At 71.0% G+C, this 49,738-nt stretch carries 36 protein-coding genes, 2 tRNA genes and 1 pseudogene; 32 read left to right on the top strand and 7 right to left on the bottom strand.

All coding sequences use genetic code 11. The features are described 5' to 3' along the window. From ABZ371_RS03675 to galE, 6 genes are all read left to right on the top strand, one after another. Positions 1-3,006 (top strand): Rne/Rng family ribonuclease (locus ABZ371_RS03675; RefSeq protein WP_358672941.1); only part of this gene is annotated, 3,006 nt, incomplete at its 5' end. Positions 3,007-3,349: 343 nt separating this feature from the next. After that, positions 3,350-4,468, top strand: a complete 1,119-nt coding sequence (locus ABZ371_RS03670) for a DegT/DnrJ/EryC1/StrS family aminotransferase (RefSeq protein ID WP_358672940.1) — start codon at positions 3,350-3,352, stop codon at positions 4,466-4,468. Beyond that, entirely contained in the window at positions 4,465-5,490 is a 1,026-nt protein-coding gene (locus ABZ371_RS03665; RefSeq protein ID WP_358672939.1) for a Gfo/Idh/MocA family oxidoreductase, read from the top strand. The genes ABZ371_RS03670 and ABZ371_RS03665 overlap by 4 nt, the downstream gene beginning before the upstream one ends. After that, positions 5,487-7,115 (top strand): glycosyltransferase, encoded by a 1,629-nt coding sequence (locus ABZ371_RS03660; RefSeq protein WP_358672938.1) that lies wholly within the window; start codon positions 5,487-5,489, stop codon positions 7,113-7,115. Before ABZ371_RS03665 ends, ABZ371_RS03660 begins: the two co-directional genes overlap by 4 nt. Next, positions 7,112-8,395, top strand: coding sequence for a nucleotide sugar dehydrogenase (locus tag ABZ371_RS03655; protein WP_358672937.1), 1,284 nt, complete (start codon positions 7,112-7,114; stop codon positions 8,393-8,395). Before ABZ371_RS03660 ends, ABZ371_RS03655 begins: the two co-directional genes overlap by 4 nt. 6 nt (positions 8,396-8,401) lie before the next feature. Further along, complete coding sequence (gene galE, locus ABZ371_RS03650) at positions 8,402-9,379, top strand: UDP-glucose 4-epimerase GalE (RefSeq protein WP_358672936.1); 978 nt, start codon at positions 8,402-8,404, stop codon at positions 9,377-9,379. Between the two features lie 88 nt (positions 9,380-9,467). Here the strand turns inward: galE and ABZ371_RS03645 are convergent, their stop codons facing one another. The 4 genes from ABZ371_RS03645 to ABZ371_RS03630 all read right to left on the bottom strand — a co-directional run bounded on the left by ABZ371_RS03645 (position 9,468) and on the right by ABZ371_RS03630 (position 15,173). Beyond that, positions 9,468-11,600: a glycosyltransferase gene (locus tag ABZ371_RS03645; protein ID WP_358672935.1), complete on the bottom strand. Its 2,133-nt coding sequence runs from the start codon at positions 11,598-11,600 to the stop codon at positions 9,468-9,470. Continuing rightward, a complete protein-coding gene (locus ABZ371_RS03640; RefSeq protein ID WP_358672934.1) occupies positions 11,597-12,970 on the bottom strand; it encodes a glycosyltransferase in 1,374 nt (457 codons plus the stop codon). The genes ABZ371_RS03645 and ABZ371_RS03640 overlap by 4 nt, the downstream gene beginning before the upstream one ends. Positions 12,971-13,082: 112 nt before the next feature. Then, on the bottom strand, positions 13,083-14,186 hold the full coding sequence (wecB, locus tag ABZ371_RS03635; RefSeq protein WP_358672933.1) for a UDP-N-acetylglucosamine 2-epimerase (non-hydrolyzing): 1,104 nt from the start codon (positions 14,184-14,186) through the stop codon (positions 13,083-13,085). Positions 14,187-14,576: 390 nt separating this feature from the next. Continuing rightward, complete coding sequence (locus ABZ371_RS03630; RefSeq protein WP_358672932.1) at positions 14,577-15,173, bottom strand: acyltransferase; 597 nt, start codon at positions 15,171-15,173, stop codon at positions 14,577-14,579. Positions 15,174-16,343: 1,170 nt separating this feature from the next. Here ABZ371_RS03630 and rplU point away from each other — a divergent pair. From rplU to ABZ371_RS03570, 12 genes are all read left to right on the top strand, one after another. Next, positions 16,344-16,664, top strand: a complete 321-nt coding sequence (gene rplU / locus ABZ371_RS03625; protein WP_018551604.1) for a 50S ribosomal protein L21 — start codon at positions 16,344-16,346, stop codon at positions 16,662-16,664. Positions 16,665-16,678: 14 nt separating this feature from the next. Further along, positions 16,679-16,936, top strand: a complete 258-nt coding sequence (gene rpmA / locus ABZ371_RS03620; protein ID WP_014045902.1) for a 50S ribosomal protein L27 — start codon at positions 16,679-16,681, stop codon at positions 16,934-16,936. A gap of 145 nt (positions 16,937-17,081) precedes the next feature. Further along, positions 17,082-18,518, top strand: coding sequence for a GTPase ObgE (obgE, locus tag ABZ371_RS03615; RefSeq protein ID WP_358672931.1), 1,437 nt, complete (start codon positions 17,082-17,084; stop codon positions 18,516-18,518). A 274-nt stretch (positions 18,519-18,792) separates the two neighbouring features. Beyond that, positions 18,793-20,292: a bifunctional cytidylyltransferase/SDR family oxidoreductase gene (locus ABZ371_RS03610; protein WP_358672930.1), complete on the top strand. Its 1,500-nt coding sequence runs from the start codon at positions 18,793-18,795 to the stop codon at positions 20,290-20,292. 136 nt (positions 20,293-20,428) lie between these two features. Then, positions 20,429-22,615, top strand: coding sequence for a hypothetical protein (locus ABZ371_RS03605; protein ID WP_358672929.1), 2,187 nt, complete (start codon positions 20,429-20,431; stop codon positions 22,613-22,615). Between the two features lie 206 nt (positions 22,616-22,821). Beyond that, entirely contained in the window at positions 22,822-24,042 is a 1,221-nt protein-coding gene (locus ABZ371_RS03600; RefSeq protein WP_358672928.1) for a glycosyltransferase family 2 protein, read from the top strand. A gap of 222 nt (positions 24,043-24,264) precedes the next feature. Next, positions 24,265-26,982, top strand: coding sequence for a CDP-glycerol glycerophosphotransferase family protein (locus ABZ371_RS03595; protein WP_358672945.1), 2,718 nt, complete (start codon positions 24,265-24,267; stop codon positions 26,980-26,982). A 318-nt stretch (positions 26,983-27,300) separates the two neighbouring features. Continuing rightward, a complete protein-coding gene (gene proB, locus ABZ371_RS03590; RefSeq protein WP_358672944.1) occupies positions 27,301-28,419 on the top strand; it encodes a glutamate 5-kinase in 1,119 nt (372 codons plus the stop codon). A 146-nt stretch (positions 28,420-28,565) separates the two neighbouring features. Beyond that, entirely contained in the window at positions 28,566-29,051 is a 486-nt protein-coding gene (locus ABZ371_RS03585) for a hypothetical protein (protein WP_358672927.1), read from the top strand. 284 nt (positions 29,052-29,335) lie between these two features. Next, positions 29,336-30,619 carry a glutamate-5-semialdehyde dehydrogenase gene (locus ABZ371_RS03580; protein WP_358672926.1) on the top strand — a complete coding sequence of 428 codons (1,284 nt, stop codon included), beginning with the start codon at positions 29,336-29,338 and terminating at the stop codon, positions 30,617-30,619. 87 nt (positions 30,620-30,706) lie between these two features. After that, the gene (locus tag ABZ371_RS03575) at positions 30,707-31,315 is read left to right on the top strand and encodes a hypothetical protein (RefSeq protein ID WP_358672925.1); all 609 of its coding nucleotides are present in this window, start codon (positions 30,707-30,709) and stop codon (positions 31,313-31,315) included. Between the two features lie 474 nt (positions 31,316-31,789). Next, on the top strand, positions 31,790-32,908 hold the full coding sequence (locus ABZ371_RS03570) for a hypothetical protein (protein WP_358672924.1): 1,119 nt from the start codon (positions 31,790-31,792) through the stop codon (positions 32,906-32,908). On the opposite strand, the gene ABZ371_RS03565 is transcribed toward ABZ371_RS03570, so the two are convergent. After that, positions 32,841-33,977 carry a M48 family metallopeptidase gene (locus ABZ371_RS03565; RefSeq protein ID WP_358672923.1) on the bottom strand — a complete coding sequence of 379 codons (1,137 nt, stop codon included), beginning with the start codon at positions 33,975-33,977 and terminating at the stop codon, positions 32,841-32,843. The genes ABZ371_RS03570 and ABZ371_RS03565 overlap by 68 nt on opposite strands. A 111-nt stretch (positions 33,978-34,088) precedes the next feature. Here ABZ371_RS03565 and ABZ371_RS03560 point away from each other — a divergent pair, with 111 nt between their 5' ends. The 9 genes from ABZ371_RS03560 (at position 34,089) to ABZ371_RS03520 (ending at position 39,101) form a co-directional block, all read left to right on the top strand. Further along, on the top strand, positions 34,089-34,241 hold the full coding sequence (locus tag ABZ371_RS03560) for a hypothetical protein (RefSeq protein WP_358672922.1): 153 nt from the start codon (positions 34,089-34,091) through the stop codon (positions 34,239-34,241). 84 nt (positions 34,242-34,325) lie between these two features. After that, positions 34,326-34,490, top strand: coding sequence for a hypothetical protein (locus ABZ371_RS03555; protein ID WP_358672921.1), 165 nt, complete (start codon positions 34,326-34,328; stop codon positions 34,488-34,490). Between the two features lie 37 nt (positions 34,491-34,527). Then, entirely contained in the window at positions 34,528-35,145 is a 618-nt protein-coding gene (nadD, locus tag ABZ371_RS03550) for a nicotinate-nucleotide adenylyltransferase (RefSeq protein WP_358672920.1), read from the top strand. 19 nt (positions 35,146-35,164) lie between these two features. Then, the gene (locus ABZ371_RS03545; protein ID WP_358672919.1) at positions 35,165-36,934 is read left to right on the top strand and encodes an LCP family protein; all 1,770 of its coding nucleotides are present in this window, start codon (positions 35,165-35,167) and stop codon (positions 36,932-36,934) included. A 116-nt stretch (positions 36,935-37,050) separates the two neighbouring features. Continuing rightward, positions 37,051-37,482, top strand: a complete 432-nt coding sequence (rsfS, locus tag ABZ371_RS03540; protein WP_358672943.1) for a ribosome silencing factor — start codon at positions 37,051-37,053, stop codon at positions 37,480-37,482. Next, positions 37,479-38,132, top strand: a complete 654-nt coding sequence (locus ABZ371_RS03535; protein WP_358672942.1) for a histidine phosphatase family protein — start codon at positions 37,479-37,481, stop codon at positions 38,130-38,132. The genes rsfS and ABZ371_RS03535 overlap by 4 nt, the downstream gene beginning before the upstream one ends. 116 nt (positions 38,133-38,248) lie before the next feature. Continuing rightward, positions 38,249-38,321, top strand: a tRNA-Ala gene (locus ABZ371_RS03530). Positions 38,322-38,654: 333 nt separating this feature from the next. Continuing rightward, the gene (locus ABZ371_RS03525; RefSeq protein WP_014156331.1) at positions 38,655-38,888 is read left to right on the top strand and encodes a hypothetical protein; all 234 of its coding nucleotides are present in this window, start codon (positions 38,655-38,657) and stop codon (positions 38,886-38,888) included. Between the two features lie 140 nt (positions 38,889-39,028). Beyond that, positions 39,029-39,101, top strand: a tRNA-Ala gene (locus tag ABZ371_RS03520). 78 nt (positions 39,102-39,179) lie between these two features. Here the strand turns inward: ABZ371_RS03520 and ABZ371_RS03515 are convergent. Together ABZ371_RS03515 and ABZ371_RS03510 are read right to left on the bottom strand one after the other, a co-directional pair. After that, positions 39,180-40,754, bottom strand: a complete 1,575-nt coding sequence (locus ABZ371_RS03515) for an NADH-ubiquinone oxidoreductase-F iron-sulfur binding region domain-containing protein (protein ID WP_358672918.1) — start codon at positions 40,752-40,754, stop codon at positions 39,180-39,182. Continuing rightward, positions 40,751-42,166 (bottom strand): hypothetical protein, encoded by a 1,416-nt coding sequence (locus ABZ371_RS03510; RefSeq protein WP_358672917.1) that lies wholly within the window; start codon positions 42,164-42,166, stop codon positions 40,751-40,753. Before ABZ371_RS03510 ends, ABZ371_RS03515 begins: the two co-directional genes overlap by 4 nt. Before the next feature lie 497 nt (positions 42,167-42,663). On the opposite strand from ABZ371_RS03510, the gene leuS reads away from it, so the two are divergent. The 5 genes and pseudogenes from leuS to ABZ371_RS03485 all read left to right on the top strand — a co-directional run. Beyond that, positions 42,664-45,531 (top strand): leucine--tRNA ligase, encoded by a 2,868-nt coding sequence (leuS, locus tag ABZ371_RS03505; protein WP_358672916.1) that lies wholly within the window; start codon positions 42,664-42,666, stop codon positions 45,529-45,531. Positions 45,532-45,677: 146 nt separating this feature from the next. Continuing rightward, complete coding sequence (locus ABZ371_RS03500; RefSeq protein ID WP_358672915.1) at positions 45,678-46,388, top strand: hypothetical protein; 711 nt, start codon at positions 45,678-45,680, stop codon at positions 46,386-46,388. Between the two features lie 111 nt (positions 46,389-46,499). Continuing rightward, on the top strand, positions 46,500-47,345 hold the full coding sequence (locus tag ABZ371_RS03495; RefSeq protein ID WP_358672914.1) for a DegV family protein: 846 nt from the start codon (positions 46,500-46,502) through the stop codon (positions 47,343-47,345). A gap of 1,189 nt (positions 47,346-48,534) precedes the next feature. Then, positions 48,535-49,236, top strand: a complete 702-nt coding sequence (locus ABZ371_RS03490; RefSeq protein WP_358672913.1) for a ComEA family DNA-binding protein — start codon at positions 48,535-48,537, stop codon at positions 49,234-49,236. Positions 49,237-49,268: 32 nt separating this feature from the next. After that, a pseudogene (locus ABZ371_RS03485) lies at positions 49,269-49,481 on the top strand (hypothetical protein); the annotation flags it as partial. Between the last annotated feature and the right edge of the window lie 257 nt (positions 49,482-49,738).

The raw sequence follows: 49,738 nt of genomic DNA, 5'->3' as shown, positions 1-49,738 counted from the left end.
CGCACGGCTCCGGAGGGCGCGTCCCGCAGGGCCGCCGGTGCACAGCCCGCCGAGCCGGCGGTCGAGGCCGCCGCGCCCGCGCAGGCGGCCGAGGAGGCGCCGCAGGGCGGATCACGCCGTCGCCGCCGCCGTCGCGGCGAGGCCGTGGAGACCGAGCCGGCCGCGTCGCCGGTCACGCTCCCCGCCGAGCAGCCCGTCGAGGACGAGCACGAGGCCGAGCCGGAGACGGATTCCGACCACGAGGGCGACGACACCGACGAGTACGGGGACCGGCCCTCGCGCCGCCGCCGCCGGGGCGGCCGTCGCCGTCGCCGGGGTGAGGCCGGCGACATGGACGAGGCCGAACACCACGAGGAGAGCCCGGCCGACCACTCCGACGAGGAGCCGCAGGCACGGGACGAGGACGACGACGAGGAGGACGACGACTCCGCCGCCTCGGGATCCAGCAGCAGCCGTCGCCGCCGCCGTCGCCGCCGCCGCAGCGGGGACGACGCCTCGGGCGAGGAGGCCGCCACGGGCGCCGACGACCCGGAGCGTACGGTCGTCAAGGTCCGCGAGCCGCGCCGCAAGGAAGCCGAGCGCGAGCCGGGCACCGGCTTCGACGAGGTCCAGTCCATCAAGGGCTCGACCCGCATGGAGGCCAAGAAGCAGCGTCGCCGCGAGGGGCGTGAGCAGGGCCGCCGCCGGGTCCCGATCATCACCGAGGCGGAGTTCCTGGCGCGCCGCGAGGCCGTCGAGCGCGTGATGGTCGTGCGCCAGAGCGGCGAGCGCACCCAGATCGGTGTCCTCGAGGACAACGTACTCGTCGAGCACTACGTCAACAAGGAGCAGGCCACCAGCTACGTCGGCAACGTCTACCTGGGCAAGGTGCAGAACGTCCTGCCGTCCATGGAGGCCGCCTTCGTCGACATCGGCAAGGGCCGCAACGCAGTCCTGTACGCCGGCGAGGTCAACTTCGAGGCGCTCGGCATGGCCCACGGGCCGCGCCGCATCGAGACCGCGCTGAAGTCCGGCCAGTCCGTCCTCGTGCAGGTGACGAAGGACCCGATCGGCCACAAGGGTGCCCGCCTGACCAGCCAGGTGTCGCTGCCCGGCCGCTACCTGGTGTACGTGCCCGAGGGCTCGATGACGGGTATCAGCCGCAAGCTGCCCGACACCGAGCGCTCCCGGCTCAAGACCATCCTCAAGAAGATCGTCCCCGAGGACGCGGGCGTCATCGTGCGCACCGCCGCCGAGGGCGCGAGCGAGGACGAGCTGCGCCGTGACGTCGAGCGTCTGCAGGGCCAGTGGGACGAGATCCAGAAGAAGTCGAGGAACACCGCCAGTTCCAACGCGCCGACGCTGCTCTACGGCGAGCCGGACATGACCGTCCGGGTCGTCCGCGACATCTTCAACGAGGACTTCTCCAAGGTGATCGTCAGCGGTGACGACGCCTGGGAGACGATCCACGGCTACGTCTCGCACGTGGCCCCGGACCTCACCGACCGGCTGTCGCGCTGGACGTCCGAGGTCGACGTCTTCGCGACGTACCGCATCGACGAGCAGCTGATGAAGGCGCTGGACCGCAAGGTCTACCTGCCGAGCGGCGGCTCGCTGGTGATCGACAAGACCGAGGCGATGGTCGTCGTCGACGTCAACACGGGCAAGTTCACCGGCCAGGGCGGAAACCTCGAGGAGACCGTCACCAAGAACAACCTGGAGGCCGCCGAGGAGATCGTGCGCCAGCTGCGGCTGCGCGACCTCGGGGGAATCGTCGTCGTCGACTTCATCGACATGGTGCTGGAGTCCAACCGGGACCTCGTCCTGCGGCGCCTGCTGGAGTGCCTGGGCCGTGACCGTACGAAGCACCAGGTCGCCGAGGTCACCTCGCTGGGACTCGTGCAGATGACCCGCAAGCGGGTGGGCCAGGGTCTGCTGGAGTCCTTCTCCGAGACCTGCGTCCACTGCAACGGCCGCGGCGTGATCGTCCACATGGAGCAGCCGACGTCCACCGGTGGTGGCGGCGGCAAGCGGTCCAAGAAGCGCCGCGGTGGCGCCGGGCACGAGCACGACCACGACCAGCACGCGGAGCACGAGCTCACCGAGGACGCGGACGGGCACGAGGCCGAGAGCGAGGCCGAGGTGGCCGCCGAGGTCGCCGCCCCGGTGGCGCTCCCGGAGCCGGAGTTCGTCGCGGACGAGGAGCTGTACAGCAGCCCGGCCGAGGCGGAGGCCGCCGCCTCGCGCGGTCGTGGCCGCCGTCGTGCCACGCGGAAGGTGTCGGCTCCGTCCGGTACCCAGGCCGCTCCGGCGCACGCGCCGGCCCCGGCCGAGCCGCAGCCCGAGCCCGTCGTGGAGGCGGCCCCGCCCGCCCCCGAGGTCCCGGCTGCCGCCGAGCCCACGGTCGCCGAGCCCGCGGTCGCCGAAGCCGAGGCCGCGCCCCCGGCCCGGTCGCGCCGTCGTGCCACGCGTAAGGCGACCGCCCCGGCGGGCTCGCCCAAGCAGGCCGACGTGCCGCAGCCCGTCAGGCCGGCCGACCCGGCCGCCGAGCCCGTCGCGGTCGAGGACCCGGTGGCGCCGGCGGCGGACACCTCCGCCACCGGGGCGCAGGCACCCGTCGCGGAGGAGGAGGCCGCCCCGGCCGCCCCGCCGCGTGCCCGCCGCCGGGCGACCCGCAAGGCCACCGCACCCGCCGGTTCACCGGAGGGAGCCGAGGCGGCCGAGGTGGTCGTGGTCGCGGACACCGCGGCCGGCGGGAAGACCGCCAACGACGGCGTCCTCGACGCCTCCGAGGCGGACGGCCCGGCCGAGGAGGCGGAAGCCGCCCCGGCCGCGAAGGCGCCGCGCAAGACCGCCAAGAAGGCCACGGCCAAGAAGGCCGCCACGAAGAAGACGGCGGCGGCCAAGACGGTCGCGAAGAAGACCGCCGCCAAGAAGACGACGGCCAGGAAGACGGCGAAGAAGACCGTCGCCGCCGAGCAGTCGTCGCGTTCCGTGAGCGCCCCGGCGGAGGCTGACGAGGCGTGACGTTCGCCCGTACGGGCGATTCGTAACCGGCCGTCCGGTGATCCGTGTCCCGTTCTCCCACCAGGAGAGCGGGGCACGGATTTGTTTCAGAACTGATGCACGGGCGGCTTAACGGGCCTGAAATCCCCTGAGAAATCCCTGATAATCTGACGGCGGTCGCTGGCTGTGAGGCTCCCGGAATGGGATGACGGTCGGTGACCGACCCGGTTCAGGACCGACCGGGCCCAGATTCCCCGGTAGGGCGTCGGCAATGCGCCGGTCGGGTATGCGCGGCCTCGGAAGACGTCCCGCGTCCCGGACCTCTGCCTGTGAAGAGCTCTTGCGGTGTTCAAGGAGGACGTCCATGGCGAGCATCAACGAGCAGCCGATCCCTGCTGCGCGGCCGGTCATCGGTGAAGAAGAGATCGAGGCCGCGGTACGTGTGCTGCGCAGTGGCCGCGTCGTACAGGGGCCCGAGGTCGCGGCCTTCGAGGAAGGCTTCTCCGAGCTGGTCGAGGGACGTCACTGCGTCGCGGTCAACTCCGGCACCTCCGCGCTCCACCTGCTGCTGCTCGCCCTCGGCATCGGCCCGGGTGACGAGGTCATCGTCCCGTCCTTCTCCTTCGCGGCCTCCGCCAACGCGGTCCGCCTGGTCGGCGCCGACGTCGTGTTCGCGGACATCGAGCCCGGCAGCTTCGGCCTGGACCCGGCCGCCGTCGAGGCCGCGATCACCCCGCGTACCGCGGCGATCATGCCGGTCCACCTCTACGGGCACCCGGCGGCGATGGACAAGCTCATGCCCATCGCCGACAAGCACAAGCTCGCCGTGGTGGAGGACGCCTGCCAGGCGCACGCCGCGGCACTGAACGGCACACCGGTCGGCGCCTTCGGCGCAGGAGGAACGTTCAGCTTCTACCCGACCAAGAACATGCACGCCCTCGAGGGCGGCATGGTCACCACGGCCGACGCCGAACTCGCCCGCACCCTGCGGCTGCTGCGCAACCAGGGCATGGAGCAGCGGTACGCCAACGAGATCGTCGGCGCCAACATGCGCATGACGGACGTGTCCGCCGCGGTCGGACGCGTGCAGCTGGCCAAGGTCGGTGGCTGGACCGAGCAGCGCCGCGCCAACGCCGCCTACCTCGACGCCCACATCACCGCGCCCGGCGTGGTGACCCCGCCGGTCGCCGAGGGGGCCAGGCACGTCTACCACCAGTACACGATCCGGGTGCGGGGCGACCGCGAGGCCGCGATGGCGCAGCTCACGGAGGCGGGTGTGGGCAACGCCGTCTACTACCCGACCCCGATCCACCGGCTCAAGCCGTACTGGGAGCCGGACCAGAAGGCCGGGCGGACCTGGGACCTGCCCGAGACGGAGCGGGCGGCCGCGGAGGTCGTCTCCCTGCCCGTCCACCCCTCGCTCACCGAGGGGCAGTTGGCCCGCATCGCCGACGCCGTGAACGCCCTGGGGGAGAACCTGTGACCGCCGTACTGAGGGCCGGGCTCGTCGGCCTGGGCTCCATGGGGCGCCACCACGCCCGGGTGCTCGCCGGACTCGACGGGGTGACGCTCGTGGGCGTCGTGGACCCGATGGGCGACAAGAACGGCTGGGCGCAGGGCGCCCCCGTGCTGTCGACCGTCGAGGAACTCATCGCGCTCGGCATCGACTACGCGGTCGTGGCCTGCCCCACGGCCCTGCACGAGGAGGTCGGCCTCCAGCTGGCCGGCGCGGGCGTCGGTGCCCTGATCGAGAAGCCGCTCGCCGACACCGTCGAAGGCGCCCGGCGCCTCGTCGAGGCCTTCGAGTCGCGCGGCCTCGTGGCCGGTGTCGGCCACATCGAGCGCTGCAACCCGGCTCTGCGCTCGCTGCGCAGCCGCCTGGAGGCCGGCGAGCTCGGTGACGTCTTCCAGGTCGTCACCCGGCGCCAGGGGCCCTTCCCCCACCGCATCGCGGACGTCGGTGTGGTCAAGGACCTCGCCACGCACGACATCGACCTGACGGGCTGGGTGACCGGCCAGACGTACACGTCGATCGCGGCCCACACCGTCTCGAAGTCCGGCCGCCCGCACGAGGACATGGTCTCCGCCGTGGGGCAGCTCTCCGACGGCACGATGGTCAACCACCTGGTCAACTGGCTCAGCCCGCTCAAGGAGCGCTTCACCTCGGTCACCGGTGAGCGCGGCTGCTTCATCGCCGACACGCTGACCGCCGACCTCACGTTCCACTCGAACGCGGCAGTGACCACCGAGTGGGAGGCGCTGCGCGCGTTCCGCGGTGTCTCCGAGGGCGACATGATCCGCTACGCGATCCCGAAGCGCGAGCCGCTGCTGGTCGAGCACGAGCTCTTCAGGGACGCCGTACTGGGCGAGACGGCCGACATATGCACGCTGCGGCAGGGATTGCAGACGGTCGAGGTGGCGGCGGCGGTGCTGGAGTCGGCGGTCGGCGGCACGACCGTTCGCCTCTCTGAGGGGCCTCACGTCAGCCAAGGGCGGGAGAGTTGACCACACCGGACGTGACGGTCGTCGTGGCCGTCTACAACACGATGCCGTACCTGACCGAGTGTCTGCAGTCACTCGTCGGGCAGAGCATCGGGCTCGACCGGTTGCAGGTCATCGCCGTCGACGACGGATCGACCGACGACAGCGGGCCGGAACTCGACCGTTTCGCGGAGAAGTACCCCGGTACCTTCACCGTGCTGCACCAGGAGAATTCCGGCGGCCCGGCCGCGCCCAGTAATCGCGCTCTGGAACTGGCCACGGGCCGTTACGTCTATTTCATCGGATCCGACGACTACCTCGGCGACGAGGCGTTGGAACGCATGGTGGCGTGCGCCGACGAGCGCGGATCCGACGTCGTGGTCGGCAAGATGGTCGGAACCAACGGCCGTTATGTGCACCAGAAACTCTACACGGACGACAATCCGGATATCAGCCTCTACGATTCGGCGCTGCCCTACACGCTGGCCAACACCAAATTGTTCCGGCGCGCACTCGTCGAGAAGCACAAGTTGCGTTTCCCGGAGGACATGCCGGTCGGCAGTGACCAGCCCTTCACGATCGAAGCGTGTTTCAGGGCTGGCAAGATCTCCGTCATCGGCGACTACACGTGTTATTACGCCGTGAAGCGCGGTGACGCGAGCAACATCACCTACCGGGCCGATCACCTGGCCCGACTGCGCTGCGTAGCGAAGATCATGGCGCACACAGCGGATCTGATCGAAGCCGGACCGAAGCGTGACGCGGTTTTCAAGCGGCATTTCGAGTGGGAGCTCTCCAAGCTTCTCCAGAAGGATTTCCCCGCTCTCGACGCGGACACCAAGCGGCAGGTGTGCAGCGGGATCGCGGTGCTTCTGGACGCCTACTACACCGACGAACTGCGCGACATCACGGGCGTCGTGCGGCGGGTTCGCTTCGGCCTCGCCTGGCGCGGGGCGGTCGACGCGCTCTCCGAGGCCCTCACGAGTGAGGCCGAGCGCGGCGCACCGCCGTTCCTGCTGGAGGGCGGACGGGCCTTCGCGGTCTACCCGGGGTTCAGGGATGACGCCGTCGGGCTGCCCGACCGCTTCTACGAGGTGCTGGGCGAGGGCGTGTCGGGCAGGCTGGCCAAGAGCACGCGGCTCGAGTCGGCCGAGTGGGAGCAGCAGGGCGCGGACCTTTCGCTCTCGCTCGCCCTGCGGACCGGTGTCGTCGGTGACACCTCCTCCGCGGTGGTGGCGCTCGCCCAGAAGGCGATGCCCGCGTCCGCGGACAAGCCCGGGGCCCGCAGGCTGCCCGGTAACGCCACCCGGCCGGAGGTCGTGGGCGACCTCGTCCGTGAGACCACCGCGGACGGGACGGGGACCAGGCTGACCGCGCGCATCCCGCTCCGCCCCGTCGACGCGAAGCGGGGCCTACGGGTCTACGTCGACGTGGCCGGCTCGACCTACGAGATCCCGGTGCGGGCCGACGAACTGCCCATGCCGCTGGCCCGGCGCTGGGGCCGGCCCGTCCCCTACCGCGTCGCGGCCAACGTGAACCCCAAGGGCCGTCTCGTCATCACGACGGCGCCGCTGTGGGAGACCAAGACCGGCGTGTTCAGGCGCCTGCGCCGGAAGCTGTCCAGGCTGAAGAGGAAAGTAATCCGATGAACATCTGTGTAGTCGCGCTCGGCAAGATCGGCCTTCCGCTCGCCGTGCAGTTCGCCGCCAAGGGCCACAAGGTCATCGGCGCGGACGTCAACGCGAAGGTCGTGGAGCTGGTCAACGCGGCCACCGAGCCGTTCCCCGGCGAGCACGACCTCGACGTCAAGCTCAAGGAGACCGTCGGCGCCGGTCTGCTCTCCGCGACGACGGACACCACGGCCGCGGTCGCCGCGTCCGACGCGGTCGTGGTCGTCGTACCGCTCTTCGTGGACGCCGAGGGCACCCCTGACTTCGGCTGGATGGACTCGGCGACGAAGGCCATCGCCGCGGGCCTCAAGCCGGGCACCCTCGTCAGCTACGAGACGACGCTGCCCGTCGGCACCACCCGCACCCGCTGGGCGCCGATGCTCGCGGAGGGCTCCGGCCTGACGCCGGGCCGCGACTTCCACCTCGTCTTCTCCCCGGAGCGCGTGCTGACGGGCCGCGTCTTCGCCGACCTGCGCCGCTACCCCAAGCTCGTGGGCGGCATCGACGAGGCGTCCACGCAGCGCGGTGTCGAGTTCTACGAGGCCGTGCTCGACTTCGACGAGCGCGAGGACCTGCCGCGCCCGAACGGTGTCTGGGACCTCGGCACGGCGGAGGCCTCCGAGCTGGCGAAGCTCGCCGAGACCACCTACCGCGACGTCAACATCGGCCTGGCCAACCAGTTCGCCCGGTTCGCCGACCGGAACGACATCGACGTCAAGAAGGTCATCGAGGCCTGCAACAGCCAGCCCTACAGCCACATCCACCAGCCCGGCATCGCCGTCGGCGGCCACTGCATCCCGATCTACCCGCGGATGTACCTGTGGAACGACCCCGAGGCCACCGTCGTGCGCTCGGCCCGCGAGGCCAACGCCGCGATGCCCGCCTACGCCGTCGACCTGCTGGCCGCCGCCTACGGCGACCTCGACGGTGTAGGTGTCCTGGTGCTCGGCGCCGCCTATCGCGGGGGCGTCAAGGAGACGGCGTTCTCCGGGGTCTTCGGTGTCGTCGAGGCGCTGAAGGCGCGCGGCGCGGTGCCGTTCGTCTCGGACCCGATGTACACCTCCGAGGAACTGGCCGCGCACGGCCTCGTGCCGCACGAGGGCCAGGCCGTGACGGCCGCGATCCTCCAGGCCGACCACGCCGAGTACCGGGAGCTGGCCGCCGCCGACCTGCCGGACGTCCGCGTCCTGGTCGACGGCCGGCGTACGACGGACCCGGCCAACTGGGCGGGCGTCCGCCGCGTCGTCATCGGCGGCTGATCACCGATGACCTGGCTGATCACCGGCGGAGCCGGTTACATCGGATCCCATGTGGTGCAGGAGATGGTGCGGCAGGAGCCCGTCGTCGTCCTCGACGACCTGAGCACGGGCCGCGCCGACCGGCTGCCGCAAGGCACCCCGCTGGTCGTCGGCTCGGTTCTGGACCGGGAGCTGCTCGACCGGGTGCTGGCCGAGCACGCGGTGTCCGGCATCGTCCACATCGCCGGGAAGAAGCAGGTCGCGGAGTCCGTCCGACGGCCGCTCCACTACTACCGGGAGAACGTCGACGGTCTGCGGACCCTGCTCGAAGCGGCGGCCGCCGCGGGGGTGGGACGTTTCCTCTTCTCCTCGTCCGCGGCTGTGTACGGCATGCCCGACGTCGATCTGGTGACGGAGGACACGCCGTGCCGTCCGCTCAGTCCGTACGGTGAGACCAAGCTCGCCGGGGAGTGGATGGTCGCTGCGGCAGGCAGCGCGCACGGGATGGCGACGGCCTCGTTGCGCTACTTCAACGTGGCGGGTGCGGCCTCCCCGGAACTGGGCGACGACGGTGTGTTCAACCTGGTGCCGATGGTGTTCGAACGGCTGACCGCTGACGAATCGCCGCGTGTCTTCGGCAACGACTACGAGACCCCGGACGGCACCTGCGTCCGTGACTACATCCACGTCGAGGACGTGGCCACCGCGCACGTCGCGGCGGCCCGGCGGCTCGTCGAGGACGCCACGGCGTCCCTGGTCCTCAACATCGGCAGTGGGCGGGGTGTCTCGGTCTCCGAAATGGTGGCCGCCATCCAGGACATCACCGGCCGGCACGACCTGTCACCCGTGGTGGAGGGCCGTCGGCCCGGCGATCCCGCCCGCGTCGTGGCGTCCGCCGACCGGATCCGGCGCGAACTGGGCTGGGTGTACCGCCACGACGTCCGGGCGATGGTGACCTCGGCGTGGGCCGGCTGGTGTCTCCGGCACCCGTCCGCCCGCACCTGACGCCGACGGTCAGAGGCAGTGGACGGGTGAGGGCCCGTACCCCCGGCCGGGGGTACGGGCCCTCACCCGTCTCAGGAGCCTGGTGGAATCAGCCCTCGTCGAGCAGCAGCCGGTCGAACTGCTTCTGGACGACGCTCCAGTCCCAGGTGGAGACGGCGTGCCGGGAAGCCAGCTCACCGGCCGCCAGCCAGGATTCCTCGCTCGACGTGACCTCCAGGATGCGCCGGGCCGCCTCCTCGGGCGATGCGACGACCCAGCCCTCGGGATAGAGGGTCCGCGCGCTGTTGGGCCGCCCGGCGTAGAAGGGCCAGTCACGGGCGACGGGAACGGCGCCGCTCGCCGCCCCTTCCATCAGCCCCACGTGGCAGCCCTCACGCACCGACGAGCTCAGGATCACGCCGATGTCGGTGAGCATCGCGGGTACGTCGTCGGTCGGGCCCAGGCGCACCACGGCACCCGAAGCGACGAGGGGCTTCAGCTCCCGCTCGAACGCGGCCCGGTAGTCGCTGGTCGCCTTGCTGGTCTTCGGGTCCATGTCCCCGCCCACCAGGAGCAGCCGGTAACGCTCGTCCTTCTCCCGCACGCGCCGGAGCACGTCGATGGCCCACAGAGGGTCCTTGGCCACCTGGCTCACGCCTATCAGACCCAGGTTGAAGCGGGCTTCCGGGGCCTTCGGGCGGACGAAGTCCGAGAGGTCCATCGCGTTGTCGAGGACGTGCATGCGTGGCGCGCCGTCCGCGCGGAGCTGCGGAACGAGCGAGGTGACCAGGTCCTTGACGTGGGGGGCCACGAAGATCAGGTCATCGACCCGGGAGAAGTCCGTCATGTGGGGCCACCGGGTGAACGCCTCGTAGCTGTGCAGCCGCACCACGACGCGGGTGTCACCGGGGTCGATGGTGGTGAGCATCGCGGCCGGGCCGACGGACCAGTCGAGGAACACGGTGTCCGCCCAGTCGAGGTACGGACGCATCAGCCGCTCGACGTCCGCCTGGTAGGCGGACTCCCCGTCGGCGAGGCGGTCCTCCAGCATGAGGCGCGCCGCCCAGGAGATGCGCTTGAGGGCCTTCTGGGCGGCGAGGTCCAGGTACCTGAGCTCCACACCCGGGTGGTTCTCGTACAGCGCCAGGATGTGCTGGAGGAAGTTCGCGTTGGCACTCGTGGTGACGAGCAGGCGCAGAGGCCGGTCGGTGGGCACCGGAGCCGGGGGCGTCCGCCTGCCGCGGGCCCGGGTGATCGCCCGGAAGGCGGCTGAGCTGTGGAAGCGCCCGACGTACTTCTGCGCGTCCTCGGCGAGGGGTGAACTGAGCTGGTCTATGTGCAGGACCCGGTGGAAGCCCAGGAACAACGCACGGTTCAGGGCCTCGGAGGCGATGTCGTCGCGACCCGCGGCGTGCTGTTCGTCGGCGTAGGCGAGCTGGGCGTCGACCGCCTTGCCCAGATCACGGGGGCTGATCCCCTTGTTGATCTCGGTCATGACGCCCTCGTCGAGCAGTGACGCCCTGACCGCGAGGTCGGAGATCCTGGAGGCCGCCGACGTGAGCGCTATGGCCGCACCGCTGGTGCGGCCGGCCCACTGCATGCCCTCCGCCACGTAACGGGAGGCCGCCACCCGGGCCTTGACCGGCATCCCGGGAACGGTGACGGCCGATCGCCAGAGCCGCGCGCCCAGGGTCGAGCGCATGACGGGCCGAGCGGTCGCCGTGCGCATCACGGCGGCGGGCAGACCGTCGAGGGTGCGGCGCAGATCCTGCGCGACGGCGCCGAGCGGCGGCAGCGCGCTGTGACGGACGGACGCGCCCTGGCGCTTGACCTTGTCGAGCGCCACGAGGGCGGCGGCGATCCCGAAGTGCGCCTCCGCCGACGGGTTGTACCGGGAGAGCCGCCACACGGTGTAGACCGAACGCTGGTCCAGGGCTACGAGGACCTGGGCGTTGGTGGCTCGCTGCCGGAGCCACCGGTCACGCTGCGCCTGGAACCAAATTCTCATCCCGGCGGGCGACGCTTCGGCCTTGCGGCGCAGTGCCCCGCTCCGCTTGGAGAGGCTCCGGGGCAGTTGACGCACGCCTTCCAGCCCCATCTGCGCCAGTTCCTCGGAGACGGGGGCCACGTGGAACGTCCCGGCGAGGTAGACCTTGGCCCCCCGGTCCTGGAACTTGGCCACCGAATCCCGGAGAAGGCCGAGCTGGGGTCTTTTGGACGCGATGAACAGAACCTCGGTCACGATGCCGGCCCTCCGGTGACGATCGACTTCTCGGCGGGGACAGTGGCGGACGCCGTGCCGACAGACGCCCGGTCCGCGGCGAGCCGGTCGACCAGTTCCGCCACCGCGACGGTCATCAAGGTCTCCCGGGTGAACTGGTCCGCGTGGGCCATCGCCTCCGCGTGGACGGCGTCGCTGGTGTCGACGGCCATGTGCGCGGCCCGGACGAAGGACTGGGTCAGCGCTTCCTCGTCGAGGCCCACGGCGCCCGTCCACAGGGGATGGCCCTTGAGGACGTTCGAGGCGTCGTGCTCGACCACGTGCGCGGAGACGATGGGGAGCCCCGTCGCCATGTACTCGTACACCTTGCCCGAGGTCACGTAGCGGCCACCGATGAGGATGAGGACCATCGCGTCCCAGCGTGCGTAGATCGAGGCGACCTCGGCCTTGGCGGCGGGACCGCCGAAGACGACCCCGTCCGCCTCGGCCTGCTTGAGGATCTCGGCGTGCCGGTTGGCCTCGCGGCTGGCACCGTTACCGAGGTGGCCCCGCACCTCGAAGCGCGCGTTGGCCAGCAGCGGCTCCTGCTCGCGAGCGGCCCGCCACGCGTTGAGCACCGTCTCCAGGTGCTGCGTCGTGAAGTTCACGGTCCCCAGGTATCCGAAGACCAGGCCGGAATCCGGGTCGGGGGCGTGGACGCGGCCCGGAGAGCTGTCCGCGTCGTAGCCGTTGCGCACCACACGTACCCGGTCGGCGAATTCCGGATAGCGCGTGCGGTAGTGCTCCGCGATCGGGTCGTTGACCACCCACAGGGAAACCGCGTGATCCAGGATCTTCTGTTCCCAGCGGCCGAGTTCGGAATCCTGGGAGAAAGCCTCGACGCCTTCGACGACGTCGATGGACCAGCCGTCCCGGAAGTCCACGGCATAGGGAACACCGGCGTGCTCCCACAGTTTCCAGGCGGCGGCCAGGTTGACGTAGGGCACGCAGCTGGCCAGCAGGAGGTCGGCTGTGTGCTCCTCGTGGATGTCCACCACGGCCTGTTCCAGCACCGGCCGCCAGCCACCGAAGCTCGCCTCCGGGAACACCGCGATGTGCCGCGCACGGAGCCTCGCGTTCCAGGCGGTGGGCCTGAGTGCGCGGGCCTCGTCGTAGAGGCGGATGTCCGTCTCCAGATCCTCCCGTGCCAACGGAAGCTCGACGATCTTCACACGGGGATCGACCTGGTCCAGAAGAGTGAGGTCGATACCGGAGTCCCGCTCCCAGGATTCCTTGGCGATGGTGACCACCGTGACGTCCCAGCCCGCGTTGACGAACTGGTTCGCGGTCTCGCGCATGCGGTAGGCGCAGCTCTTCGCGGCCGGCGGGAATCCGATGGCCAGGTAAATCACATGAGGTCGTGTGCCATTCGCGGGCAGTCCCGACCTGAGAGACGTTGACATAACCTATGACGCTAGCACGGTGACATTTACGTATTAACGCCGCTCACGGCGCCTCCGCATGTCACGCGCGCCGGCTCCCCCCGTTCCACTCTTCCATGATCCGGACGACGTTCTCCGCCGCGTGGCCATCGCCGTAAGGCGTACCCGGGTCGGCCGTGGGCGCGGAGCGGGTCACCGTCTCGGCCCATGCCTGGGCGTCCAGCGTGTGCGGATCGGGCACCAGGACGTTCCAGCCGCTGTTCACCGTCTCGACCCACTCCGTCTCCGGGCGGATCGTGGTGGTGACGCGCTCGAGAAGAAACGCTTCTTTCTGGAGGCCTCCGGAGTCGGTGACCACACCGCTGGAGGACAGGACAGCGGCGACCAGTCCCGCGTAGGGCAGCGGCCGTCCGACGTGGACCGCCCCCTTCTGCAGCGTGATGCCGTGGGCCTCCGCCCGGGCGACCAGACGCGGGTGCGCGAGCAGGGCGACCGGGAGCGGCAGACCGGCGAGGGAGTCGAGGATCGCTGCCAGGCGTGCCGGGTCGTCCGTGTTGTCCGGGCGGTGCAGGGTGGCGAGCAGGAACGGCCGGGTGGGGTCGATGCCCGCGGGCAGGGCCGGCGCCGGGTGGTCACCGGCCAGCACCGCGTCGCGGATGCGCAGGCAGATGTCGACCATGACGTCACCCGCCAGTTCGGCGCGCGCGGACAGCCCTTCGTCCGCTAGGTGCCGCATGGCCTCCTGTGTCGGTGCCAGGAGCAGGTCCGCGCAGTGGTCGGTGAGGACCCGGTTGTGCTCCTCGGGCATGCGCCGGTTGAAACTGCGCAACCCCGCTTCCAGGTGTGCCACGGGAAGGTGCATCTTCACGGCGGACAGCGCACCCGCGATGGTCGAGTTCGTGTCGCCGTAGACGAGTACCCAGTCCGGCTTCTCGCGTTCCAGGACGGGGTCGAGCGCGGTGAGCACCGATCCCGTCTGCGCCCCGTGACTGCCGGAACCGACGCCCAGGTGGACGTCGGGGGAGGGGATTCCCAGACCGTCGAAGAAGACGTCGGACAGGTCGGCGTCGTAGTGCTGCCCGGTGTGCACGATGAAGTGCTCGTGGTCCGTGGCGGAGAAGGCGGCCGAGATGGGCGCCAGCTTCACCAATTGTGGACGGGCGCCGACGATGCTGATGACTTTCACTGAGCACTCTTCTTCTGGATCAGGTCACGCGCGGGAGGTCAGCACAATGGTAGGCAATGGCCGGGACGCCGATGATCAGGGTCCGGTGGGCTCGGGGGCCGTGAGGAGCACTGTCACCTGCGGAAGGGAGCATGACGGCGCCGGCGGCGAGAGCTGATAACGATCGGGCGAACAAATCGGTGTCCGTCCGGGTGGCCCGGCCGGTCCGCCGTACGAAACGGCACGGACCGCCGCAGACAGCGCAGACGCGGACGTGGTCGGCCGTCCGGCCGCCGGTCGCGAGCACGCGAGGTCAGTCGTCGGCCAGGCGCCCGTGCGCCATCGGCCGGAGAGAACACGCACACCCCGGGATACGCCGGAGTCGCGTCACACGAGCCGGCACCGAGCCGCTCAGCGCTCGGACAGGACGCCGTCCCTCTCGACGTACGCCGTGCCCGTCTGCGGGCACACCCACACGCCGGGCTCATCCTCGTGCTCCACCAGGCGCACGCCACTGGGTCCCACCCAGCCGATCCTTCGGGCGGGCACGCCCACGACCAGGGCGAAGTCCGGCACGTCCTTGGTGACGACGGCCCCCGCGGCCACCATGGCCCAGCGCCCGATCCGTACCGGTGCCACACAGACCGAACGCGCTCCGAGGGAAGCGCCTTCGGCGACCTTGACGCCGACCGCCTCCCAGTCGCCGCCGCGCTTCTGCTTGCCCTCGGGGTCGACCGAGCGCGGGTTGTGGTCGTTGGTGAGCACCACGGCCGGGCCCACGAACACACCGTCGCCGAGCTCGGCCGGTTCGTACACCAGGGCGTAGTTCTGGAGCTTGACGTTGTTCCCGATCTGCACGCCGGTGCCCACATAGGCGCCGCGTCCCACCACGCAGCCCTCACCGAGCCTGGCGCCCTCACGGATTTGAGCGAGCTCCCACACGCTGCTGCCCGCGCCGATGACGGCACTCTCGTCGACCTGCGCGGTGGGCTGGACCCTGTAGTTCACGTGCTGCGCCTTCCGGGGATGCGGGGGATGCGGATGTGCCCGGAATCTTACGGCCCCGGCACTGTTCGTCCGACGAGTCAAGGGCCACAGCTCGGCGGTTACCGGGGATGGGACGCCGCTGGGAGGAACGTGCCGTGGTTGTGCCCAACTCCCGGGTTTACGACGGGTTCACGAGGCGGGTCGGAGAGGGTTTCGCCGCATACGAGAGCCGACTGGCCTGAAGGTATCGACTTCCGTTTCAGGGCGTTGTGCTGAATGGCAGGCAACATATGGAGAAGGTCGAGACAGTCTGGGAATGAAGCGCCGAACATAACCTGCCATTCGGCCGTCATGTTCGTGGCCTGGGTTCGATCTCGGTCGATCGGGCGTGGCTTCCCGGAGTAGCTGGTCGTACGAAAAGGTGAGCGTTCGTCCTCGGGAGGCGCTACCTGTGGTGTCCGTCTCCGGAACTCGGGACACCAGGACCAGCAGGCCGCACAGCTCCTGTTCGGGCTTCTGCTTCAGTTCCGCGTGAGGACAAGAAGGCATTGGCGCTCGTCCACGCGCGGTATCGATCGCTTAACGCCGCGAACGGGGAAGTGGGGTGAAAGCGGTAGCGGCCGGACTGTGGGGACCCATGTATCAGCGGCGTCCTCTCAGGTGGATGCAGGCACTCGGTCGCAGTATCCGGAGCAGGCCGAGTGTGGTGCCCCTTGTGGTCGCGCCTGCCTTCACGGCGGGGTCGGCAGCGACAGGGCGTCGCGGACCGCGTCCGCGACGCCCTGTGCTTTCGTAGGGGGAGGGCGCCGTTGGTGAGGTAGCCCACCAGGCAGGTCCCGAACGGGCTCCGAGCAGTTGTCGGCTCAGTGTGATGCCCTGGTTGCCGCAGCCTGCGGGACGGCGAGTCGGGAGCCCTGCACCTGTGGCCCATCGCGGCGCCGCTCGGGGCGACTGTCTGTACGACTGCACGGACGTGTGGGGCCTGGCTTCGCCCACCACCCCGGTTTGACCCCCCGCACCCCGCCCCGTAATCTTGACCCTCGGCGTGTTTCTGTGCGCCTACCCCTGAGCACATCCCTCCCGGTGATCCGTCCCCGGGGGAGGCCGCTCATCCTTCCGGACTGTCGCGGGCCCCGGCCCGTGCGGGCGGCTGGCATCAGGGGATCCGTTCCGAGTGAGAGAGAGATCCGCGTGTACGCCATCGTGCGCAGCGGTGGTCGCCAGCACAAGGTTGCTGTCGGCGACATCGTTGAGGTTGACAAGATTCCCACCGCCAAGGTTGGCGACACGGTCGAGCTCTCGACCCTGCTCGTTGTCGACGGTGACGCCGTGACCAGCGACCCCTGGGTGCTGGACGGCATCAAGGTCCAGGCCGAGATCGTGGACCACCACAAGGGCGCGAAGATCGACATCCTTCGCTACAAGAACAAGACCGGTTACCGCCGCCGTCAGGGTCACCGCCAGCAGTACACGGCGATCAAGGTCACCGGTATCCCCGCGGCTGCGAAGTAAGGGACTGAGAACACATGGCACACAAGAAGGGCGCATCGTCCACTCGGAACGGGCGCGACTCCAATGCTCAGCGGCTCGGCGTGAAGCGCTTCGGCGGTCAGGCCGTCAACGCCGGTGAGATCCTGGTCCGCCAGCGCGGCACCCACTTCCACCCGGGCACGGGCGTCGGCCGTGGCGGCGACGACACGCTGTTCGCGCTGACCGCCGGTGCGGTGGAGTTCGGTACGCACCGCGGCCGCAAGGTCGTGAACATCGTTCCCGTCGCCGCCTGATCCAGGCAGCGACCGGCTGAACGACTCAGCACCTTCCGAGGGCGGATCTCGGCTTTCCCGGTAATCGGGGAAGCGGGTCCGCCCTCGGCGCGTTACGTCAAGAGACAATCCCGTACTTTTTCCGCTGTACCTGGAGGCACCCACCATGACCACCTTCGTGGACCGCGTCGAGCTGCATGCCGCCGCGGGTAACGGAGGCCACGGCGTGGCCTCCGTACACCGTGAGAAGTTCAAGCCGCTGGGAGGCCCCGACGGGGGCAACGGCGGACGCGGCGGCGACGTGATCCTCGTCGTCGAGCAGTCCGTCACCACGCTGCTGGACTACCACCACCACCCTCACCGCAAGGCCACGAACGGCCAGCCCGGCGCGGGTGACAACCGCTCCGGCAAGGACGGCCAGGACCTCGTGCTGCCCGTCCCGGACGGCACCGTCGTGCTGGACAAGGCCGGCAACGTCCTCGCGGACATGGTCGGCCAGGGCACCACCTTCGTCGCCGGCCAGGGCGGCCGCGGCGGCCTCGGCAACGCCGCGCTGGCCTCCGCACGCCGCAAGGCGCCCGGTTTCGCACTGCTCGGTGAGCCGGGGGAGAGCCGGGACATCGTCCTGGAGCTCAAGACCGTCGCCGACGTCGCCCTCGTCGGCTACCCGAGCGCCGGCAAGTCCTCGCTGATCTCGGTGCTCTCCGCCGCCAAGCCGAAGATCGCGGACTACCCGTTCACGACCCTCGTGCCCAACCTGGGCGTCGTCACCGCCGGTTCGACCGTCTACACCATCGCGGACGTCCCCGGGCTCATCCCCGGCGCCAGCCAGGGCAAGGGCCTGGGCCTGGAGTTCCTGCGGCACGTGGAGCGCTGCTCCGTCCTCGTGCACGTCCTCGACACCGCGACGCTGGAGTCGGACCGCGATCCCGTCTCCGACCTCGACATGATCGAGGAGGAGCTTCGGCTGTACGGCGGGCTGGAGAACCGTCCGCGCATCGTCGCCCTGAACAAGGTCGACATCCCCGACGGCCAGGAGCTCGCCGACATGATCCGCCCGGACCTGGAGGCACGCGGCTACCGCGTCTTCGAGGTCTCGGCCATCGCGCACAAGGGGCTCAACGAGCTCTCGTACGCGCTCGCCGGAATCATCGCCGAGGCGCGCGCCAGCAAGCCGAAGGAGGAGTCGACCCGGGTCGTCATCCGTCCGAAGGCCGTCGACGACGCGGGCTTCACCGTCACGAAGGACGACGAGGGCATCTACCGCGTACGGGGCGAGAAGCCCGAGCGCTGGATCCGCCAGACCGACTTCAACAACGACGAGGCGGTCGGGTACCTCGCCGACCGGCTCAACCGTCTGGGTGTCGAGGACGAGCTCCGCAAGGCGGGTGCCCAGGCCGGTGACGGCGTGGCCATCGGACCCGAGGAGAACGCCGTCGTCTTCGACTGGGAGCCGACCATGGCCGCCGGTGCCGAGATGCTGGGGCGCCGCGGTGAGGACCACCGCCTCGAAGCCCCGCGCCCCGCGGCGCAGCGCCGCCGCGAGCGCGAGTCCGAGCGCGACGTGGTGCAGCGCGAGTTCGACGAGTTCGACCCCTTCTAGCCGGCGAACCGGGCGCCCCGCCGCGCGGGGCGCCCGGATTCACAGGGAACTGCCAGGTAGGAGCCGGTCCCGCGGCCGGTGATGTACGGATCGGGTAACACGTCTGTGGGGTCGGTCACCCGGGGTGCGGGCCCCGCCGGGGCAATCTGCCTGGCCAGCGGGTGAACTGCGGGTTTCCCTGAGGCGGGGCCCGGTAAACGTCCACCTTGCGAGACGGTCACGGAGAGTGCGACCATCACACCGTTCCCCCCTGTCATCGCAAGGTAGGTCGTCTGTGTCTGTGCCGCACGAAGCCAAGCCCCGGACCACAGCGGTCGTGCTCGCCGGTGGTACCGGCCAGCGTGTAGGGCTGTCGATCCCCAAGCAGCTGCTGAAGATCGCCGGCAAGGCCGTCATCGAGCACACGCTGACCATCTTCCAGAACGCCGAGGACATCGACGACGTCATCGTGCTGATGGCGCCCGGGTTCGTGCCCGAGGTGGAGAAGATCGTCGCCAAGGCCGGACTGACCAAGGTCACCAGGATCATCGAGGGCGGCAGCACCCGGAACGAGACCACCGAGCGGGCCATCGCGGCGCTCGGCGAGGGCCTCGCCGAGGGCGAGGAGCGCAACGTCCTCTTCCACGACGCCGTGCGCCCCCTGCTGTCACAGCGCGTCATCAAGGACTGCGTCGCCGCGCTCGACCGGTACCAGGCCGTGGACGTAGCCATCCCGTCGGCCGACACGATCATCGTGACGCGCACCCACGGCGAGGACGGCGAGTTCATCACCGACGTCCCGGACCGGTCCCGGCTGCGCCGCGGCCAGACTCCGCAGGCATTCAAGCTGTCGACGATCCGCAAGGCGTACGAGGTCGCGGCCGGCGACCCGAACTTCCAGGCCACCGATGACTGCTCGGTGGTCCTGAAGTACCTTCCCGACGTGCCGATCCACGTGGTCGCGGGCGACGAGTACAACATGAAGGTGACCCAGCCGGTCGACGTCTTCATCACCGACAAGCTCTTCCAGCTGGCCTCCACCGCGGCCCCGCAGCAGGCCGACGAGGCCGCCTACCGTGAGCTGCTCTCCGGCCGGACGCTCGTGGTCTTCGGCGGCTCGTACGGCATCGGCGCGGACATCGCCGCGCTGGCCGAGGGCTACGGCGCCAGCGTGTACGCGCTCGGCCGCTCCACCACGGGGACGCACGTGGAGAACCCGGAGCACGTCGACGAGGCCCTGTCCAAGGCGTACGCGGAGACGGGGCGGGTCGACTACGTCATCAACACCGCCGGCGTCCTGCGCATCGGCAAGCTGGCCGAGACCGACAGCGCGACGATCCAGGAAGCGCTGAACGTCAACTACCTGGCGCCCGTGCAGATCGCCCGCGCCTCGTACAAGTACCTGGCCGAGACCAAGGGGCAGCTGCTGCTGTACACCTCCAGCAGCTACACCCGGGGGCGTGCGGAGTACAGCCTCTACTCCTCCACCAAGGCCGCCATGGTGAACCTCACGCAGGCGCTGGCCGACGAGTGGGCGGCCGACGGCATCCGGGTCAACTGCGTGAACCCCGAGCGCACGGCGACCCCGATGCGGACGAAGGCGTTCGGCAAGGAGCCCGACGGGTCCCTGCTCTCCTCCGAGGCCGTGGCGCGTACCTCCCTTGACGTGCTCCTGTCCGCGCTGACCGGCCACGTCATCGACGTGAGGCAGCAGGACCCGACGCGTGACGCCGCCGGATCGTCCGGCTTCGAGCAGGCACTGGCCTCCGTGCTGGACCGTCAGGAAGCTGTGTAATAATTCTTGACAAATGTACTTTTGCGGGCCTCTGTGATTGCTGAAAAGCGACCGCGGAGGCCCGTATGCGTGAAGCCGCACCTTCACATTTCCCTCCATACGTGAAACAACCGGCACCCCCTGGAGCAGGTTCTTCGTGATTTCGACAGCCATTCGCCTGGCCCGTGTGGGCAGCCGGTCAGAACTCGCGGCGGCGATACTGATGACGCTGGGCTATCCCTGCGTCATGATCGCCGCGCTTCTTCCCGACATCTGGTTCTTCGCGGCGGCCACGGCTGTCACGTACGTCACCGACTGGTACCTGCACCAGCGCGGCAGTTATCTGGTCAACCGGCTCGCCACGGTGCGGGCGGGGCTGCCGATCCGCTTCCTGCTCCGGCAGCTCATGGTCGTCCTGCTGCTGGCCCGGCTGGACCTCGCGGAGGAGCCGCTCTTCTTCGTGGCGGTGGCGTGCTTCCTGGCCTTCTACGGCCTCCAGGCCCCGCACGGCGCGCTGACGACCCTGATCCGGCTGCGCCGCACCATGCCGATCGTCACCCGCAACGTGGACCTGCACGCCGTCCGCATCCCCGACGCCCCCCCGCAGCGGCTGCTGAACCGGTCCGCCGAGAAGATGCTGCACCTGGACATCCCCGCGGTCGCGGGCATCCTGGTCGCGGCGGAGACCGGCCAGGACGCGTTCGGCTACGCCTGCGCGGGCGTCACGCTGCTCCTGGGGACCGTCTACACCGCGCTGCTCCTCCCGTACGTGCGCCGCAGCCAGCTGGTGCCGTCGGCACCGGCGGTCCTGAAGGCGCTGGACACCTGGCTGCGGGAGTACCGGCCCACCGTCGTGCTCTACTTCTCCGGCTCGAACGAGTCGGCCTACCAGGGCAACATGTGGCTCGACACCATGGCCGCCGTCGAGGGCCGCCCGCTCGTCATCATGCGGGAGCGCACCCTCGTGCCCCAGCTCGCCGACACCTCCGTGCCCGTGGTCTGCATCCCGGCCGGCACCCACCTGATGAACCTCGAACTCTCCACCGTCCGTGTCTGCCTGTATCCGGCCAACGTCGGCAAGAACATCCACATACTGCGCGTCCCGACCATGAAGCACGTCTTCATCGGGCACGGTGACAGCGACAAGCTCGCCAGCGTCAACCCCTTCTCCAAGGTGTACGACGAGGTGTGGACCGCGGGCCGCGCGGGCCGGGACCGGTACGCGCTGGCCGACGTGGGCGTCCGCGACGAGGACATCGTGGAGGTCGGGCGCCCGCAGCTGGCGCCCATCGAGAGCTGGACCGGAACCACGAGGAATCCGATCCCCACGGTCCTGTACGCCCCCACCTGGGAGGGCTGGGACGACAACCCCGGCAACACCTCCATCCTGCTGGCCGGGGAGAACATCGTCCGCAGGCTGCTGGACGCGGACCGGCCCGTGCGCGTGATCTACAAGCCGCACCCCTTCACCGGTATCCGCAGTGCCAAGGCCAAGGCGGCCGACTTCAGGATCAAGGCGCTGATCGCGAAGGCGGCCGAGGACCGCGCGGCCGACCCCCGCTGGGCGAAGGAGGCATCCGCCGCGGCCGCGGGACACCAGGCCGCCAAGGCCGAGCTGGCGAAGATCGAGACCCGCCTGGCCGCGCTGGCGCAGCCCGGACGCGCGGGAGGCGACGAGGCGGAGGAGTCACGGGTCTCGCTCGCCGACCCGGCGCGGCAGGCGGAGCTCGAAGTGCTGCGCACCCGGTGGAACGACGCCTACTGGCGTTCCTTCGGCTGGTGGGAGCACCGCACGGTGACCGGCGCCCAGCCGAAGCTGTACGACTGCTTCAACCAGTCCGACGCCATGGTCTCCGACATCTCCAGCGTGGTCTCCGACTTCATCGCGAGCGGCAAGCCGTACGCGGTCACCGACTCGGCCGAGCTGGGAGCCGAGGAGTTCAAGCGGCAGAACACCGCCGTACGGGCCGCCGTCATCCTGTCCAACAGCGCCGCGGAGGTGGGGCGGCTGCTGGACGCCGTGTCCGACCCGGCCGGGGACCCGCTGGCCGGGCCGCGCCGTGAGCTGAAGCGCTACCTGCTGGGTCCGGACGAGCCGACCTCCATGGAGCAGTTCAACGCCGCCGTGCGCGCGCTGACCGCCAAGGCCGAGGCCCGCAACGCGGGTGTGGCCCAGCGCCTCGGCGCACAGATCGAGCCACTGCCGGACCCGGAGGCGACGGCCGCCGGCACGGGCGACGGGGTGGCGGAGAAGGTCGCCGCGGCCGAGCTGGCGGCCGACCCCGACGCGCTGGTGCCGGACGCCGGGAGCGGCGCCGGCGGCGAGGCCACGGTGGCGCGCTGACCCCCGGGAGACTCCGGCCCTGACGACGAACGCCGGACGGATGTCCGAAAAGGGCCCGGATCACGAGGCAACGCATGGAACGGCCTGTACGTCTTCCTCCGGGAGGGAAGCGTACGGGCCGTTCGCGTGTCTGTCCGCACAGCCGGACACGAATTGTCGTTCCATCGTTTCTTCCGACCAATGCGAACGTCACGGACCGGGGAACGATGAGCAGCGATACACCGGATGTCAGCGTCGTCATCGGCGCGTACCAGGCGATGCCCTACCTGATCCGCTGCCTCGAATCCGTCGAGGCGCAGACACTGAGTGCCGAACGCATCGAGATCGTCGCCGTCGACGACGGGTCCACCGACGGCACGGGGGAGTACCTGGACGAGTTCGCCGCGCGGACCGCCATCGACACGAGGGTCGTCCACCAGGCCAACTCGGGCGGCCCCAGCGGCCCGCGCAACGTCGGACTCGGCCTCGCCCGGGGCCGGTACGTCTTCTTCCTGGACGCCGACGACTACTTCGGTGAGGAGGCCCTGGAACGGCTGGTCGCGATGGGCGACCGGGCCGGGACGGACGTGGTGCTCGGCAAGGTGGTCGGCGTGAACCGGGGCGCGGCCAAGTCGATGTGGAAGCAGACCGTCGAACACGCCGACATCTTCTTCTCCCAGGTCAAATTCACGCTGAGTGCCCAGAAACTCTTCCGGCGCGAGCTCCTCGTCCAGCTCGGGATGTCGTTCGACGAGAAACTGAGGACGGGAGAGGACGCCCTCTTCACTTTGGAGGCCTATCTGCGGGGCAACGGCGTTTCGGTCGTCGCCGATTACACCTGCTACTACCTGGTGGGCCGCGACGACGGCAAACACGTCACCAAGAGCGGAAGTTACGAACTCCGCTTCGATTCCGCACGCGCGTTGACGGCGCTCATCGCCGAGTACGTGCCTCCGGGGCCGGAGCGGGACGCGCTGATGGTGCGGCCGTTCGTCATCACGCTGCTTCCCCAGTTCGGGCCCCGGCTCCTGAAGCAGCCGGCGGCGGTGCAGAAGCGGAAGATGGAGTTGGCCGCCCCGCTCATGGAGGCCTACTGGACTCGCGGGCTGGCGAACTCCCTCAAGGTCAACGAGAGACTGCGCCTGATCTGCGTCGCCAAGGGGAGGCTGGACCTGCTCCTGGGCATCCTGCGGTTCATGACGGAGGGGCATGAGCCCGAGATCGTCCGCAAGGAGCGCCCGGCCCGGCTCTACCTGGCGTATCCCCATTTCGGCGAGGGGCCCGCGCTGCCCGAATCGGCGTACCGGGTCACGGTGACCGAGTGGGTGGGCGGCGAAAGGATCGAGCCGCCCGCCTCGACGGCCTCGTCCCTCGCGCGCCGTCTCGTGCGCAAGGCCCGCAGGACGTTGCGGGCAGCCCTGCCCGCGGGGCTCACCCGGCGGGCCTGACGGGGCACCGGAGTACGACGAGCGGCTCCGGGGCGGCCGCTCGCACACGGGGGCGACTGCCGTGTGAGGGAGACCACGGCTTACTGTGGAGCGGCGCCGAAGCCTTATTATGCGTCTGATTCGCGCCCCGTCTTCCTGGGGTTCACCTGTAGTCCTCGGAAAGGCCCTCTCGCCGTGGCGTCCCGAACCGTCGAAACCATTCCCGAAGAGCTCAGCCGGCTCATGAAGTACTTCCCGGAGACGCCGGTCGAGGAGCGCCCCGCCTTCCACAGCGCGGCCAAGGAGTTTCTGGCGCAGGCCACTCCGAAGCTGGTCCGCAAGTTCTCCCCGATCGCCCGCGTCAAATGGCACCTCGCGGCCACCGGGCGCGGTGACGAGCTCGTGCGGCTCCTGGAGTACGAGCGGGCGAACCCCGGGGCGTTCGCCGTGAAGGGCCTGCGGCGGGCCCGAGTCGAGATCCCGGGCATAGAGACCTCCTCGCTGCCCCCGGCCGTGCGCAACTTCACGCGCAAGGAACTCCCCGTCCGCAGCAAACTCCTCGGCCTGGCCTGGCAGGACGGGCGCCTCCGGCTGCGCGGGTACGCCTACATCCCCAACGTGCCCTCCGCGACGGGCAGACGCTCGCTGCGCGTCGCCGTGCTCCGGCGCCAGGGAAGCAAGAGCGCCGTGCCGCTGCGCCTGCGTACCGTCCTGGAGCCCATGGCGACCACCGAGGCGAAGAGCGCCCACCACCACTACGACTGGTCGGGTTTCGAAGTCACCGTCGACCCGTCGCGCCTGCGGACCCGCGGCCACTGGCAGCCCGGTACCTGGCGCCTGGGCATCGGCATCCCCCGGCCCGGCGGGATGTCCGTGGGCAGTGTGCTCAAGGGCACCACCGGCGCGACCGGTCACAGCTCGGTCCGCTTCGTCGACGACGGCGTGAGGGTGGTCACCGGCTTCGACCGCAACCGGCTCAAGCTCACCGTGGACGTCGTCCCGGCCGAGATCGACTCCCAGGAGCTGGACGCCGAGGGCATGGCGGTGACCCTGCGCTCCCGCGCGCTGGCCACCACCGGCAAGAAGCCCGTGGCACTGCGCCTGGATCACGAACCCACCGAGTACGCCGCCGACTTCCCGCTCGAGGAGCAGGGCCCGGGTGCCGACGGCTGGATCCGGTTCGGCGGGCGGGTGCCCTACGCCGAGCTGCCGGTCGACGGTGTGGGCCCCGGCAGGGCCCGGACCTTCCGTGCGTTCATCGTGTTCGCCGACGGGACGACGCGCCGGGCCACCATCGGCCGGAGCCTGCGCACCACGGTCCGGCAGCTGCCGGACGGCCTGGAGTTCGCGGTGCGCACCGACGGGGCGGGCAACTTCTCCCCGCAGGTGCGGACACCCCAGCCCCTCGTCGACCGCGTGGAATGGTCGAAGGACGGCGAACTGGTGCTCACCGGCACGTACGCCGGGCCCGCCGAGAAGATGAAGTTCGTCCTGCGGCACAGCGGCCGCAACGAGGACAAGCCGTTCCCGGTCACCTTCGCGGACGGCCGTTTCACCGCCCGCGTGACCCCCGACACCATGCCGGCGTACGAGGGAACGCTCCCCCTGCGCGCCGGACGCTGGCTGCCCTTCCTGCGGGCCCTCAGCGAGTGGGACCACCGGCACGACGTGCCCGTGACCATCCGCCCCGACCTCGTCGGGAGCCTGCCCCTGAGCCATCAGGGCGCGCACCGGACGTACACGGTGGAGAGGTTCGAGTACGACCGCGTCTATCTCGAGTCCGGCGGGGTCCTGGACCCCGAGATCCGCGGGGCCTACCGGCAGTCGCTGCTGCGCGAGGGGTTCACCGCCGAGCAGCGCGAGCTGCCGCTGCGTGAGGCCGTGCTCTACAACAGCTTCGGCGGCAAGCAGTTCTCCGACTCCCCGCGCGCGGTCTACGAGGAGCTGATGCGCCGCGGCGTGGACGTCGAGCACATCGCGATGGTCCACGACCAGCAGGTCGTCCTGCCGCCCGGCGTGCGCGGTGTGGAGTGGGCCAGCAAGGAGTGGTACGAGGCCCTGGCCCGCAGCCGCTACATCGTGACCAACGGTGGCATCCGCGAATGGTTCGTCCGGCGGGAGGGCCAGGTCGTCGTCCAGACCTGGCACGGCACCCCGCTCAAGCGGATCGGCGCCGACCTGCTCGGCACCCCGCAGGCCAACCTCGCCTACATCGGGAGCCTTCCCCAGCGCTCGCGGCAGTACAGCCTCTTCGTCACGCCGAACGCCTTCACCACCCCGATCATGACCAACGCCTTCCGGCTGCAGTGCGAGGTGCTGGAGGCGGGCTACCCGCGCAACGACGTGTTCCACGCCCCGGACCGGGTGGCCAGGGCCGCGGCGGTCAGGGAGAAGCTCGGCATCCCCGCCGGCAAGAAGGTCGTCCTGTACGCGCCCACCTGGCGCGACGACCAGCGCTACGGCGGCCGGCGCTTCAAGCTGGACAACCAGATCGACGTCGAGGCGGCGCAGAAGAGGATCGGCGACGACCACGTCCTCCTCTACCGCAAGCACCACAAGGTCCTCGACAGCATCCCGGGCGCCGGACAGGGCTTCGTCTGGGACGTCACGTACTACCCGGACATCGCCGACCTCTACCTGATCGCCGACGTGCTCATCACGGACTACTCCTCCGTGTTGTTCGACTTCGCGCACTCCGGCCGGCCGATGCTCTTCTTCACGTACGACCTCGAGCACTACCGCGACACCCTGCGGGGCTTCTACTTCGACTTCACCTCCCGGGCGCCGGGCCCCCTGATCAAGACGTCGGACGAGCTCGTCGACGCGATCGTGAACATCGACGACGTGAAGGAGAAGTACAAGGAGAAGTACGACCGGTTCAAGCAGGACTTCTGCGAGCCCTCCGACGGGCTGGCCTCGGCGCGGGTCGTCGACCGGATGCTGGCGCTCGGCAACGGCTGACCCGGCCGCGCGCCCGTACCGTCCGGCCCCGCCCGGCGCTCCCGCCACCCCGTCCACCGGGCGGAACGGCAAGCGCCCGACGGGGCCGTTCGCGTACTGTGCTGTGCGGGGGAGAGGCCACTTCGGCCACTCCCGCCACTTCGGACCCTCCCGCCACTCGGGCCGAGGACGCGGATCCGGGCCGGTGCCGCCGGCCCTGCCCGCCCCCCGCCCCCGCACGTCGAGGCGGTGCCGGCGGGCGGCCGGGTGGCGGGTCTCCCAGGGAGGCTCGGGGCGAGCCAGAGTGTGAGGAAGTGCGTGTCAGCTGCCAGGCCGGGTGTGACCGGTGCCCACAGGATCGTCGTCAAGGTCGGGTCCTCCTCGCTCACCACCGCGGCCGGCGGTCTGGACGCCGACCGGGTCGACGCACTCGTGGACGTGCTCGCCAAGGTCAGGAGCGGCCGGGAGCGGGAGATCGTCCTCGTCTCCAGCGGCGCCATCGCGGCCGGCCTCGCCCCCCTCGGGCTCGTCCGCAGACCCCAGGACCTCGCCCGCCAGCAGGCCGCGGCCAGCGTCGGCCAGGGACTGCTCGTCGCCCGGTACACCGCGTCCTTCGCCCGCTACGGCGTACGCGTCGGCCAGGTGCTCCTCACCTCCGACGACACCAGCCGGCGGGCCCACTACCGCAACGCCTACAGCACGCTGGACCAGCTCCTGGAGATGGGAGCCCTGCCGGTCGTCAACGAGAACGACACGGTGGCCACGGACGAGATCCGCTTCGGTGACAACGACCGCCTCGCGGCGCTCGTCGCGCACCTGGTCCACGCCGACCTCCTCGTCCTGCTCTCCGACGTGGACGGCCTCTACGACGGCGACCCGAGCACCCCCGGCACCTCCCGCATCGCCGAGGTGAGCGGCCCGGCCGACCTGGAGGGCGTCACGATCGGCAGCGCCGGCAAGGCGGGAGTCGGCACCGGGGGGATGGTGACCAAGGTGGAGGCCGCCCGGATCGCCACCGCCGCGGGCATCCCCGTCGTCCTCACCTCCGCGAGCCGGGTCGCCGACGCCCTCGCCGGCCGGGACACCGGCACGTACTTCCACCGCACCGGGCGGCGCTCGGCCGACCGGCTGCTCTGGCTGGCCCACGCCTCGACGCCGCAGGGCGCGCTCGTCCTCGACGACGGAGCCGTGCGGGCCGTGGTGGAGCGACGTACCTCGCTGCTGCCCGCGGGTATCTCCGCCGTCGAGGGCGAGTTCTCGGCGGGCGACCCCGTGGAACTGCGGGATCCGGCGGGCCGCGCGGTCGCCCGCGGCCTCGTCAACTTCGACGCCAAGGAGATCCCCCAACTGCTCGGACGCTCCACGCGAGACCTTGCACGGGAGCTGGGCCCCGCTTACGAGCGTGAGGTCGTACACAGGGACGATCTGGTCGTCCTGACGCCCCGCCCGGCTCCCTGAAACGGCTGAAAGTCCGATCTCCCGCCGGAGAGCTTCACCAAAACCGCCCCAAGCCCCGCCCCGGACTGGTCAACTTTGTGGCAGGGGTACAAAGGGTCAGCACCGCCATGCATTCAGCACCGCTACGCATTCACAGGAGGCCGCCGGTGAGACGAGCGCGCCCGGGGGCGCCGCCCCGCGGAACGGGCAGCCGTGCCCTGACCAGCGTCGGTGCGGGTGCCGACTTCCACGGCCCGCCCGCCGACCGCACCGCCGAGCACGAACCGGTGGTGACGGACGGGGAGCGGGTCACGTCCAAGCTGTGGCACATCACTCTCAGCGTCTCCGGCAGCGAGACACCGCTGAAGGAGGTCAGGCGTGGCCTCGAACAGCTGGCGAACGACCATCCCTTCCTGCTGACCAGCCGGTACGCCAACGACCACGCGGAGGTCCGCTACTGGGAGGAGGCCCGCGACCTGCACGACGCCGCGGCTGTGGCCCTGCGGCTGTGGGGCGAGCACCGCTCCAGTGCGGGACTGCCGCCCTGGGAGATCGTCGGGCTGGAGGTCATCGACCGGGAGACCTACCACCAGCGCATCGCGGAGGGTTACGGCCCGCCCCCCGCGGCCCCGGTGGGAGTCCACCCGTACTGACCGGCCGCACCGCGCGGGGGAGGGTGCGACCGGTACCGCGGCCGCGGGGCGCAGGTCGCCCCGCTCCTCCGGCGGACCGTGGTACGCGGGGCAGGCAGGGGCAGGCAGGCGGATGGGCCGGGCGGGCGGGACCGCGGAGGTCCATGAGACGGGACGCTCGTCCGCGCCGCGATGGGACGCCCGTCCCCGCCGAAACGGACGTCCGTCTCCGCCGCGATGGGACGCCTGTCTCGCATCACGGGATATGACGCGGATGCCGGTGGCCCGCGCACTACCCTGCGGGCATGACCACGCTTTCGCCCTACGACAACATGTCCCCGGTCGTCCAGACCGCCTACCGGTCACGCGCCGCCGCCGCCGACATCGCGCCACTCCCGCGCGCTGCCAAGGACGACGCGCTGCTGGCGATCGCGGACGCGCTGGAAGTACGCACCAGCGAGATCGTCGAGGCCAACGCCGCGGACGTCGCGCGGGCCCGCGAGGCGGGGACGAGCGAGTCGATCGTCGACCGGCTCACGCTCACCCCGGAGCGGATCCGGGCGATCGCCGCCGACGTCCGGGCCGTGGCGGCACTGCCCGACCCGGTCGGTGAGGTGGTCCGCGGGTCCACCCTCCCCAACGGCATCGACCTGCGCCAGGTGCGGGTTCCGCTCGGAGTGGTCGGCATCATCTACGAGGCGCGGCCCAACGTCACGGTGGACGCCGCGGCGCTCTGCCTGAAGTCCGGCAACGCGGTGCTGCTGCGCGGGTCGTCGTCCGCCTACGCCTCCAACACCGCCCTGGTGCGGGTGCTGCGTGACGCGGTGGGCGGCTCGGGACTGCCGGCCGACGCGGTGCAGCTGGTGCCGGGGGAGAGCCGGGACTCCGTGCGCGAACTGATGCGCGCCCGCGGTCTGGTCGACGTACTGATCCCACGGGGCGGCGCCTCGCTGATCCGCACGGTCGTGGAGGAGTCGACGGTCCCCGTCATCGAGACGGGCACCGGTAACTGCCACGTGTACGTGGACGCGCAGACGGACCTGGACATGGCCGTCGACATCCTGATCAACTCCAAGGCCCACCGCCCCAGCGTCTGCAACGCCGCCGAGACCCTCCTCGTCCACAAGGACGTGGCGGCGGACTTCCTGCCGCGGGCCCTCGACGCGCTGGCCGAGGCGGGGGTGACCGTGCACGGCGACGAGCGAGTGCTGGAGCACGCCGAGGGCTCGAAGGCGACGGTCGTGGCGGCGACGCCGGAGGACTGGGAGACCGAGTACCTGTCCTACGACATCGCGGCGGCGGTCGTGGAGTCGCTGGAGGCCGCCGTGGCGCACATCCGGCTCTGGTCCTCCGGGCACACGGAGGCGATCGTCACCACTTCGCAGGCGGCGGCCCGCCGGTTCACCCAGTTGGTCGATTCGACGACGGTGGCGGTGAACGCGTCCACCCGCTTCACGGACGGAGGCGAGTTCGGCTTCGGCGCCGAGATCGGCATCTCCACGCAGAAGCTGCACGCCCGGGGCCCGATGGGCCTGCCGGAACTGACATCGACCAAGTACATCGTCACGGGCGACGGCCACGTCCGGTAGTGCGGGCGGCCCCGGTGCGCCTCGGCGGGGACGTGCGGATTCGCGGGCACTCTGCCCAAAACGCGCCGCCGGGGCTACGCTGAACCCGTGCCGGACGACGTGGGGGGCAAGCCGTTCCCGGACGGCTGGGAGCCCGACGACGACCGCGGGGGCGCGGACGAGGACTTCGCCTCCGTGGTGTTCGACGAGGCCTTCGTGCGGTCCGCCGAGATACACGAGCCGACCGCTGTGGAGCGCCTGCTCGAGGCCGCGCAGGCCCGGGCGGAAGCAGAAGCGGGCCGGGCACGCGCCGGCGGGGGCGCCCTGGACGACGACCTCTACGACGAGTTCCACGACGACTACGGCCCGGACGGCTCGTACAGCCGCGGCCGGGCCCCCGACGGCTCGTACGGTCTCGACCGGCCCTACGGCGACGACGAGGACCTGGACGGCCCCTACGGACGCCACGGAGGCGCTCTGCGCCCCTACCGGGGCAGCGCGCGCTGGCACCGGCCCGTCGCCTGGCTTCTCGCCGTGCTGATGGGGATCGGGATGGTGGCCCTGGCCTTCAGCGCGGTCTATCGCGGAGCTGCCGCCCCGCGGCAGGACCAGGTGCCGTCCCCGGTGACGAGCGGTGTCGACTCCCCGGGTTCGGTACCGTCCGCTTCGGTGAACCGCATCCGCCCCACCGTCTCCGCGCTGCCCGGCACTCCCTGAGAATCCCGCGCGCCCTGGTCTCGGCGGAGCCGCCCCGGTGCCGTGCCGGGGCTCTGCCGTGCCGGTGGCCGTGCCGGGAGCGTGCTGTGGTGGGCCCGTGCTGTGCCGGGTCCGTGCCGGGACTGCGTTCTGTGTCCGTGCCGGGTCCGTGTTGGCGCTGTGCTCCCTGTCCGTGGCGTGAGGGTTCGTAGCCGGTCCGGCGGGACGGGAGGGGTGTGCTCGGCCCGGTGGCGTAACCGCCGGTGCTCCCCGGCTGCGCTCCCACCTGCGGGGCGTTTACCTTGAGGGCGATCGACCCACTCTGAATGTATGACCTGGTGACCCTTTCCCCTGCCCGCGTCCCCGTCTCCCGGGCAGAGGGTCACGCACTCGTCCATGTGTCAGCCCGTGACGGACAGGTCCGCCGAAGGCTCCTCGGCCCGAGGTGGAACCCGGCACCCGCCTTCGCCGGCGGCGTGGAGATCGGGAGTAGTCATGACAGGCCACGGAGAACCGCCGGAAGGACCGCCCGACGACCCGCCGGGCGGAGAGGATGAGTACCGCTCCCTCGTCTTCGACGAATCGTTCGTGCGCGCTGCCCAGCTGCAGGAATTCTCCGCGCAGGAACGGATGGGCGAGCACGCACGCGCCGTGCGCTCGCTGCCGGGCCGCGGCAGGCGGCGGCGCTCCCGGGCCGCCATCGCCCTCGTCGTCCTGATAGCCCTGGCGTTCGCCACGGCCGTCTACATGGGTTTCCGCAGTCCCTATCCGACGCCCGTCGGCAGGCACGCCGAGCCGCTGCGTACGACCGTGGTCCCACTGGCCCCTCGCGGGCCCGTGCACGGGGACACCCCCGACGCCCTCCTGGCCGGCGATCCCGCCGCCTCGTTCCGGACGGGCGCCTCAGGGATCACCATGCCGCCCGTCCGCCGCACGGAGAACTTCTCGGACAGCCAGGTGACCATCGCGCTGAGCACGGTCAAGGACTACCTGGTGGCGTCCTCGCTCGACCCCGACGTCCTCACCGGTGGCGTCGTGCGGCCGGTAGGGCGCTTGCTGGACCCGGACCAGACGAGCCAGTTCGAAGCGAGCGTGTCCTCACCGGCCGACGACGGAGCGCATTCCGCAACCGGCTGGCTGGTGCGCTTCGACCCGGCCACCGTGGAGCTGGCCGACCCCGACATCCGCGTCCAGGGGACCCTGTCGTACGCCGAGGCGGGATCGGACACCATCGAGGTGGTGTCCGACCACACCTTCACCTACGCCCTCCGCCACGCCCTGCCCGGCTCCCACCGGCCGGACGACGCGTCGCTGTTCACCGTGCGCCGTGTACTGCGTTTCCTCCTGGACCGTGAGGACCTGCGGCTCCACCGGCTGGAAGTGCGCAGTGCCTACGTCCAGGCCGGACCGCAGTCGTGCTCCGCCGGCACGGCGGGCGCCCTACGACCGCTGCTCGCCGGCGAGCGGCCGGACGACCGGGGGCCGGACGGCACCGACCCGTATGCCACGGGTCCGCCCACGGCGGCGCTGTGCGGAACGCTGGCCGTCAGACCCCCGCCCCCGGGGCCTCCTCAGGGCCCGGAGGCCGCCGGGTACCTCCGGAGCCGTCCGTAGAGTCGTCCGCCGTGGCGGCGCCACCCTTGCCGGCCGCGCTTCCTCCGCTCGCGCCGGTGAACCTGTCCCGGAGCTTCCCGCCCAGATCGCCCGCCCCGCCCGCGATGTCACCGACGAGCTTCATCAGAGGGTCCTTGCTGGTGCGCACCGTGTCCGCGTAGTGCGCCGCCGACTCGCGGAAGGAGTCCGTCACGGACGTGTCCTTGTCCTGCTCGCGCCGGGGATAGTGGCCGTCCATGACGCGCTGGTAGTCCCGGGTCTCCGACCACTTCTTCAGCTCCGCGGCCCGCACCGTGGTGAACGGGTGGGAGCGGGGCAGGACGTTGAGGATCTTGAGCACCGAATCGCGGAGGTCCCCACCCTTCTCGTACTCGTCGGCCTGGGCGAGGAAGGCGTCCACATTCATCTCGTGGAGGTGATTGCCGCCGGCGATCTTCATCAGGCCACGCATGGACGCCTTGATGTCCTGCCCGACCAGCAGCCCGGCCCGGTCGGCCGACAGCTCCGACTTGCGGAACCACTCGCGCAGCGCCGTCACGATCGCCATGATCGCGACGTTGCCAAGCGGGATCCAGGCCACTTTGAGGGCGAGGCTGGTGAGGAAGAGCAATATGGTCCGGTACACCGCGTGTCCGGAGAGGGCGTGGCCCACCTCGTGGCCCACGACGGCCCGCATCTCCTCCTCGTCCAGCAGCTCCACCAGCCCGGTCGTCACCACGATGATCGGCTCGTCCAGGCCGATGCACATGGCGTTGGGCCGGGGGTCCTGGTTGACGTACATCGGCGGGACCTTCTCCAGGTCCAGGATGTAACAGGCGTCCCGCAGCATGTCGTTGAGGTGAGCGAACTGGGCATCGCTCACCCGGACGGAGTCCGACAGGAAGAGCAGCCGCAGACTGCGCTCGGGAAGCAGACCGCTGAGGGCCTTGAACACGGTGTCGAAACCGCTCAGCTTGCGCAGGGCCACCAGCGCCGAGCGGTCCGCCGGGTGTTCGTACGCCCGGGACGAGATACCCGGAAACCGCTTGCGGTGCCTGCTCGGCACGCTCTCGTGACTGTTTTCGGTCATGGATGGCCCCCTGTTCGTACGAGACGTCGCTCGTCCCCCTGACAAAAGCCAGCGTATGTGCTGGCGCTACGGTGTGCGGGGGGCTGTGGATAACTTTGAGGAGCGCCCGGAATGCCGCACACCACCGCACTGCTCGCTGCCGTATCCGAGGACCAGGGGCCCGGCGACACGCTTCGCATCGTGCTGCTCGTCTCCCTCGTCGGCGCCGCTCTGCTGGCCTGGTTCCTCCTGCGCGGATACCGCAACGACGACAACAACGACTGAGTCGGCGTGAGCGTGCCCGAGGCTCCCGCATACGATGTGCGCGACGTCTTCCTTCCGACTCCCGATCGATAGGTCCCGCAGAAGATGAGCCTCACGAGCACCGCGCACCAGCTGGTCACCCTCGCCTCCGAAGGCGGCGAGCAGGGTGGTAACCACGAAAGCCTCAGCCCGTACCTCACCGGTGGTGGCGCGTTCGTCGCCCTGCTGCTCCTGCTGTGGATCACCACCCGCTTCAACCGCGACCGCTGACACAGGGCGAACAGCCGTGCCAGTAGGGTCTGCACGCATGGGAGAGCAGGAAGTGCCTACCGGCCGGGGCAAGCGCCGACTCGGCGTGATGGGCGGGACGTTCGACCCGATCCATCACGGACACCTGGTGGCGGCCAGTGAGGTGGCCGCCCAGTTCGACCTCGACGAGGTCGTCTTCGTACCGACCGGACAGCCGTGGCAGAAGAGCCACAAGCAGGTGTCCCCTGCCGAGGACCGTTATCTGATGACGGTCATCGCCACGGCGTCCAACCCGCAGTTCTCCGTCTCCCGCAGCGACATCGACCGCAGCGGGCCGACGTACACGATCGACACGCTGCGGGACCTGCGCGCCGCCCACGGTGAGGCGGACCTCTTCTTCATCACCGGCGCCGACGCCCTGGCCCAGATCCTCACCTGGCGGGACGCCGAGGAGCTGTTCTCGCTCTCCCACTTCATCGGGGTCACCCGCCCCGGGCACGTGCTGACGGACGACGGACTGCCCAAGGGCGGCGTGTCCCTCGTGGAGGTGCCCGCACTGGCGATCTCGTCCACGGACTGCCGGGCGAGAGTCGCGCAGGGCGAGCCGGTCTGGTACCTGGTGCCCGACGGTGTCGTCCGCTATATCGACAAGCGCCAGCTGTACCGCGGCGAATGAGCCACGGAGAGGGGGACCGGTGAACGACCGACAGATGCCGTACGACCCGTACTACCAGCAGCCGCAGATCATCGGCTACGACGAGTACGGGCAGCCGGTCTACCAGCAGCAGGGACAGCAGCAGTACGACCCCTATGCCCAGCAGACCCAACAGGCCGGGCAGGCCGGGCAGGCCGGGCAGGCCCAGCAGGATGTCACCACCGGTCAGGGCTATGGCTATGACCCGTACGGCGGTACGCAGCAGCAGTACGACCCGTACGCCGCCCAGCAGGCCCAGCAGGCCCAGCAGGCCCAGCAGACCCAGCAGGCCCAGCAGCTCCAGCACGGCTACGCCTACGACGACGGCTCCGCCGGTTACGGCTACGACACGGGCCGGCAGCCGGCCGTGGCCGACGCGGACGCCGCCCAGCAGTGGGGCGCCCCGCCGACGGCACCGGCAACCGCACCTGCGGAGCCCCGCCGCGAGCCCGAGGCGGAGCCGGCCCCGGAGCCCCTCGTCCCCGGGCAGCGGCGCCCGGACCGCGACTACCGCACCGAGCAGTTCTCGTTCATCGAGGAACCGGACGAGGACTCCGAAGACGTCATCGACTGGCTGAAGTTCACCGAGAGCCGCAGCGAACGCCGCGAGGAGGCACGTCGCCGAGGGCGCAACCGGATGGTCGCGCTCGTAGTCGTCGTGGCGCTCGTGGTGGTCGGCGGCGCCGGCTACCTCTGGTTCGCGGACAAGATCCCGGGTGTCTCCGGACAGGAGGACGGGACGGCCGCGGCGACGGGCCCCCAGAAGCGGGACGTCATCGTCGTACACCTGCACGACACGAAGCAGGGCGGCACCTCCACCGCGCTGCTCGTCGACAACGTCACCACCGGGCAGGGGACCACCGTCCTGCTCCCCAACACGCTCGCCGTGGCCTCGGACGACGGCTCCACCACCACCCTGGGCAAGTCGGTCGACGACGACGGTTCGACCGGCACCCGCGAGGCGATCGACACCCTCTTCGGAACCAGCATCAGCGGCACCTGGCGGCTCGACACCCCGTACCTGGAGAACCTGGTCGAGCTGGTCGGCACCATCGAGATCGACACCGACACCGACGTGCCCGATGCCAAGAAGGGCGCGGCACCGCTCGTCCGCAAGGGGGAGGCGCAGACGCTCAACGGGCAGATGGCCGTCGCGTACGCCACCTACCGCGGGCCGGCCGAACCGGACACCAAGCAGCTGATGCGCTTCGGCCAGGTCATGCGCGGCGTGCTGCGCAAGATGTCCGAGGACCCCAGGTCGGCCACGGTCACCGTCGAGAGCCTCGCGCAGATCCTCGATCCCTCGCTGCCGGAACAGGACCTTGGCGCCTCTCTGGCGAAGCTCGCCGGGCACGCGAAGGTCGGCGACTACAAGACGTCGCTGCTCCCGGTGCAGGACGACGGCACGCTGACCGAGAAGGCCACGGAGGACGTCGTCAAGGACATCCTGGGCGGTGCGGTGAAGGCTTCGGGCCAGGACGCGGTGGTGCGCGTCGGCATCAAGAACGCCACGGGCAGCACGCGCGGAACGGAAGCCGCGCGGGTCCAGCTGGTCAACGGCGGCTACGCGTTCGTCGACAGCGGCAGGACGGAGGCCGAGTCCTCGTCCGAGGTCCTCTACGGCGCGGCGGAGGACAAGGCCAAGGCGGTCGAGATCGCCAAGACCCTGGGCCTGCCGGCGAGCGCGGTGAAGAAGGGCAAGCCGGCGGCGAACGCGGACGTGTCCGTCGTCCTCGGGCAGGACTACGAGATCGCGAAGTCCGCCTCGTAAGGGCTGTCGGCGGTCCGTGAGACCCTAGGAGGGTACTGAGGAGCGTGTCTCGCCCCGCGACCACGATCTTCAGGACCCTCCCACGGGTGACCCCGACCGCCGACGAAAGCCTGCATGTGACCGCCACGGACCGCTCCATCGAGCTCATCACCACCGCCGCCCAGGCGGCGGCCGACCGGCTCGCGCACGACATCATCGCCTACGACGTCAGCGAGGTGCTGTCGATCACCGACGCCTTCCTGCTGGCCTCGGCCCCCAACGACCGCCAGGTCAAGTCGATCGTCGACGAGATCGAGGAGCGTCTCCAGAAGGAACTCGGCGCCAAGCCGGTACGCCGCGAAGGCGACCGCGACGCCCGCTGGATCCTCCTCGACTACGTCGACATCGTCATCCACGTACAGCACAGCGAGGAGCGCGTCTTCTACGCGCTCGAGCGTCTGTGGAAGGACTGCCCCGAGATCGCCCTCCCCGAGGACGCCCTGAAGACCCGGGGCAAGGCCGAGGAGCACGCCCAGCTCCACGGTGTCACGGAAGGTGAACAGAGCTGAACGGCAGCAGGAGCGGTAGGGGCCGCAGAATCGTCCTCTGGCGGCACGGCCAGACGGCGTGGAACCTGGAGCGGCGCTTCCAGGGTTCCACCGACATCGACCTCACGGAGACCGGTGTCGGCCAGGCCCGCCGGGCCGCCCGGCTTCTGGCCTCGCTGAAACCGGACGCGATCGTGGCCTCCGATCTGCGGCGAGCCGCGGACACGGCCGCCGAGCTCGCCGCGATCACCGGCCTCGACGTCGCCCACGACGCGGGGCTGCGTGAGACGTACGCGGGTGCCTGGCAGGGGCTGACACACGAGGAGATCGTCGGGCAGTACGGCGAGCAGTACGCCGCGTGGAAGCGCGGCGAACCCGTGCGCAGAGGCGGCGGTGAACTCGAGACCGAGGTCGCCGACCGGGCCGCCCCGGTCGTGCTGGAACACGCGGGAAAGCTTCCCGACGCGGGCACGCTCGTCGTCGTGAGTCACGGCGGCACGATCCGCACGACGATCGGTCGTCTGCTCGGCCTGGACTCCCATCACTGGGAGGGACTCGGCGGCCTCTCGAACTGCTGCTGGTCCGTGCTGGGTGAGGGCGCGCGTGGTTGGCGACTCCTCGAACACAACGCCGGAACGCTTCCCGAGCCGGTGCTCGGCGACGACGACTGACGGGTGCTCCGGGGCCGTCTCCGGGAGGCGAGGGCCGGATTTCACTTTCCGGCTGGTCGCAGGCTAAAGTTCTTCTTGTTCGCAGCGCGGAAACGCAGGGAAACACAGCGGACAGCGGGGCTATAGCTCAGTTGGTAGAGCGCCTGCATGGCATGCAGGAGGTCAGGAGTTCAATTCTCCTTAGCTCCACAGTCGGATCCCGTCCCCGTCAGGGGGCGGGATCTTTTCGTCTCCCCGTGTCCCTGTGCCTCCCCGTACTCCGGTCCTCGCACGTCCCGCCCGACCCGGACCCGGTGCCGGGGCGGGTGGCGGCTTCCTCGCCGGGCTGACTGCCTTGCGGGGGCATGGCAGAATCGGAGCGCCGGAGGGGGCGACGGACCGATCGGGGAGGGAGCGCGATGCCAGCGAGCCGCGTACAGGTCCTGAACCTGCCCGTCACCTCCGCATCGCCCCGGGTTCCCCCCTCCCGTCCGCCCTGCCGCGGCGCGAGCGCAGCCCGCCCCAGCAGTCGGGGCTGACGGGATGGGTGCACACAGGCGGAAGTGCGACTGGTGCGGCAGTGGTACGCCCATCGTCAGGGACATGGACCCCGTCAACACCGAGTTCCAGTACTGGTGCGAGGAGTGCGCACGGGCGCTGATCATAAAAGGCGATCCCATCGAGACGTACCGGGAGCTGGAGGGCGAGCCCATCTACGGCCGGCTCCTCGAGGAGCACTGCACCCTCAAGCGCTTCTACTCCTTCGCCACCGCCTGACCGGCCGCGGCGGCCCGAACCTGCCGGCCGGAGCGACGCCCGCCTGGCATATCGGGGCGGAGTGGAAACGATTTTTGATGGGCCGGGGAGACCGTGTAATGTTCTCGATGTCGCCGGGGAAACCGGGTGGCAGACAGCACGGGGCTATAGCTCAGTTGGTAGAGCGCCTGCATGGCATGCAGGAGGTCAGGAGTTCAATTCTCCTTAGCTCCACAGCGCAGAAGCGGGTCGTCCGAATCGGGCGACCCGCTTCTCGTGTTGCCGATCCCCCCGGCAGCCGGGGCCGGCGGATCAACCGCGTCCGCTGCCCAGGGCCTTGCGTTGCGGGCCGGGCAGGGCGGGGCGTTCGGCGGGGGCCTGCTCGATGCGCAGAGCCAGCGCCGGACAGCGTCGTACGGCGCGCTGGGCGCGGCCCCGCAGGTGTGTCGGCACGGCGGCGTCGGCCAGCGCAGGGTAGCCGTCGGGGCCCAGCCTGATCAGCTCCGGGACGACGTCCGCACACAGGCCGTGCCCTTGGCAGAGAGTCCAGTCGACCGCCAGTTTCTCGCCGCTGGGGATCGACTCCTCCACGTCCTCGTAGCCTGCGGCGGGCAGCGGGAGCACGCCGAGCGTTTCCCTTCCGCAGCCACCGTCGAGGACGTGCGCGGCAAGGTCGTCGGTGAACGCGGACAGGGTGGACGCCAGGAATCGCGCCGAGCCGTCGGGATGTTTGCACGCCCCGCGGCCCTTGACCGCCTGGGTCACCTCGCGCAGGGCCTCCAGGGCGGCGGGCCCGCCTCCGTTCATCACGTCGGAGAGTCCGCCCGCCGCGGCGGGCAGACCCAGCCTGCAGGGGCCGCACTGACCCGCCGTCTCGGCGGCCAGCCAGTTGGCGATACGCAGCGACTCCCCGATCGGGCACGTCTCCGGGCCGATCGGAAGGATGGCACCCGCGCCGAGGGCGCCGCCGGCCGCCGCCAGCGAGGCCCGTGAGACCACGGCGTCGTGAGCGGCGATCGCGTCGATCCAGTCGCCGTGGTAACCGCCCGTCAGGACCCCCTGGGGCAGCGGCGGCGCACCGGCCAACTGCAGGACGTAGCGCAGGGGAACGCCGGTCGGCACCTCCACGACCATGGGGTGCGCCACGGCACCGGACACGGTCAGCAGGACCGTCCCCGGTTCGTCCGCCAGGCCGGTGTGCCCGTAGCGGCGGGCGCCCGTCCGGGCGGCGACCGCCAGCTGCGCGTACGTTTCCGCGTTCGACAGAAGGGTCGGCGCCCCCGCCACACCGGACTCCGCCGCGCGTTCGCGGCGCCCGGGGGGCAGGGCGGGGCCGCCGTTCACCGCCCGGATGACCGCGGAGGCCTCCCCGGAGACCATGCGTTCCGGCGTGCGCACCACCCGGGCGCGCAGGTGCCTGCCGCGTCGGTCGGACAGCCCACGTTCGGCCAGGGCGGCCCGGACCGAGATCTCCGTGGAGTTGCGTGTCACGGCCACGACGAGGGTGCGGGCACCGAGCGCTTCCGCGGCGAGCAGCGCACCGTCGAGGATGAGGTGGGGAGCCCGGTTCAGCAGCACGGTGTCCTTGCGGCAGGCCGGCTCGCCCTCGCTCCCGTTGATCACGACCACGGGGCGGACCCCGCGGCGTACGGACGCCTTCGCGACCGCCCGCAGCTTCTTTTCGAAAGGGAATCCGGCGCCGCCCCGGCCACGCAGCGAGATCGCTTCGGAGAGTTCGGCCAGGCGCTCGCCCGTCATCGGCCGGAGCGGCCCGTGCACCTTGAGGTGCATGGCGAGGTCCAGGCGTTCCACCAGGTCGAACCCGATGGTCAGCTGGGGAAGGCCGACGACGCGGACCTCGGGTACATCGGGGAGCGGGACGTTCACGGTCGGTCTCCTGCGGGTGCGTGCCAAGGCTCTCCGGCTGACGGCGGATAGAGGGGCCCAGGGACTTGTCCGGTCTCGGTGTCGCCCCGAGACGGGCCGCCGCGGACGGCGGAATCCGCGGCGGGCGAGGCGTACACGGTGACGGCGTCCGGCGGGGAGCCGTACGCCGTCGTCTCCGCGGGACGGCTGTAGGCGGCCGTGTCCCCCGCCTGGCTGTAGAAGTGCTCGGCGTCGCTCGTGGAGCCGGGGGAGTGGGAGGGCCTCGAAGCCTGCCCGGGGGGTGCGGGGGACGGCGCCGGCCAGTGGCCTTCCGCGGTGGGGCCCGGCGGTGGGACGGGAGGCTGTGAGACGGCCCGGTAGGCCGCGAAGATGCCGGGCTCCGCCGCGGAGGCCGGAGCGTACGCCCGGGCGGGGCCGTGGTCGAGCCGCTCGGTGTCGAGACGCTCGCAACTGCGCGGAGGCGGCTCGTACAGCGGTGCCTCGAACGACGCTTCGAAAGGTGGTGACGTGAAGGAAGGCGCGCCGGGAGGCGGCGACGGCACGGGGGCGGTCAGAGTCCGTGGGCGGACCGGGGTGCCACGCAGGTCGCGCCCGTCGTCCCCCCACCCGCGTCCGTCCCTGCGGTCACCGTGCCCCCGCTCGTCGTCCCCCCAGCCCGGCGCGTCGGGTGGCAGCCCCTGCCGGGGGAGCGGGGCCGTGTGCTCGGCGCCGGGCAGCGGCGAGGTCCGCCGAACCGGTTCCGTGTCCGACGGGGGCGGGAGGTCCGGCCTGACCAGGGCGGTGACCAGCTCGGTGAGGAGGCGCTTGGCCGGCGGGGGGAGCAGTCGCAGTCCCAGGGCGGCGGCCGCGGCGACCAGGCAGAGCATGTACATCACGACGACCCAGGTCGCGGGCTGCCGGCCGGCGTACAGGCCGTGGACGAGCGCGAAGCACCACGCCGGATAGGCGAGCGCGTGCAGCGCGCGCCAGCGGCCGGCGATCCTGCCCGGGGCGGCGAAGGCGCTGCGCATGGCGCCGGTCGCCGCCGTGACGATCATCAACAGCCCGGCCAGTGAGCCGAAGCCGATGAGGCCGGCGGTGCCGGTGACGCCGAGGCCGAAGGGTATGAGCGCGCCGATCGGCTCGACGTGTCCGAGGGCGACCTTCACCGTGCCGTGCAGCAGCAGGAAGGCGAGCGAGGCGACGGCCGTCACCCGGTGGATGCCCTGGCCGATCAGCCGCTGCCGGGCGGAGAGGAACAGCCGGTCGGTGGCCAGCAGGCCCCAGGCGACCGCCGCCGTCAGGGACACGAGCGTCAGGACGCCGGTCGTGAAGTCGAGCGTGGCCCGAAGTCCGTCGCTTCCCGCGACGGCGAGCAGCGGGTTGAAGACCAGCGCGGCGACGGTCAGACCGCCCTGTGCCGAGCGGCTCATTCCTGGGCCGCGGTTCATGGACGGGGACGAGCGGATCCTGCGATGAGGCTTCATGGGGGCGACTCCGAATGGTTCGGCAAAGCGGTCCCGTTGCCGCATGCTAAGTCGCTGCCTACCGGCCGGTATGAGGTTTGAGATGTTGCCCCGATAGAGGGCAGTACGCGGAGTAACCCACGGAGTGTGCGGGTCCTGCGCAGAGATCGTGCAGGTCGTGTGTCCGCCGGGTCGCGGCGGGAGCGGTCCTGGCCGGCCCGGTGTGCGGGTGAACTGCCGGGCGGCCCTGGGGGCCCGTGCGGTACCCTGACGCCATGCGTGCCGTAGGCCTTCTGCTTAGCGAGCCGCGCTGACCACTGCCGACCGGTGAGAGCGCCTGGTCGGACTCGGCGCGGCGTCCCCTCCTGTGCGAGGGGATTTTTCGTTTCCGCAGACGTGTGTCCGTAGACGTGTGTCCGTGGACGTGGGCGCCGCAGATGTCGATCGATGGAGCATTGAGGATCATGAGCGAGACGAACACCGCGGCCGAGGCCGCCGCGCCGCACCGCTACACGGCGGCGATGGCCGCCGACATCGAGGCACGCTGGCAGGACTTCTGGGACGCCGAGGGGACGTACGAGGCGCCGAACCCGACCGGCGACCTGGCGGGCGACCCCGAACTGGTGGCCAGGCCGAAGAAATTCATCATGGACATGTTCCCGTATCCCTCGGGTGCGGGGCTGCACGTCGGCCACCCGCTCGGCTACATCGCCACCGACGTCTACGCACGCCACCAGAGGATGACCGGACACAACGTCCTGCACACCCTCGGGTTCGACGCCTTCGGCCTGCCCGCCGAGCAGTACGCGGTACAGACCGGAACCCACCCGCGGGCCTCCACCGAGGCCAACATGGAGAACATGAAGGTCCAGCTGCGCCGCCTGGGGCTGGGGCACGACAAGCGCCGTTCGTTCGCGACGATCGACGCCGACTACTACAGGTGGACCCAGTGGATCTTCCTGCAGATCTTCAACTCCTGGTACGACACCGAGGCGGACCGGGCGCGCCCGATCAGTGACCTGGTCGCCCAGTTCGAGAGTGGTGAGCGCGCGACTCCGGACGGCCGCGAGTGGGGGGCGCTGAGCGCCGCGGAGCGTGCCGACCTGCTGGGGCGGTACCGCCTGGCGTACGCCTCGGACGCACCCGTCAACTGGTCTCCCGGACTCGGTACCGTGCTGGCCAACGAGGAGGTCACGGCGGACGGCCGCTCCGAGCGCGGCAACTTCCCGGTCTTCAAGGCCAAGCTGCGCCAGTGGAACATGCGCATCACCGCCTACGCCGACCGGTTGCTGGACGACCTGGACGGCCTGGACTGGCCCGAGGCCATCAAGCTGCAGCAGCGCAACTGGATCGGCCGCTCCGAGGGGGCGCGCGTCGACTTCCCGGTCGACGGAGCGGGTGACATCACCGTCTTCACCACCCGTCAGGACACCCTCTTCGGAGCCACGTACATGGTGCTGGCGCCCGAACACGAGCTCGTCGAGCGGATCATTCCGGCGGCCTGGCCCGAGGGCACCCACCCGGTGTGGACCGGCGGCCACGCGAGCCCGGCCGAGGCCGTGACGGCGTACCGCAAACAGGCCGCCGCCAAGTCCGACGTCGAGCGGCAGGCCGAGGCCAAGGACAAGACCGGTGTCTTCACCGGGGCGTACGCGACCAACCCGGTCAGTGGCGAGAAGGTACCCGTCTTCATCGCCGACTACGTCCTGATGGGGTACGGCACCGGTGCGATCATGGCCGTACCGGCGCACGACACGCGCGACTTCGCGTTCGCACGCGCCTTCGAACTTCCGATGCGCTGTGTCGTCGAGCCGTCGGACGGCCGCGGTACGGACCCCTCGGCCTGGGACGACGCCTTCTCCTCCCACGACGCCGCGCTGGTCAACTCCTCCAACGACGCCGTCTCGCTGGACGGCCTGGGGGTGGCGGAGGCCAAGGCGAAGATCACCGAGTGGCTGGAGGCGCACGGCGTAGGCGAGGGCACCGTCAACTTCCGGCTGCGTGACTGGCTGTTCAGCCGCCAGCGCTACTGGGGCGAGCCCTTCCCGATCGTGTACGACGAGGAGGGCATCGCCCACGCGCTGCCCGAGTCGATGCTGCCGCTCGAACTGCCCGAGGTCGAGGACTACTCGCCGCGCACCTTCGACCCGGAGGACGCCGACACCCAGCCCGAGACACCGCTGTCCCGGAACGCCGACTGGGTCAACGTCACCCTGGACCTGGGCGACGGGCCGAAGAAGTACCGCCGTGAGACCAACACCATGCCGAACTGGGCGGGTTCCTGCTGGTACGAGCTGCGCTACCTGGACCCGAACAACGACCGCCGACTGGTCGACCCGGCGATCGAGCAGTACTGGATGGGCCCGCGTGAGGACCGGCCCACCGGGGGCGTCGACCTGTACGTCGGCGGCGCCGAGCACGCCGTGCTGCACCTGCTGTACGCCCGCTTCTGGTCCAAGGTGCTGCACGACCTGGGGCACATCTCCTCCGCCGAGCCGTTCCACAAGCTGTACAACCAGGGCATGATCCAGGCCTTCGTGTACCGGGACAGCCGGGGCATCGCGGTCCCGGCCGCGGAGGTCGAGGAGCGCGACGGGGCCTACTACCACGGGGGCGAGAAGGTCAGCCGCGTCCTCGGGAAGATGGGCAAGTCCCTGAAGAACGCGGTGACTCCCGACGAGATCTGCGGCGAGTACGGCGCGGACACGCTGCGGTTGTACGAGATGGCCATGGGCCCGCTGGACGTCTCGCGTCCCTGGGACACGCGCGCCGTGGTCGGCCAGTACCGGCTCCTGCAGCGGCTGTGGCGCAACGTCGTCGACGAGGAGACCGGCGAGGTCACCGTCGTCGACACGGAGCCCGGTGAGGACACGCTGCGTGCGCTGCACAAGGCCATCGACGGCGTCGGCCACGACATGGCGGGGATGCGTTTCAACACGGCCATCGCCAAGGTGACCGAGCTGAACAACCACCTGACGAAGACGGGCGGCCCGCTGTCGCGGTCGGTCGCCGAGCGGCTGGTACTGCTGATCGCACCGCTGGCTCCGCACGTCGCCGAGGAGCTGTGGCGCCGGCTCGGCCACACGGAGTCGGTGGTGCACCAGGACTTCCCGGTCGCCGACCCCGCGTACATCGTCGACGAGACCGTGACCTGCGTGGTGCAGGTGAAGGGCAAGGTGAAGGCCCGTCTGGAGATCTCCCCGTCGATCACGGACGCGGAACTGGAAGCGCTGGCACTGGCCGACGGAAACGTCGTCGCCGCGCTGGGCGGGGCCGGGATCCGCAAGGTGATCGTGCGTGCACCGAAGCTGGTGAACATCGTGCCCGCGTAGACGGGCCGGCCGCCTTCGGGTGGCCCTCGGGGCTTTCCCCTACGGGCAGGTCGAGGGTTCACGCGGAACCCTCGGCCTGCCCCTTCCGTTTACGGTAGGAGGGGCGACCGCACACCGGCAGCCGAGTCGACAACCGAGGGGCGTTCATGGAAGCCGTGATCCTGATCCTCACGCTGCTGTTCGTCGCGTTCGTGGCGCTCGGGGTGTACGCCGGCGTCAAGGCGGTGCGCGCCGCCAAGCGCGGCGTGGACCGGACGGTCACCCAGGCCCGCCGTTCCGTGGAGGACACCGCGCTGCGGGCCAGGAGCTACGGCCAGCCCGGCGTGCCGGGTGAGCTGGCACAACTCCGGCTGGCGCTGCGCACCTCGATGCGGGCCACACAGGACGCGTTGAACGCCCAGGCAACGCAGGATGCCTCGCTCGCCGAGTCCCTGGGCCTCTTCCAGCGCCTCAGCGTCCACGGCCACGAGCTGGACAGCGAGCTCAAGCGCCTGGAGCGCGAGCCCGACCGGGCGACCGTGGCCACCCTGCTGCCGGGGCTGAAGGAACGCACCGAGCGCATCACCCACTCCGCCGAGTCCCTGCGCTGGGCAGCCCGCGATCGCGCGGCGCGGTTCGCCGACGACGATCTGGCGGCGCTGAACGCGCAGATCGACGTGGAGGCGGGAGCCCTGCGGCACTGGAAGACGGAGGAACCGCCGGAGCGCGGCGGCGCGGCCGGAACCGTGTCCGGCGCGGGGAACGCGTGGAGCCCCCAGGACGACGACGGGACACCGCAGGCGCTCACGTCCCCGGACCCGCGGCTGCGGACGGGCTACCCGTGGCAGAAATCCGCCCGGCCCGAGACGACGAACTGACGCGGACTCCCGCGCGCGGACCGGCCGGGCGCGCTCCCGGCCGACCGAAACCGGGCAGCAGGCCGGGCCCGGGCTGCCGAGCCTCCACCCCGGAAGGGTAACCTCCGGCTCATGTCCCGCCATGTCGCGATCGTCACCGATTCAACGGCCTACCTGCCGCCGCAGACGATGGAACGGCACAGCATCACCGCGGTGCCGCTGACCGTCGTTCTGGGCAACCAGGCGCTGGAGGAGGGCACGGAGATCTCGGCCCGGTCCCTGGCGCTGGCCCTGCAGAAGCGCCGGTCCGTCACCACGTCCCGGCCCAGCCCCGAGGTCTTCGCCGCCGCTTACCGCACCGCGGCCGACGCCGGGGCGACCGGCATCGTCTCCCTCCACCTCTCGGCCGAGTTCTCCGGTACGTACGACGCCGCGCTGCTCGCGGCGAAGGACGCGCCGGTGCCGGTGCGTGTCGTCGACACGGGGATGGTCGCCATGGCGCTGGGCTTCTGCGCGGTGGCCGCCGCCGAGGCCGCCGAAGCGGGCGGAGGACTGGACGAGGCGGTCGCCGCCGCCGAGAAGCGGGCCGCCGGCACATCCGCCTACTTCTACGTCGACACGCTGGACTACCTGCGCCGGGGCGGCCGGATCGGTGCCGCGCAGGCACTGCTGGGGTCGGCTCTCGCGGTGAAGCCCCTGCTGCAGCTCGTCGGGGGCCGCATCGAGCCGCTGGAGAAGGTGAGGACGGCGTCCAGGGCGATCGCCCGGCTCGAGGAGATCGTCGCCGAACAGGCGGGGGCGGGCGTGGTGGACATCGCCGTGCACCACCTCACCGCCCCGGACCGGGCCGAGCGTCTGGCGGAGCGGTTGCGGGAGCGGGTTCCGGGTCTCGCGGAGTTGCACGTGAGCGAGGTGGGCGCGGTGATCGGGGCGCACACCGGGCCCGGACTTCTGGCAGCGGTCGTCTCGCCGCGCTGAAACGCACCCCTGTGGGTGGCCGAATTCTCCACAACGGGTGGGTTGTCCACAGTATTCAGGTCTGCTCAGCGGAATCCGGCGGACGTGTCTAGCGTCGTGCGGCATGACCTCCCGATCACCTCAGGCATCCATCCGCACCTCCGTCCGTCAGGCCGGCGTCGCCATCGTCGACGCGATGCCCCGCGCCTCCGGCCCGGGCGCCCACCGAGCCACCCGCCCGGCAGCGCACACGGCCTCGCACCGGGCCGCTCCCGGTTCGGCGGCAAGGCACCGGGTGGTCGACGGGCGGCGACACGGGCCGGGGATCGGTCCCCGCGGTGCTGCGGGGACCGGGCCGGACGTCCGACGGAGGCGCCGACGGCGGACGGCAGGCAGCGCCGACGGGGAGATCGCGGCCGCGTCCCGGCTGCGGGCGGAGGCGCTCATCGCCGGGGGCCGTCCCGCGGCGGGGGCGGCGCCACCGCGCGACGACAGCGCGCGCGTGGTGGGCTCGCGCGGGACACCTGCCGTGAAGATCCGCGTCGTGCCGTCGTGGGCGTCGGCCCAGGTACCGTTCACGGCCCTGGCACGGCCTGCGGCTGCTGCCGCCCCGTCGCAGTCCTCCTCCCGGACACCGGCCCCGGTGCCGGGCCCGCCCTCGGCGCGGGTCTCCGCGGTGGCTGCGGCCCGGTTTCCGGCTCCTGCGTCAGGGTCGTCCCGGGCACCCGTCCTGGTGTCGGGACCGGCCCCGGTGGACGCGTCGGCCCGGGCCTCGGCCCCTCGGCAGGCGTCGGCCGGGGGGTTCGTTCCGGCTTCGGTTGGTCCCCCGTTGCGGGGGCCGGTCGCTGCCCGATCGCCGGGGCCGGTTGCTGCCCGGTTGCCGAGCCCGGCCTCGACGGTGGCACCGGCTCCGGTCCCACCCTCTTCCCCGACTCCGGCCCCGGTGACCGTGCCGGCTCCTTGGACCGGGTCGGCTCCGGTGGGAGCAGAAGGCCCACCCGCAGGGCCACGAGGTGTGCCGGCGTTCCGTGCTTCGTCGCCCCCGCGTACGTCGCTGCCTCCACACCCGCCCCCCGACGGAGCAGGACCGCATCCTCCGACGGTCGTGCGGCTGCCTCCGGCCGGTGACGGGCGGCCCACCGGCCCGCCCCCGCCGCCCCCGCCCAGGTGGTGGCGGACGGCAGGGCCCGCCCTCTGCGAGCGGCTTCCCTTGTGGGTCCAGCTCCGATGCGGCCTGGAGCCCAGGACGCTCGCCGCGCTCGCTGTCGTCCTGGTCGGAGCGGCGGTCTTCGCGACGGCGCACTTCTGGTCGGCTCGTCCCGCGTCCGTCCGAGCGCCTGAGCAGGTGGTGGAGGCGGCCGAGGCACGCGTGACGGGGCCGGAAGCCGCGAACGGTCTCCTGCCCGGGCCCCCGGCAGAGCCGGGGCCGTCCGCCGGGTCCTCCGCCATGGCGGTGAGCGGCGGCCGGATCGTCGTCGACGTGAGCGGCAAAGTGCGGAGGCCGGGGATCCAGCACCTGCCGGCCGGGGCGCGCGTGGCCGACGCGCTGCGGGCGGCGGGAGGCGTACGGGAGGGGACGGACGTCACCGGTCTCAACCGGGCCCGCATCCTGACGGACGGTGAGCAGGTCGTGGTCGGGCTGCCCGTTGCCCAGGCCGTCGCGGGCTCGTCGCCGGCAGGTGGTGGTGGCGGATCCGGGGCAGGGCAGGGAGGGCCGGCCGTGCCGGTGAGCCTGACGACAGCCACGGCCGAGCAGCTGGAGACCCTGCCCGGGGTCGGGCCGGTGCTCGCCCAGCACATCATCGACTACCGGGCGGAGCACGGGGGTTACCGCTCCGTCGACGAGCTCCGCGAGGTCGACGGCATCGGTGACCGCCGGTTCGCGGACCTGCGGCCACTGGTCCGGCCGTGACACATCCCACGGCGAGCGGTCCCGGCCTGTCCCTGCTCGGCTCCGACGACTCCGCGGACGACGGGCGCCGGGCCGCTGCGGGGGCGCCGCAGGAAGGGCCGGTCGATCTCCGGCTGGTCCCACCCGCTCTCGCCGCCTGGGCAGCCTCCGCACTCGCACTGGGTGTGCCCGGCCGCTGGGCGGCGGCGGGTGCCCTTCTCGGCACGTGCGCCGCCTTGGCTCTCGTGGTTCTGCCGTGGGCGGCGGCCGCCGTGCGCGCCCGGCGCCCCGGAGCAGTCGATGGCGTAGCCGGGAGACCACGAGACACCGGCGGGGCCCGGGCACCGCACGTACAGGACGCGGGCGGGTACACGGCCCGCCGCCCACGGAGCACGGGAGGGCGTCGCACAGGGCGGGTGCGGGATGGCGGCGCGGACGCGGGCACGAACGGTGGCCGCCGGCCCGCAGCGGTGGCCTGGCGCCGGGCACGTGCGCATGGCGGATACGGATCCGGTGCGGCCGG

The organism is Streptomyces sp. NPDC005899, assembly GCF_040629645.1.
Taxonomy (GTDB): Bacteria; Actinomycetota; Actinomycetes; order Streptomycetales; family Streptomycetaceae; genus Streptomyces.
Note: the sequence above shows the minus strand (reverse complement) of the source record. Positions and strands in the feature narration are given on the sequence as shown.

Coding starts and splice junctions, on each gene's coding strand:
- ABZ371_RS03670 (WP_358672940.1), top strand. CDS start 3,350: ATGGCGAGCATCAACGAGCAGCCGATCCCTGCTGCGCGGCCGGTCATC.
- ABZ371_RS03655 (WP_358672937.1), top strand. CDS start 7,112: ATGAACATCTGTGTAGTCGCGCTCGGCAAGATCGGCCTTCCGCTCGCC.
- galE (WP_358672936.1), top strand. CDS start 8,402: ATGACCTGGCTGATCACCGGCGGAGCCGGTTACATCGGATCCCATGTG.
- rpmA (WP_014045902.1), top strand. CDS start 16,679: ATGGCACACAAGAAGGGCGCATCGTCCACTCGGAACGGGCGCGACTCC.
- obgE (WP_358672931.1), top strand. CDS start 17,082: ATGACCACCTTCGTGGACCGCGTCGAGCTGCATGCCGCCGCGGGTAAC.
- ABZ371_RS03600 (WP_358672928.1), top strand. CDS start 22,822: ATGAGCAGCGATACACCGGATGTCAGCGTCGTCATCGGCGCGTACCAG.
- ABZ371_RS03595 (WP_358672945.1), top strand. CDS start 24,265: ATGAAGTACTTCCCGGAGACGCCGGTCGAGGAGCGCCCCGCCTTCCAC.
- ABZ371_RS03580 (WP_358672926.1), top strand. CDS start 29,336: ATGACCACGCTTTCGCCCTACGACAACATGTCCCCGGTCGTCCAGACC.
- ABZ371_RS03570 (WP_358672924.1), top strand. CDS start 31,790: ATGACAGGCCACGGAGAACCGCCGGAAGGACCGCCCGACGACCCGCCG.
- ABZ371_RS03565 (WP_358672923.1), bottom strand. CDS start 33,977: ATGACCGAAAACAGTCACGAGAGCGTGCCGAGCAGGCACCGCAAGCGG.
- ABZ371_RS03560 (WP_358672922.1), top strand. CDS start 34,089: ATGCCGCACACCACCGCACTGCTCGCTGCCGTATCCGAGGACCAGGGG.
- ABZ371_RS03555 (WP_358672921.1), top strand. CDS start 34,326: ATGAGCCTCACGAGCACCGCGCACCAGCTGGTCACCCTCGCCTCCGAA.
- nadD (WP_358672920.1), top strand. CDS start 34,528: ATGGGAGAGCAGGAAGTGCCTACCGGCCGGGGCAAGCGCCGACTCGGC.
- ABZ371_RS03525 (WP_014156331.1), top strand. CDS start 38,655: ATGGGTGCACACAGGCGGAAGTGCGACTGGTGCGGCAGTGGTACGCCC.
- ABZ371_RS03510 (WP_358672917.1), bottom strand. CDS start 42,166: ATGAGCCGCTCGGCACAGGGCGGTCTGACCGTCGCCGCGCTGGTCTTC.
- leuS (WP_358672916.1), top strand. CDS start 42,664: ATGAGCGAGACGAACACCGCGGCCGAGGCCGCCGCGCCGCACCGCTAC.
- ABZ371_RS03500 (WP_358672915.1), top strand. CDS start 45,678: ATGGAAGCCGTGATCCTGATCCTCACGCTGCTGTTCGTCGCGTTCGTG.
- ABZ371_RS03495 (WP_358672914.1), top strand. CDS start 46,500: ATGTCCCGCCATGTCGCGATCGTCACCGATTCAACGGCCTACCTGCCG.